Origin of the sequence: Streptomyces sp. NPDC003038, from assembly GCF_040611115.1 — a bacterium.
Lineage (GTDB): Bacteria > Actinomycetota > Actinomycetes > Streptomycetales > Streptomycetaceae > Streptomyces.
In genome coordinates this window covers 115,344-172,562 of sequence record NZ_JBEXNN010000011.1, presented here as the reverse complement: position 1 = coordinate 172,562, position 57,219 = coordinate 115,344, and the positions used below count along the sequence as shown (strand labels likewise).

The window sequence follows — 57,219 nt, the reverse complement described above, 5'->3', positions numbered from 1 at the left end:
AGTGACCGACAGCGCAGGCATACCGGGCGCCACCGATGCGGCCGGAGGCACCCCGAAGCCTCCGCGACACCGCAGGCGCCGACTGCTGCGCCGCACCGGCCTCGGCATGGCCCTGCTGGCCCTGGCCGGGGCATCCACCGGCTGGTGGGTCTACAACAAGCTCGACGGGAACATCACCACGGACACCTCCGCGGCGGCCGAGCTGGAGCGCTACGAACGGGAGCGCCCGACGCACTCGGCGCGCGGCGCGCAGAACATCCTGCTGATCGGCTCTGACTCGCGCTCCGGCAGGGAGAACGCCCGGTACGGACAGGACCGGGGCACCCAGCGCTCGGACACCGCGATCCTGCTGCACCTGCCGGCCAACCGGCGAAGTGCGACCGCGGTATCGCTACCCCGGGATCTGATGGTGGAGATCCCGAGCTGTCTCAAGGCGGACGGGAGCCGCACCACTGATCAGTTCGCGCAGTTCAACTGGGCGTTCCAGTGGGGCGGGGCCGCCTGCACGATCCGTACGGTGGAGAAGCTCACGCGGATCCGTGTCGACCACCACATGGTGGTGGACTTCGTCGGGTTCAAGAAGATGATCGACTCCATCGGCGGGGTGGAGGTCTGCCTCAAGCGGCCGGTGAACGACTCCGAGGCCAAGCTGAAGCTGCCCGCGGGGCGGCAGACGCTGAGGGGCGAGCAGGCGCTCGGCTTCGTCCGGGCCCGTTACAGCCTGGGCAACGGCAGCGACACCGAACGGATGGAGCGCCAGCAGCAGTTCCTGGGTTCGCTCGTCAAGAAGGTGCAGAGCAACGGGGTTCTGCTCAATCCGACGCGGCTGTACCCGCTCCTGGACGCGGCGACGTCCTCGGTGACCACGGACCCCGGACTGGCCTCGTTGCGCGGACTGTATGAACTCGTACGGGGCGTAAGGCACATACCGACCGACCAGGTCAAGTTCCTGACGGTGCCCCGCCGGCCGTATGCGGCCAACCCGAACCGGGACGAGCTGGTGGAGCCGGCCGCCGACCGGCTCTTCCGCCAGTTGAGGCTGGACCAGCCGGTGACGGTGGCCCCGCCGCGGCCCGAGGCCGAAGCGGAGGCCCCGGAGGGCACCGAGTCCCCCGGCACCGACACGGAGGCGCGGCGGCAGGGCAAGGGAACCGGCGAGGGGCCCACACCCGCCCCCACCTTTACCGGAACCACGGCGGGCACCGCCGACTGCCGGTAAAGCAATCCCAAAAGCAGGTGACCGAACTGAGTGGGATGAGTAGTTCGCCCCGTTATAAGGGCAGTGGAATTTGTCACCAGCATGGTTTGCAGCTGAACTAGGCGGATAAGGTGAGCGACCCGGTGCCCTGGCCAGCCAAGAGGCCGTGCACCAGCAGCCGGATCGTTGACCGTGCGCCCGGGGGAGGCGCGTCGCGAGGCACCCGACGGAGGATTCGAGCAACCGTGGATGCGCAAAGCCGTGGGCGGGCCGACGAGATCGACCCCGCAGACCAGTGGGTGCTCAATCCCCGCACCGGCCACTACGAACTGCGACTGGACCACTCCGCTGCGCAGTCGCCGCAGCCGTCGGTCACTCCGCCGCGCAGACCGACTTCGACGCGCACCACCCCCAGCGCCCCCACCACCCCCGGCGCCCCCTCGCCGGCGGTGCCGAAGCCGCGGCGCGGCGACGGCCCCCCCGGTGGCAGGCGCGGTGGCCGCTCCCGTAAGGCCGCCGGCGGGCGCCGCAAGAAGACCCTGGTCATCGTCGGCGGGACGCTGGCGTTCCTGCTGGTCGGCGGCTCGGTGGGCGCGTACCTCTACTACGACCACCTGAACGGCAACCTCAACGTCACCGACGTCGGGGGAGCGGGCACGGGCGGTTTCAAGAAGGACCAGGCCATCAACATCCTGGTCATCGGCACGGACAAGCGCACCGGCGCGGGCAATGAGAAGTACGGGGACAAGGACAGCGCCGGCCACGCCGACACCACGATCCTCTTCCACGTCGCCAAGGACCGGACGAACGCGACCGCGCTGTCCATCCCCCGCGACCTGATCGCCAACATCCCGGCGTGCCCGACGAAGCAGCCGGACGGTTCGACGAAGACGATCGCCCCCACCAAGGGCACCCGCTTCAACAACAGCCTGGGTCAGGAGGGCCGCGACGCGGGCTGCACCATGCGCACGGTCAAGGAGCTCACCGGGATCGAGGTCGACCACTTCATGATGGCCGACTTCAACGCCGTCAAGACGCTGAGCACGGCGGTCGGCGGAGTACCGGTGTGTCTGGAGAAGGCCGTGAACGACAAGGACGGCTCGCAGCTGAACCTGCCCGCGGGCGAACACCGGTTGCAGGGCGAGGAGGCCCTCGCCTTCGTCCGCACCCGGCACGGCTTCGGCAACAACAGCGACCTCGACCGGATCCGGATCCAGCAGCAGTTCCTGGGTTCGATGATGCGCGAGATGAAGTCGAAGGAGACGCTGACCAGTCCAAAGAAGTTCCTCTCGCTCGCGGAGGCGGCCACGAAGTCGCTGAGCGTGGACACGGGGATAGGGTCCATCGCCAAACTCACCGATCTGGCGGGTGAGTTGAAGAACATCGACATGAAGAACATCACCTTCACCACCCTGCCCGTGCTCGACAATCCGGCCGAGCCGGAGCACAAGAAGGCGACCGTCGTCGTCAACACGGCTCTGGCCGAGCCGCTGCTCCAGATGATCCGGGGGGACGTCTCGCTCACGGAGGTCGAGCAGAAGGAGCAGGCCGCGAAGGAGGCGGCCGACGCGGAGGCCAAGAGCAAGCAGGACGCGCTGCTCCAGGGCAACCGCGCGCCCGCCGCGGACGTACGGGTGAACGTCTACAACGGCGGTGGCCCCGCGGGCTCCGCGTCCACCACCCTGAACTGGCTCCAGAACACCAAGGGTGTACCGAGGGCCAGCAACCTCGGCAACGCCCCCGCGAAGGTCTCCGCCACACAGCTGGAGTACGCGCCCAACCAGGCCGACCAGGCGCGGGCTCTGGCGGACCTGATGGGCCTCCCGGCCACCGCGATGAAGATGGGGACGGCGGACGCCGCGGCGAAGACCCCGATGAAGCTGACGCTGGGCGCCGACTTCAAGGAGCCGGGGGCCCCGCTGTCGGCGCCCGCGCCGCAGGCACTGCCCGAGGACGTGCAGCGGGTCGAGGCCGACAAGGCGATCTGCGCCAAGTGACCGGCCGGCCATAGACGGTGGGCCGGCGCACAACAACGACACATGGGAATTTCATGGGGGGACGCGTGAGGCACAGCAGCGTGCGAGGGGAGGGGGCGGCCGCCCGGCCCGCCGGTGGCATACCCGGCGGCGGCGCGGGCGGGCCCGGCACGGTGCCCCCACAGCGGGGCGGCGGCTCCGGACCGGGCCGCCGGGCCACCGGCGGCCGTCCGACCCGGCGGGGCCGGCGGCGCGTACTGCGCTGGGTGTCCTCCGTACTGTCCCTGCTCATACTCGGGACGGCGGCGGCCGGCTATCTCTACTACCGCCATCTGAACGGCAGCATCCAAACGGACGCGCTGAACCTGGGCGAGAACAAACTGGGCGGTTCCAAGGCCAACGCCTTCGGGCAGACACCGCTGAACATCCTGCTCATCGGCTCCGACGCCCGCAACGACGCGGAGAACCAGGCGCTGGGCGGGGCCTCGGACACCTTCGACGGGCCGCCTCTCGCGGACGTGCAGATGCTGCTGCACCTGTCCGCGGACCGCAGCAACATGTCCGTGGTGTCGATGCCGCGCGACACGATGCTGACGATGCCCAAGTGCACCGAGCCGAACGGCAAGGTGCACCCGGCCAGCAAGGGGCTCGTCCAGACGAACGAGTCCCTGAGCCGCGGCGGACCGGGCTGCACGGTCGCCGCCTGGCAGGAGCTGACCAAGATCCCCATCGATCACTTCATGATGATCGACTTCAAGGGCGTGGTCTCGATGGCCGACGCCATCGGCGGCGTCCCCGTCTGCGTCGAGCAGAACGTGCACTCCCTCACCCGCGACGGCAAGGGCTCCGGCCTGAAGCTGCCGGCGGGCGAGAGCGTCATCCAGGGCGAGACGGCCCTGCAGTGGCTGCGCACCCGCTACGGCTTCGAGGACGGCACCGACATCGGCCGCACCCACGCCCAGCACCAGTACATGAACTCGATGGCCCGCGAGTTCCGCAAGAACGCGAAGCTCACCAACCCGGTGAAGCTGAACAGCCTGGCGCAGGCGGCCATCGAGGCCATGGTCGTGGACACCGGCCTGAACAAGATCGACAAGCTGTACGACCTCAGCATGGAACTCAAGAAGGTCCCGCCCGGCCGGATCACCATGACCACCATGCCGTGGGTCTACAGCACGCGGCCGGGCATGGACGGACGGGTCGAGCCGAAGGCGGACGAGGCCGAGGCCCTGTTCCGGATGGTCCGGGAGGACGTCGCGCTCGACGGCAAGGGTTCCGAGACCCCCACGGGCACCGCCTCACCGCCGGCTGCTTCCGCCTCGCCGCCGGCCGCCTCCGGCACCCCGGCTCCGCCGGTCCAGCAGCCGACCGTCGCCCCGGCCGCGCCGCCCGCGAAGATCGCGGTCACCGTCCGCAACGCCACCGGCGGCAAGGACGGCGCCCAGGGCAAGGTCAAGGGGCGGGCGAGCGAGGTCGCCACTCAGCTGATCGGCAAGGGCTTCACCCGCGCCACCGCCGACACCCTGACCGGGGGCGAGGACACCACGGTGATCCGCTTCGCCGGCGCGGACCGGGCGGGCGACGCCGCCGCCGTGGCCGCCGCGCTCGGTCTGCCTCTCTCCTCGGTCCAGATGTCCGACGAGGTCTCGGGGATCGTCCTGTTCGTGGGCAAGGACTGGCGGACCGGCGACGCGCCGACCCCGCCGCCGCCCGTCCCCACCAAGGCCCCGGATTCCGCCCGCGCCCTCAACGGTGACGACGACAAGGCGTGCATGAAGATCCAGCCCGGCTTCACCTGGTAGCGCCGTACGCGCGGGGGCCCGGCGGCGGCTGTGTGGTTCACAGCCGCCGCCGGGCCCCTTTCGTACGTCTCAGACCTGCGAGGCGTCCCGGTCGACCGCCGGGCGGCGGCTCGCGATGACCTTGTCCGCGAGCGAGCGCGGGCTGGTGAGGAAACCGAATCCCCAGCACATGTGCATGGTGGCGAGGGCCACCGGGATCCGCATCCGGGCCTTGAGCGAGAGGCCCTTGCCCGCGGGAACGGAGCCCGCGGTGATCGCGGCGAGGTAGCCGGCCGGGGCGGCGAAGCCCCACGGGGTGACGGCCGCGCCCACGACCAGACCGGCCGCGATCAGGCACACGGCGGCCGGCGGGGAGAGGTAGCGCAGGTTGATCGAGCCCGAGTGGTAGCGGGCCACCACGTGCCGCCACCGCCCGTAGTCCTTGTACTGCTTGGCCAGCGCCCGTACGGAGGGCCGCGGGCGGTACTGGACCCGCAGCTCCGGCGAGAACCAGATCAGGCCGCCGGCCTCGCGGATGCGGAAGTTGAGCTCCCAGTCCTGGGCCCGGATGAACTCCTCGTTGTAGCCGCCCGCCCGCTCCAGCGCCTCACGGCGGAAGACCCCGAGGTACACGGTCTCGGCCGGTCCCGCCCTGCCGCCGGTGTGGAAGGCCGCGTTGCCGACGCCGATCTTCGAGGTCATCGCGGCGGCGACGGCCTCTTCCCAGGCGTTCTCGCCCTCGGCGTGCATGAGGCCGCCGACGTTCTGCGCACCGGTCTCGTCCAGGAGGCGGACCGCGGTGGCGATGTAGTCCGGCGAGAGCATGCCGTGGCCGTCGACGCGTACCACGATCGGGTGGCGCGAGGCCTTGATGGCGGCGTTGAGGGCGGCCGGGGTGCGGCCGGAGGGGTTCGGGACGGTGTGGACGCGGGGGTCCTCGGCGATGAGCTCGGCGGCGATCTCGTCGGTGCGGTCCGTGGACGGCCCGAGTGCGATCACCACCTCCATCTCGCCCGCGTACTCCTGTTCCAGGATGTGGCGGACGGAGTGGCGGAGGTGGCGCTCCTCGTTGAGCACCGGCATGATCACCGAGACTGCGGGCTGCTGGGCGGGCATGTGGTCCTTCAAGGTCGGGTATCGGTGTCACGTTACCGCGTACGGGGGAACCGGGTGCGCGCCGAGCGAGCGGTAAGGACAGAGGCTGATCGTATGGGCCTACTGTTCTGACGAATCAGGCCGAATCTTGCGACCGTTCCCCTGTTGTCCCCCGCGGAGGTGTCCCCCGTGCCCCAGCCGCACCGTCCCACCCGTCCCGCCAGGCCGCCCCGGCCGCAGCGCGCGCGGCGGGGCCGCGGCAGCGGCGGTCCGGCGCGGCGGCGGGAGGAGCGGCCCCGGTGGGGAGTACGGATCGCGGCCGGCCTGGCGGTGGTGGTACTGGGCTCCGGCGCCATCGGGCACGCCGTGATGACCGGCCTGGACACCGGGATCGAGCGGGTCGACCCCTTCAAGGACATGAAGAACCGCCCGCAGGCCGGGCACGGCCTGAACGTCCTGCTCGTCGGCACCGACGGCCGGGACCGGATCAGCCCGGAGGAGAAGCGCGAGTACCGCCTGGGCGGGGCGCCCTGCCACTGCACCGACACGATCATGCTGGTGCACCTGTCGGCGGACAGGAAACGGGCGAGCGTGATCAGCCTGCCCCGCGACAGCTACGCCGAGGTGCCCGCGCACCGGGACCAGGTCACCGGAAAGGCCCACAAGGCCCACCCCGTGCGGCTGAACGCGGCGTACGCGGAGGGCGGCCCCAACCTGACCGTTCGGACCGTCGAGAACATGACCCGGGTGAAGATCGACCACTACCTGGAGGTCGACTTCACCAGCTTCATGAAGACGGTCGACGCGATGGGCGGCGTGGACATCTGCACCGCCAAGACCATGCGCGACAGGAACACCGGCCTCGAACTGCTGCCCGGCACCCACCGGCTCACCGGCGGACAGGCCTTGCAGTACGTGCGCTCGCGCCACGTCGACGGAGCGTCAGACCTCGGCCGGATGCAGCGTCAGCAGCGGTTCCTCGCCGCCCTGATCGAGCAGGCGACCAGCAGCGGAGTACTCCTCAACCCGGTGAAGTTCAAGCAGGTCAGCTCCACCCTGCTCGGCTCGGTCCGGGCCGACAGGGGCTTCGGCTCGGAACAGATGATCGCGCTCGGGCAGGCGATGCGGGACTTCACACCGTCCTCCTCGGAATTCGCCTCGGTGCCGATCGGCAGTCCCTCGCACCCGGTCAAGGGCATCGGCTCCACCGTGAAATGGGACGAGCCGAAGGCCGCCAAGCTGTTCCAGGCGCTGCGCGACGACCAGCCGCTGTCCCCGGTCCGGCAGCCGGGGCCGGCCGGCCGGCCGGTGGCGGTGCCGGTGGACGTTCCGCCGCAGCAGATCCGGGTCCAGGTGGAGAACGGGACCCGGATCGACGGGCTGGGCGGGCGGGTCGACGCGGCGCTGCGCGCCACCGGCTTCGACACCACCCGGGCCCCCGGCAACGGCGCCAGCCGCGAGATCAAGCGCACGGTGGTGACGTACGACCCGCGCTGGGACCGCTCGGCCCGCACGGTGTCGGCCGCGCTGCCGGGCAGCGTGCTGCGCGCGGTGGCGGGCCGGGGACGGACGGTGCTGGTGACGGCGGGATCGGACTACCGCAAGGTGGTGCCGGTGCGGGCGCAGGACCCGCACCAGAGCGAGTTCGGGGTGGTCACCGGCGACCAGGTGATCTGCGGCAAGTAGCCGCGGGCGAGGTCAGCCGTCGAAGCCCTGGGCCGACCGCTCCTCGCGCAGCGCCATGATCGCCTGGCGGCGGGCGAGCCGGTGGGTGCGGCGGATCTGGGCCTCCTGGTAGCGCCGCTCGTCGCGCTCGGTCTCCGGGAGGACGGGCGGGACCCGGCGGGGCTTGCCCTCGGCGTCGACCGCCGCGAAGACGAGGTAGGCGGTGCCGACCTGCATGGCGGGGGTGGACTCGTTCCACCGCTCCGCGAGGACCCGTACGCCGATCTCCATGGAGGAGCGGCCGGTCCAGTTGCACTGGGCCTTCACGTGGACGAGGTCTCCCACGCGTACGGGCGCGAGGAAGGCCATCTCGTCCATGGAGGCGGTGACCGCCGGGCCGCCGGAGTGGCGGCCGGCCACGGCACCGGCCGCGTCGTCCACCAGTTTCATGATCACGCCACCGTGGACGGTGCCGAGGAGGTTGGTGTCGTTGGCGGTCATGATGTGGCTGAGGGTGGTCCGGGAGGCCGAGGTCGGCTTCCCGGGCAGTTCGCCCCGTATCTCTGTCATACAGACACCTTAGGGCCGTAATAGAGGCATCAGCTCTGCAACAGCACCGGTACGGATCCGCCCCCGGGCTGTCGGACGCCACGCCCGGCCAGGCATCCTTGGCGCATGAATGACTGGCCAGCAGGGTGGGACGGCGAACGCGACGACCGCGGTCGCCGCGACGACGGGTACGGGCGGGGCAGCGGGCAGGCGCAGCCCGAGGGCGCGCAGCGGATGCGGCACGTCCAGCGGCAGCGGCCGCAGCGGCCGGCGCAGCCGGTGGTCCCGCCGCCCGCGCGCCCCCCGGCGGGCCCGCCCGCCTACGGCGTGCCGCCGCAGCAGTCGCAGAGCCACGACACCTACGGCGGCTACGACAGCGGCTACAACACCGGCCAGGTCTACGGCGGACCCGCCGGCGGCCCGCCGCTGCCGCCGTCGGGGCCCGACCGCCCCGGGCGCGCGCCCGGGCCCGCACCGGACTGGCGCCGGCGGATCAAGGTCGGCTCGATCGTGCTGGTCTCCGCGCTGCTGGTGACCACGGTCGCCACCTACTTCTGGGCCGACTCCAACGTGCGCCGCGAGGTCGACCTCTCCAAGGTCATCGAGCGCCCGAAGGAGGGCGACTGCACGACGTACCTCATCGTGGGCTCCGACAGTCGCGAGGGCATGTCCGCCGAGGAGAAGAAGAAGCTCCACACGGGCTCGGCCGACGGCAAGCGGACCGACTCGATGATGATCCTGGCCAAGTGTTCCAGCGGAAACACGATGATCTCGCTGCCGCGCGACTCGGACGTGGAGATCCCGTCCTTCGTCGGCTCGCAGTCGGGCAAGAAGTTCCCCGCGCAGGGCCGGCGGGTCAAGCTCAACGCGGCGTACGCGGAGGACGGCCCGGAGCTGCTGGTGCGGACGGTGGAGCACAACACCGGTCTGCGCATCGACCACTACGCGGAGATCGGCTTCGCCGGCTTCGCGAACATCGTGGACGCGCTGGGCGGGGTGGAGCTGGACATCGAGAAGGCCTTCAAGGACGAGAAATCGGGCGCCGATTTCCAGGCCGGCCGCCAGACGCTGAACGGCGAGCAGTCGCTGGCCTACGTCCGGACCCGGTACGCCTTCGCGGAGTCGGACCTCCAACGGACGAAGAACCAGCAGAAGTTCCTCTCGGCGCTGGCCAACCAGGCGGCCACGCCGTCCACCATCATCAACCCGTTCACGCTGTATCCGACGCTGGGTGCGGGGCTGGACACGCTGATCGTGGACAAGGACATGTCCTTGTGGGACATGGGGCAGATGTTCTTCGCGATGAAGGGCATCAGCGGCGGTGACGGAGTCTCGATGAACATTCCGATCTCCGGCCAGCGCGGCGGCAACCTCGTCTGGGACAAGGCGAAGGTGCAGCAGCTGGTGAAGCAGATCCAGAACGACGAGAAGGTCACCGTTCGCGGCGAGTGAGCGCGGGGGCGCGGGGGCGCGTACTTCCGCGCCCCGGGCCCGGGACCCGGCGTACGGACGTACGGACGTACGTGATCAGGGCCCGAGCCGCGCAAACCCGCGATGAGGCGCCGTGATCAGGCGTCCGGGGAGAAGCGGATGGCGGCGGCGGGCAGCTGTGCTCCGCACCACACCCGCGCACCCGTGCGGAGTTCGTTGTCGGCCCCTACGACGGCATCGTCGCCGATGACGGCTCCTTCCAGCACGGTCCGCGCACCCACCGAGGCACGGGCGCCGATCAGGCTGGCGCTCAGCTGTGCGTCCGGGCCGATGACCGCGCCGTCCAGCACGATGCAGCCCTGGACGACCGCTCCCGCTTCGATCCGGGCTCCGGCGCCCACGACGGTGCCCCCCGACAGCTTGGCCCCGGCCGCCACATGGGCGCCGGGCAGCACCAGGGACTCCCCGCGCCGTCCGGGGACGGCCGGGGAGGAGACGACGCCCCGGACGAGGTCGGCGGAGGCCTGGACGATGGACTCGGGCTTGCCGAGGTCCAGCCAGTACGTGTTCTCGGTGACGCCGTGCAGCGTGGCACCGGAGGCGAGCAGACCGGGGAAGGTCTCGCGTTCCACGGAGACCGGGCGGCCGGCCGGGATGGAGTCGATCACACTGCGGCGGAAGACGTAGCAGCCGGCGTTGATCTGGTCGGTGATGATCTCTTCGGGGGTCTGCGGCTTCTCGGTGAAGGCCAGCACCCGCCCTGCGGAGTCGGTGGGAACCAGGCCGAAGGCGCGCGGGTCGTCGACCCGCACCAGGTGCAGGGAGACGTCGGCGTCGGCCGCCTTGTGCGACTCGACGAGACCGGCGATGTCCAGGCCGGTGAGGATGTCGCCGTTGAAGACGAGGACGGAGGAGTCCGGTCCGCCGGTCAGGCGCCGGGCGGCGTTGCGGATGGCGCCGCCGGTGCCCAGGGGCTCGTCCTCCACGACGTACTCAAGGGTGACGCCGAAGTCGGATCCGTCACCGAAGTAGGGCTCGAAGACCTCGGCGAGGTAGCAGGTGGCCATCACGATGTGCGTGACACCGGCGGCGGCGGCCCTGGCTATCTGGTGGGCGAGGAACGGAACGCCGGCCGTGGGAACCATCGGCTTGGGCGTGTTCACCGTCACGGGACGCAACCTCGTCCCTTGTCCGCCGACCAGCAGGATCGCTTCCGTCATTGCGTTCTCCCCAACCGATTCCGGCGTACGAAGGTCCAAATTTAGCCCATGCGGGGGGCATGCCAAGGCCGGAGGCGGCTGATCGATCCGCCTCCGGCCCGGGCGTCGCTTACGGCAGGTTGCGGGCCATGACGATCCGCTGGACCTGGTTCGTGCCTTCGTAGATCTGCGTGATCTTGGCGTCGCGCATCATGCGCTCCACCGGGTAGTCACGGGTGTAGCCGTAGCCGCCGAGGAGTTGGACGGCGTCCGTGGTGACCTCCATGGCCACGTCGGAGGCGAAGCACTTGGCCGCGGCGCCGAAGAACGTGAGGTCCGCATCGACCCGTTCGGACTTCGCCGCCGCCGCGTACGTCAGCTGGCGGGCGGCCTCGATCTTCATGGCCATGTCCGCGAGCATGAACTGCACGCCCTGGAAGTCGCCGATCGGCTTGCCGAACTGCTTGCGCTCCTGGACGTAGCCCTTGGCGTAGTCCAGGGCGCCCTGCGCGATGCCGAGGGCCTGGGCGGCGATCGTGATGCGGGTGTGGTCGAGGGTCTTCATCGCGGTGGCGAATCCGGTGCCCTCGGCGCCGATCATGCGGTCGGCGGGGATCCGTACGTTGTCGAGGTAGACCTCGCGCGTCGGGGAGCCCTTGATGCCGAGCTTCTTCTCCGGGGCGCCGAAGGAGACGCCCTCGTCGCCCTTCTCGACGACGAAGGCGCTGATGCCCTTGGAGCGCTTCGAAGGGTCGGTGACGGCCATGACGGTGTAGTACTCGGAGACGCCCGCGTTGGTGATCCAGCGCTTGACGCCGTTGAGGACCCAGAAGTCCCCGTCGCGCACGGCGCGGGTCTTCATGCCCGCGGCGTCGGAGCCCGCGTCCGGCTCGGAGAGCGCGTACGAGAACATCGCGTCGCCCTTGGCGAGGGGGCCCAGGTACTTGGCCTTGAGCTCCTCGGAGCCGGAGAGGATCACCGGGAGCGAGCCGAGCTTGTTGACGGCCGGGATGAGGGAGGAGGAGGCGCAGACGCGGGCCACCTCCTCGATCACGATCACGGTGGCGAGGGCGTCGGCGCCGGCGCCGCCGTAGGTCTCGGGTACGTGCACGGCGTGCAGGTCGCTGGCGACCAGGGCGTCGAGGGCCTCCTGCGGGAAGCGGGACTCCTCGTCGACCGCGGCCGCGAACGGCAGGATCTTCGCCTCGGCGAGCGAGCGGACGGACTCGCGGAGCATGTCGTGCTCCTCGGCCGGGCGGTACAGGTCGAAGTCGGCAGAACCCGCCAAGATCTCTCACTCCCCAGGGTGATGCGTGATGCTAACTACCGTTAAGTAACCGAAGCCTAGTGTCTGACGTCCCGGCAGCGATATGTACGGCGTACGTGAGCTGCGTGACAGCAGGGGTGCCTGCTGGTGAGCGTCCCCCCTGACGGCGGCGACTATGCTCGGTGCCGCAATCGGCCCGCACCCCTCTGGAGCACGCATGGCCCCCCTCAAGATCACTGTGATCGGCACCGGATACCTCGGCGCGACCCACGCTGCGGCGATGGCGGAGCTGGGGTTCGAGGTGCTGGGCCTGGATGTCGTGCCGGAGAAGATCGAGATGCTGGCGGCGGGCCGGGTCCCGATGTACGAGCCCGGCCTGGAGGAACTGCTGGCGACGCACGTGGCCGGACTGCCCGGCTCGTCGGGACGGCTGCGGTTCACGACCTCGTGGGAGGAGGTCGGCGCCTTCGGCGACGTCCACTTCGTCTGCGTGAACACCCCGCAGAAGCGCGGCGAGTACGCCTGCGACATGAGTTACGTCGATTCCGCGATCAGCTCGCTGGCCCCGCACCTGACGCGGCCGGTGCTGGTCGTCGGCAAGTCGACGGTACCGGTGGGTTCGGCGGAGCGGCTGGCGGCGAAGCTCGTGGAGCTGTCCCCGGCGGGCGAGGACGTGGAGCTGGCCTGGAACCCGGAGTTCCTGCGGGAGGGCTTCGCGGTCCAGGACACCCTGCACCCGGACCGGATCGTGATCGGCGTGCAGGGCGAACGCGGCGAGAAGCTGCTGCGAGAGGTGTACGAGGCGCCGATGTCGGAGGGGACGCCGCTGGTGGTCACCGACTTCCCGACGGCCGAACTGGTGAAGACCGCCGCCAATTCCTTCCTCGCCACCAAGATCTCCTTCATCAACGCGATGGCGGAGGTGTGCGAGGCCGCCGGGGGCGACGTGGTCAAGCTGGCGGAGGCCATCGGCTACGACGAGCGGATCGGCTCGAAGTTCCTGCGGGCCGGGATCGGCTTCGGCGGCGGCTGCCTGCCCAAGGACATCCGGGCGTTCATGGCGCGCGCCGGTGAGCTCGGCGCGGACCAGGCGCTGACCTTCCTGCGGGAGGTCGACTCGATCAACATGCGCCGCCGCGGGCACATGGTCGAACTCGCCCGGGAAGCGGTGGGCGGGTCCTTCCTCGGAAAGCGGGTCGCCGTGCTGGGCGCGACCTTCAAGCCCGACTCGGACGACGTCCGCGACTCGCCCGCGCTGAACGTGGCCGGGCAGATCCACCTCCAGGGCGGCCAGGTCACCGTCTACGACCCCAAGGGCATGGACAACGCCCGCCGCGTCTTCCCCACCCTCGGCTACGCGGACTCCGCACTGGAGGCCGCCCAGGGCGCGGAGGTCGTCCTGCACCTCACCGAGTGGCGCGAGTTCCGCGACCTCGACCCGGTGGAGCTCGCCGAGGTCGTCACCGACCGCCTCGTCCTCGACGGCCGCAACGCCCTTGACGTCGACCGCTGGCGCGCGGCGGGCTGGACCTACCGCGCGATGGGCCGCCCCCGCGCCTAGCCCTCGCCGGGCGGGGGAACGCGTACGGCCACGCCCCGTCGCCCGGAGGCCCGGACCCCCGACGGACGGCAGGCGGCGCGGAGCGGTGTGAGGGGCGCGTCAGGGGGTGGTGCGGTGGTGTTGGGCGGCGCGGGAGGTGAACTCCGCGTCCCGCAGGACGCGTTGGGCGTTGCCCCAGGTCAGCAGGGCCAGGTCCGCCTCCGGCCAGCCTCGCTCCAGCAGCTCCGCGAGCAGCCTCGGATAGCCCGAGGCGTCGGTCAGGCCGGCCGGGCGGGGGGTGCCCGACTCGGCGCCGAAGGCGGCTCCGAGCCCGACGCTCCGCGGGCCCGCGACCGCCCGTACGTGGTCCACGTGGTCCGCCACCGCGTGCAGGGAGTCCCCGGTCCGCGCGGTGTCGAAGGTGACCATGGCCAGGCCGTTCCCCGCGCCCAGCGCCCGCAGGACCTCGTCGGCCACGTTCCCCGGATGCGGGTTCAGCGCCGCCGCGCCCGTGTTCGAGATGAGCACCGGCGCCTTCGAGGCTCCCACGAGCTGACAGGCCGCCTCCGGCGAGCAGCCGGTGAGGTCCAGCAGCATCGCCAGCCGGTTCATCTCCCGGACCACCTCGTGGCCGAAGACCGTCAGGCCGTCCCGCGCCCAGGGTGCTCCGGCGGGCGCGAGGAGCCGTACGCCCAGCGCGTGGAAGGCGCGCAGCGCGCCCAGCGAGCCGGTCAGCGTACGACCCGGCACGGGGCCGAGGAACGAGGCGATCCGGCCGCGGTTGCGGGCGTCCGCCATGTCGTCGGCGCTCAGCGCGAGGCGCAGGCTGTCGGGATAGCGGCGCACCAGGGCCAGTGCCGCGTCGATCTGTTCGAGGGTGTCGGAGACGACCTGGTCCGCGGACCCGGACTCGCTCGGGGGCAGCAGCGACCAGAACTGGGCCCCCACTCCCCCGGCGCGCAGCCGCGGGAAGTCGGTGTCGACACCGGTGTCCGGGGTGTCGATGTCGTGGTAGGGGCTCTGGCGCAGGGTCCAGACCAGGGTGTTGCACCCGTCCGCGACGGGGTGCTCGGACAGCAGGGCGGTGACCCGGTCGAGGGCGCCGGCCGACACCGCGGCGGGAACGTCTTCGGCTCCGAGGGATCCGGGGCCGACGGGGACGTGGCCCGTGTCGGGTCGTTCATCCTGCAGGTCGGCCATGGGATTCGCTCCGGTCTCGGCGGCAGCAGGGAGGGACGGTGCCACCGTGACATGTGGGACGCCCGGGTCGCCCGGCAGATGTGGCGTTCGGGTGGTACCCGACAGGTCAAGGCCAAGGTCACGCCCCTTCGCCCGCACCGGCGACGGGAGGCGCGGGTCGCCGAGCGGCCGCGCGCACCCGTCCGGGTCGCACCCGCCGACCGGCCCTGTAGGCCACGTCCCGCAGGCCGGGAAGCCCAACGCCCCGCAGGGCGGAAAGCCCGGGGCCCGGCAGGCCCGGGCCCTGCGGGCCGGGGACCGGGGAGGAGGCCGGCAACCGCCGACCGGTAGGCCCATAGGCCGCACCCCGCAGACCAGCCGGCCCGACGCCCGGCAGGCCGGGGCACCCCGTCAGCCAGGGGGGCCGGGGAGGCTGGCGCGCCCGCCGACCGATACGCCTATAGACCGCGTCCCGCAGCGCGGAAAGCCCGGGGCCCGGCGGGGCGGGAAGCCAGCACCCGCAGGGCGACCGGCCCGACGCCCGGCCGGGAGGCGGGAAGCTGGCGCCCGGCAGGGTCGGCGGGCGCCGGGTCTGCCGGGTCCAACCGCAGCCCCCGGGGCTACAGCACCGCGTTCGACGGGCCGCGGGACGCCGAGAGGTCCCGCGACACCGCTTCCGCGTCGCGCAGCGCCCGTACCGCGTTGGTCCAGCTCAGCTTGGCCAGCTCGGCCCGCGACCAGCCGCGCGTCAGTAGCTCGGCGATGAGGTTCGGGTAGCCCGCCACGTCGTCCAGCCCGGCCGGGGTGAAGGCCGTGCCGTCGTAGTCCCCGCCGATGCCGATGTGGTCGATCCCGGCCACCTCACGCATGTGGTCGAGGTGGTCGGCGACCGTGGCGGCGGTGGCCACCGGGCGCGGGTGCTCCGCCTCGAAGGCCCGGTGCAGGGCCATCGCCTCGGGCGTGGTGTCCAGGTGGTGCAGGCCGTGCGCCCGCAGGTTCTCGTCGGCGGCCAGGGTCCAGTCGACCGCCGCCGGGAGGATGAACTTCGGGACGAAGGTGGCCATCGCCACTCCGCCGTTGGCCGCCAGCAGCTCCAGCACGTCGTCCGGGATGTTGCGCGGGTGGTCGCATACGGCCCGCGCGGAGGAGTGCGAGAAGATCACCGGCGCGGCGGACGCCGCGATCGCGTCCCGCATCGTCGTCGCGGCGACGTGCGAGAGGTCCACCAGCATGCCGACGCGGTTCATCTCGCGGACGACCTCGCGGCCGAAGTCCGTCAGGCCGCCGTGGCGCGGCTCGTCGGTCGCCGAATCCGCCCAGTCGATCGTGTCGTTGTGCGTGAGCGTCATGTACCGGACGCCGAGCCGGTACAGGGCGCGCAGGGTGGCGAGCGAGTTGTTGATGGAGTGGCCGCCCTCGGCGCCCATCAGCGAGGCGATCCGGCCGTCGGCGCGGGCGGCCTCCATGTCGTCCGCGGTCAGCGCCCGTACCAGGTCGCCCGGATAGCGGTCGATCAGCTGGCCGACCGCGTCCATCTGCTCCAGGGTGGCGCTGACCGCGTCGTCGCCGGTCAGCTCGGTGCTCACGTACACCGACCAGAACTGCGCGCCGACCCCGCCGGCGCGCAGCCGGGGGATGTCGGTGTGCAGGTACGCCGACTGGTCGCCGGCGATGTCCCGCTGGTCGAGGTCGTAGCGGACCTGCTTGCGCAGCGCCCAGGGCAGGTCGTTGTGGCCGTCCACGACGGGGTGCTCGGCCAGCAGCTCTCGTGCCTCGGCCAGGCGCAGCCGGGCGGCTCCGGTGACCCCGGTGGCTTCGCCGCCCCCGGCGGCCCCGCCGCCCCCGGTGGCTTCGCCGCCCCCCGCGCTCACTTGCCGAATCCGAAGGTCTCCGTGCCCGCGACCTTCGCCCGCAGCCGCTTGCCCTTCTCGGTGGCCTGGTCGTTCAGCTCCTGCTGGAACTCCCGCACCCGGCCGAGCAGCTCCGCGTCGTGGGCGGCCAGCATGCGTACGGCCAGCAGCCCCGCGTTGCGCGCCCCGGCGACCGAGACGGTGGCGACGGGAACCCCCGCGGGCATCTGGACGATCGACAGCAGCGAGTCCATGCCGTCGAGGTAGCGCAGCGGCACCGGCACGCCGATGACCGGCAGCGGGGTGACCGACGCGAGCATGCCGGGCAGGTGGGCGGCCCCGCCCGCGCCCGCGATGATCGCCTTCAGGCCGCGCTCGGCGGCCTGCTCCCCGTACGCGATCATCTCGCGCGGCATCCGGTGCGCGGAGACGACGTCGACCTCGTAGGGGATCTCGAACTCGTCCAGGGCCTGGGCGGCGGCCTCCATGACCGGCCAGTCCGAGTCCGAGCCCATGACGATGCCGATGACGGGATCTGTGGGACCTGTGGCACCGGTGGGACCTGCGGGAGAGGTGATGCTCATGCGGTGATCGTTCCTCTGAGGTAGCCGGCAGCGTGACGTGCGCGCTCCAGCACATCGTCCAGGTCGTCGCCGTAGGTGTTGACGTGGCCGACCTTGCGGCCGGGTTTCACGTCCTTGCCGTACATGTGGATCTTCAGCTGCGGGTCGTGGGCCATGCAGTGCAGGTACGCCGCGTACATGTCGGGGTAGTCCCCGCCCAGCACGTTCGCCATGACCGTCCAGCGGGCGCGGGGGCGCGGGTCGCCCAGCGGGAGGTCCAGGACCGCCCGTACGTGGTTGGCGAACTGGGAGGTGACCGCGCCGTCCTGGGTCCAGTGGCCGCTGTTGTGCGGGCGCATCGCCAGCTCGTTGACCAGGATCCTGCCGTCGGTGGTCTCGAACAGCTCCACGGCCAGGTGGCCGGTCACGCCGAGCTCCTTGGCGATGCGCAGCGCGAGGGCCTGGGCCTCTCCCGCCAGGGCCTCCGAGAGGTTCGGTGCGGGGGCGATCACCGTGTCGCAGACCCCGTCCACCTGGATGGACTCGACGACGGGGTAGGCCACCGCCTGGCCGTGCGGGGAGCGGACGATGTTGGCCGCGAGCTCGCGGACGTACTCGACCTTCTCCTCCGCGAGGACCGGGACCCCCGCCTTGAAGGGGGCCTCCGCGTCCTCGGGAGTGCGGACGAACCACACTCCCTTGCCGTCGTACCCTCCGCGCACCGTCTTGAGGATGACGGGGAAGCCGCCCACCTCCTGCGCGAAGGCCGCCACGTCCGCCGGATCGCGCACGATCCGGTGGCGGGGGCTCGGCGCGCCGATCTCATCGAGCTTGGCGCGCATCACCCCCTTGTCCTGGGCGTGCACCAACGCGTCGGGCCCCGGGCGGACGGGGATGCCGTCCGCTTCCAGGGCCCGCAGGTGTTCGGTGGGTACGTGCTCGTGATCGAAGGTGATCACGTCGCAGCCGCGTGCGAAGGCACGCAGGGTCTCCAGATCGCGATAGTCGCCGATGACGACATCGCTCACGACCTGGGCCGCCGAGTCCTGTGGGGTGTCACTGAGGAGCTTGAATCTGATACCGAGGGGGATACCCGCCTCGTGGGTCATGCGGGCGAGCTGTCCGCCGCCGACCATGCCGACTACCGGGAACGTCACCCCTCCAGAGTATCCGCCGGTATTGCGCCATACGGACCTGGCCTGGCGCGGACCCGCCGGTGCGGCGGGCACGGGACGGGCGGGGGCGGGTGGGGGCCGGCTCGGGACGGGTCTGTGCCGTGTGTGTGCCGTGCGTCGCACGGGGAGCGAAGGCGCGGACGGAGCAACGGGGCGACACTTACCATGAAGAGGTTGACGAGAAATACCGGACGCCTCGTACGGGGCGGTGACCGACAGGGCTGACCATCTGATGAGCACGCCGCGGGACGGATCCGTCCTCGAACGCGTACGCGGTCTGGCGCGGGAGGTCGCCAAGTTCGGGGCTGTCGGCGGTCTGGGTGTGCTGGTCAACCTGGGTGTCTTCAACCTGATCCGCAGCACGACCGACCTCCAGGTGGTCCGTGCGAGCGTGATAGCCACCGTCGTGGCCATCGCCACGAACTACCTCGGCTTCCGCTACTTCACCTACCGGGACCGGGCCAAGAGCGGCCGCACCCGCGAGCTGACCCTCTTCGCCGCTTTCAGCGTGATCGGCCTCGTCATCGAGAACGGTGTGCTGTACACGGCCACCTACGGCTTCGGCTGGGACGGCCACCTCGCGACCAACGCCTTCAAGTTCCTCGGCATCGCCGTCGCCACCGTCTTCCGCTTCTGGTCCTACCGGACCTGGGTCTTCAAAGCCCTGCCCACGCCGGCCGCCCCGGCGCCGGCCCCGGTCCCCTTCACCGCGTCCGCCGCCGCGACGGCGCGCGAGCCACAGCGCAGGCCGCAGCCGGGGACCCGGCCGGAGCCGGAGCCCCAGCCCGAGCCGGAGCCCGCGCGCAACTGGGCCTAGCCTGGCTAGCGCACCGTCGTCCTCTCCGGATCCGAGCGTTCCGGCGCCGTGCGGCTGAGGAACAGCGCGAATACCGGCGGCTGCGCCTGGAGCAGTTCGAGGCGCCCGCCGTCCGCCTCCGCGAGGTCCCGGGCCACCGCCAGGCCGATCCCGGTGGAGTTGCGGCCGCTGATGGCCCGCTCGAAGATCCGGTTGCCGAGATCCGGCGGGACCCCCGGCCCCTCGTCCGTGACCTCCAGCACGGCCTGGTTCCCGATCACCCGGGTGCGCAGCGCCACCGTGCCGCCGCCGTGCATGAGCGCGTTCTCCACCAGGGTGGCCAGGACCTGCGAGACCGCGCCCGGGGTACCGACGGCCCGTACGCCCTGTTTGCCGGAGCGGACGATGGCACGGCCCGCGCTGCGGTAGGCCGGCCGCCACTCCTCCACCTGCTGTTTGACGATCTCGTCGAGGTCGAAGGGGACCGCCGAGCCCGTCCGCGGGTCCCGCGAGTTCGTCAGCAGCCGCTGCACGACGTCCGTGAGCCGCTCCACCTGGGTGAGGGCGATCGTCGCCTCTTCCCGTACGGTCTCCAGGTCCTCGGTGACCGTGATCTCCTCCAGCCGCATCGACAGGGCGGTGAGGGGGGTCCGCAGCTGGTGCGAGGCGTCCGCGGCCAGGCGCCGCTCGGCGGTCAGCATCCGGCCGATCCGCTCGGCGCTGGAGTCCAGTACGTCCGCGACGCGGTCCAGCTCGGGGACCCCGTACCGCTTGTGCCGGGGCCGTGGGTCGCCCGAGCCGAGCCGTTCCGCCGTCTCGGCGAGGTCGGTGAGCGGGGAGGCCAGCCGGTTGGCCTGGCGTACGGCGAGCAGCACGGCCGCCACGACGGCCAGCAGTGCCACCGCGCCGACCACGGCCAGGGTCCGTACGACCTCGTTCGTCACCGTGGCGCGGGACTCCTCGACGATCACGACCTCGCCGTGCTCGCCCTGCGCGATGCCCCGGATGACGCTGTCGTCGATCCGGTCGCCGATCTCCACGGGCGGCTGCCCCGGCACCGTGATCCGCGCGTACCGGCCGGCGTCCAGCTGTTCGGCGAGCGCGCCGGCGTCGATCGGCTCCTTCTGCAGGATGTTCGCCTCGACGAGGCCCACGAGCCACATCGCCTCGGACTCGATGCGGCCCTGGGCGCTGCTCGTGATGGTGCGGGTCTCCACGATGACCAGGGAGACGCCGAAGACGGCGATGACGACGAGCACCACGGCGAGCGTGGAGTTGATCAGGCGGCGGCGCATGCCTCAGGGCTCAGCTCTTCTCGAAGCGGAAGCCGACGCCTCGGACCGTGGCGATGTAACGGGGATTGGCGGCGTCGTCGCCCAGCTTCTTGCGCAGCCAGGAGATGTGCATGTCGAGGGTCTTCGTCGAGGACCACCAGGTGGTGTCCCAGACCTCGCGCATGAGCTGGTCGCGCGTGACGACCCGGCCCGCGTCCCGCACCAGGACCCGCAGCAGGTCGAACTCCTTGGCCGTGAGCTGGAGCTCCTCCTCGCCCATCCAGGCGCGGTGCGATTCGACGTCGATCCGCACGCCGTGGGTGGCGGGGGGCTGGCTCGCCTCGGTGGCGCCGCGCCGCAGCAGGGCCCGTACCCGGGCCAGCAGCTCGGCGAGCCGGAAGGGCTTGGTCACGTAGTCGTCCGCGCCGGCGTCCAGGCCGACGACCGTGTCGACCTCGTCCGCTCGGGCGGTGAGCACCAGGATCGGAAAACCGTGGCCCTCGGCGCGCAGTCGGCGGGCGACTTCCAGGCCGTCCATGCCCGGCAGGCCCAGGTCCAGGACGACGAGGTCGACGCCGCCCTGCAGTCCCGCGTTCAGGGCGGTGGGGCCGTCCTCCCGGACCTCGACCTCGTAACCCTCCCGGCGCAGAGCGCGGGCCAAAGGCTCCGAGATGGATGCGTCGTCCTCGGCGAGCAGTACACGCGTCATGTGGGTGATGGTAGTCCGCGGTGACGGTAAGGAGGGGCGTGCCTGGGGGCCCCTCTGGTTGTGGGCCGGGCACCTATTGACTGCCTTCGAATATGGTCGAACGGTTCCCGCCACACCTGTGATCCATATCTCAAGTCCTTCCATATGCCGCAGTGTCGTGTCGTATGGTGGCGAGACGCCTGATGCACTACCCAGGGGACCTTTGTGCCGAAAAGCGCGCCGAAGGTCTCTATTTCTGTCCTGACCGGACCGGGCAGTCTTGACGGACTGACCTGTCCGGGCTTGATGACAGTGAATGACCTGTGGGCCGGGCCCGTCTCGCGATGGTGCGTGACAGGCGTGGATCCCGGTGACGGCTGACCCTTCGCCTCCGGTACACCGGGGACGGGACCCCGGGGCGTGGGGTGGGACATCCGCCGCCGGTGCCGGCCACCCCCCACCGGGCGCTGATGAGCTCACGAAGCGAAGGCGTCCCGAGCAAGCAAGGATCGACGATGGCTTCCAGCCTGACGAAGGACTCGGCGGATCCGTCCACCGAGCCGACCTTCTTCGGCCACCCCCGTGGCCTGGCCACTCTGTTCATGACCGAGATGTGGGAGCGTTTCTCCTACTACGGCATGCGGGCCCTTCTCGTCGTCTACATCCTGTCGGGCGGCCCCGACGCGGCGGAAGGCAGCCAGGCCGGCGGCCTCGCCTTGCGGACCGCCGTCGCGACGGCGATCTACTCCGTCTACGTGGCCATGGTCTACCTCATGGCCCTGCCCGGCGGATGGTTCGGCGACCGCGTCTGGGGTGCCCGTAAGACGGTCACCGTCGCGGGTGGCGTGATCATGGCGGGCCACTTCGCGCTCGCCGTCCCCGGCCAGGCGATGTTCTTCGTCGGTCTGGCGCTCGTGGCAGTCGGCTCCGGCCTGCTGAAGGCCAACATCTCCACGATGGTCGGCCACCTCTACGACGGTCCCCAGGACCCGCGCCGTGACAGTGGCTTCACGCTCTTCTACGTGGGCATCAACCTCGGCGCCTTCGTCGCGCCGCTCGCCATCGGCACCGTCGGCCAGAAGGTGAACTGGCACCTGGGCTTCGCCATGGCCGGTCTGGGCATGGCGCTGGGTCTGGCGCAGTTCCTCTGGGGCACCAAGCATCTGAGCGCGACGAGCAGCCTGGTCCCGAACCCGCTCTCCGTCCAGGAGCGCAACGCGATCATCGCCAAGGTCGCTGCGGCCGTCGGCATCATCGCCGTCTTCTACGCCGCCGTCGGCTTCGCCGGTGTCTTCACGCTGAACTGGGCCATGATCCCGCTGACCATCGCCGGTCTGCTCATCCCGATCGGCGTCCTCGCACGCATCAAGCGCGACAAGGACCTGAGCACCGCCGAGCAGTCGAAGATGAACGGCTACATCTGGTTCTTCGTGGCCGCCGCCGTCTTCTGGATGATCTACGACCAGGGTGGCTCCACGCTGGCCGCCTTCGCCGAGACCAAGTCCGCGAACGCGCTCTTCGGCTTCGACTTCCCGTCGACCTGGTTCCAGTCGCTGAACCCGCTCTTCGTGATGTCCCTGGCCCCGGTCTTCGCCTGGCTGTGGATCTGGCTGGCCCGCAAGAACCAGGAGCCGACGACCATCGTGAAGTTCGCGATGGCACTGGTCCTGGTCGGCGGCTCGTTCTTCGTCTTCGTCGTGCCGATGGGCATGGCTGGCGACGGCAGCAAGGTCAGCCCCATGTGGCTGGTCTCGATCTACATGATCCAGACGATCGCCGAGCTGTGCCTGTCCCCCGTGGGCCTGTCCGTCACCACGAAGATGGCTCCGCAGAAGTACGCGAGCCAGATGATGGGTGTCTGGTTCCTCGCGGTCACCGCTGGTGACTGCACGACGAGCCTGCTCTCGATCGCCGGTGTGGACCTGAACGGCACCACGATCATCGCGGCGCAGGCCGCGCTGGCGGCGCTCGCGGGCTTCGCGATCTACATGTACCGCAAGAACGTCCAGACGATGATGGGCAACGTCCACTGACGTCCGCCCCTCTGCCCGCGGGAGCGGCCCGGCACACCGGAAGGTGTGCCGGGCCGCTCCCGTTCTGCCGTACGGGCTACCGCGTGCCGCCGCGCAGGCGGCGCCACGGAGTGAAGGCGAAGACCGCGCCGCCGAGCAGGATCACCGTGCCGGCGACCAGGGCCAGGGCCTTGATGCCGCCCTCGTCCGCCGCCCCGGTCTCGGCGAGGCCGCCACTGGTGCCGGAGTTGCTGGTGGTGCTGCCGCCGGACTGGGAGCCGCCCGCCTGGGCGGTGGTGTCCAGCTCCAGCGAGACGCCACTGCTGGTGGCCTTGCAGGGCACGTTGATCGGCGTGGCGCCCGGGGCCATCGTGACGTCGATCGTCAGCTGGTCCGGGCTCAGCGTCACCTTGCCGGTCTTGCCGGGCTTGTAGGTGCCGGTCATGTCGTTGAGGCTGACCGGAGCCTTGTCCGGGATCGGCTCCGCGTTGGCCGGTCCCGAGACCTTCACCACGCCGCTGTCGGCGCCGCCGAGCTTGACGTTCATCGAGGGCTTGAGCGCCCCGGCGGGCAGGGCCATGGGCGCAGCCATCGCACCCTTCGCGGTCTTGACGGTCAGGTCGTAGTTGCCGCCGTTCTTCTTCGCGTTGATCGTGACCGGCGTCTTGATGCCTCCGGGGACGACCGGGCCGCAGTCGAAGGCGACCTCGACGGCCTTGCCCGGGAAGTCGGTCTGGCCGCCGCCACCACCGCTGGTGGAGCCGCCGGAGGTCGTCGTACCGCCGGAGGTGGTCGTACCGCCCGAACTGGTCGTACCGCCGGAGGTGGTCGTACCGCCCGAACTGGTCGTACCGCCGGACGTGGTCGTACCGCCGCTGGAGCCGGCCGCCACGTCGATGGTGGCTCCGACGCCCACGTTCCCCTGGGGCGCGCACTTGGTGACGAACGTGCCGAAGGAGAACGTGACGGCGACCTCGTACTTGCCGGGCGTCAGGGTGATCTTGCCCGCCTTGGTGAGCTTCAGCTTGCCCTTCATCGCGGACATGACCATGGGGGCCTTCTTGGGGATCGGCGGGTTCTTCTTCTCCCCGACGACCTTGAGCTCGCCCATCCCGCCGCCCACGGCGATCCAGCCGGTGGGCTGGACCGAGTCCTTCGGGATGTCCATGAGGTCCGTGTTGTTGGACGCCGGCTTGACGGTCTCCCAGACCACGTCGACCTCGTCACCGACCTTGGCCGTGGCAGGGGCCGTGATCCTGGCGGTGGTCTCGCCCTCCACCGGGTCGCCCCCGCCGGCCGGCGGAACGCACTTGACCTTGTACGTGGCCTCGGCGGCCAGGGCGGGAGAAGCCGATGTGGCAATACCCGCGCCGCCGAGCAGCAGCGCGACCACGGCCGCGCTCACCCTCCGTTGGGTCTTCACGAATGTCCCTTCGTCGTCGAACGGTTCTCAGACGGTGCGGACGTCTGCGGTGCTGTCTCCGGCGCGCTGTCCGGGCTGAACCACGGCAGGGCCGCCGTGGTGGTCTGGGGAGATTCCGTCGCCCGTTCCGAGCGGTCCGGCACGGGTCCTCGTACGGCCGCGTCGGCATCGGGCGGGCCCCGGTGGCGGCCGCCCGCGGGCGCGGCACGCGGCCGGACCTTGTCGACCACGGCCATGCCGATACGGAAGACCGCGGCCGGGATCACCAGCAGGAGCAGCCCCCAGAACAGCAGGACCCCGTACGGACGGTCGACGCCCCAGGGCTGCGTGGCCACGACCGTCTCGCCGTACTTGAGCGAGACCGTGTAATCGCCGTGAGCCCCTGCGGCGAGGCTGACGTCCAGCGCGATCTCGGCCTTGCCCCCCGGCGGGATGGTGCCCTTCCACCGGACCTCCTCCCACAGCGGCGCGAACACCCCGTGGGCGGTGCCGAGCTGGAAGACCGGGTCCTTGACCGGGGCCGAGCCGAGGTTGCCGACGGTGGCGGTGAACTTCCGGCGGGGCGGGGCTCCGAACCAGGTCAGCACCCCGTCCTCACCCTCCAGCCGGACCCCGGTCAGCATCGCGAGGCGGGCGGTCCCCGACTCGGCGGGCAGCTCGGCCACCGGATGGCCGGTGATCTTCAGGGGGACGGCGACGGTGGACCGGTCGCCGTTGACGGAGGTGACGTGGACGACGCAGGGGCAGGGCTTGGGCGGCGCCACCACGGCCAGCTGTGCGGCGAAGTGCCCGTCGGCGGCGGCCGCGACCGCGACGCCGTCGGCGTTGGCGCAGCTGTTGGTGCCGCCGATCATGTTCTGCCCGCAGACCAGCAGCATCACCATCGTCTCGGCCCGCCAGCCGGTGCCGGTGACGGTGATATCGGTGCCCTGGGCGGCCTCCTGGAGCGAGAGCGCCACGGTCGGCTTGCCCTCGTCGGCGGCGGCCGGTGACGCGGGGAACAGCGCCAGGGCGCACGCCGCCGGCCCCGCCGCGAGGAGGGCCCGGAGCCGTCCTCCGACGCCGGTACCGAACCGGAACCCGGCCCCGACCCGGGAACGGGCACCGGCTCCGGGACCGGCACCGGCACCGGCCTTGCCGTCAGCCATCGCGCTCACCGGGAGGCTCCCGTCAGTTCGTGTTCCGGTGCCCGGCGCCGCATCCGCACGGGCGCCGCCTCCCGGTCGGCCTGCGGGCCGCTGCGCGTCCGTCGGCCGCGTACGAGGAGCAGCGCGGCCGTGGCCGTCCCGCCGAGGGCCAGGAGCCCGGCCCCCGTCCAGCCGCCGGCCGGCCACGGCAGGCACCACGCCGAGGCGGTCGCCGTGGCCCGGGCACCGCCGGGGGCGGTGACGGTGAGGGTGAGGTCGACCCGGTCGAGGGCGGGGGCGCCGGGCCAGGGTTCGGTCAGCTCGACCCGCTGGCCCGGCAGCAGTTCCACGGGCAGGGCGCGCGCGTCGCGGCCCGGCACCTCGCCGAGGCGGCCTTCGGCGCGGATCGCCAGCTCGGGGGCGAGGGCGACGTTCCCGCGGTTGACCAGGGTGTACGCCACCTTCGCGGAGGCGCCCGTGCCGCGGACGGAGACGTCCTCGACGGTGAGGGCGGCCAGGGTGGGACCGCTGACGCGCAGGTGGATCCGTACGCCCACCTCGCGGCCGCCCTCGGTGGCCACCACGGCGGCGGGGTGGTCGCCCGGCGGGGAGGCGGGCGGGACGGTCAGGGTGAAGGGGACCACCGCTCGGGTGCGGGGCGGGACCTTCACCGTCGCGGCGGCGCCGAAGCTGATCCAGGCACCGGAGCCGGTGGCGGGCCCTTCTCGGGGGCCTTCGGCGGTGGGCGCGGGCGTGGCCGCGGCGGGGCGCACCGCGAAGGCGCCGTCGGCGGTGTTGTGGGCACCGGCCCCGCGCAGGGTGATGGTGCGCTCCTGGTCGGTGGTGTTGGCCAGGGCGAGGCGGTCCTCCAGGACGGTGCCGGGGGGACCCGCCAGGTAGAAGTACGGGCGGGCGGGCGCGGTCGCCGTCGCGGCGGCGGGCTCGGCGGTCCAGGCGGGCTCGTCGGCCGTCGCGGTGGGAGCGGGCAGCACGTACAGCGCGGTGGCGGCCAGCAGCAGGACGCCGAGGCGCTTGGGTGTGGGGAGCACGGGCATGGCCGGGGCGCTCCGTTCAGGACCGGGCCCGCTGGCCGCGCCGGGTCAGCCAGAGCACACCGGCGGCGCCGGAGAGCAGCACGGTGCCGCCGAGGGTGCCGAGGGCGAGGGCGGAATCGGTGGGCCCGGTCCGCGGGAGGGTCCCGCCCGTCGCGTCGGGCTGCGGGACGGCGCCGGCGGCGGCCGTGACGTCCAGTTCCAGGGACGGCTTGGGGCTGTTGCCGGGGGTGCAGGTCGTCGTGGTGCCCATCGCCTTGATGGTGAGCACGCCGGCGGTGAAGGTGACCTTGCCGCTCTTCTTGGGCGTGTAGGTGCCCGAGAGGTCGGTGATCTTGATGGGGGTGTCGGCGGGCGCCGCCTCGGGATTGGGCGGCCCGGAGACCGGCACGGACGTCTTCTCGGCGCCGTCGACGAGGATGACAGCGCTGGGGGACATCGCGCCCTTGCCGAGCTCGATGGGGCTGGAGGAGACGCCCTTCTGGAAGGACATCGTCAGCTTGTAGGCGTCGCCTTCCTTGACGGCCTTGATGTCGATGGGCGACACGGCCGACTTGTCCCCGATCGGGGTCTTGCAGTCGTACGCCACGTCGATGACGGCGGCGTGGGCCGCGGGGGCGGACAGCAGTACCGCCGATCCGGCCAGCGCGGAGGCCAGCGCGAGTGCGGTGGAGCGTTTCCGGTTGGACACCTTCGTCTTCCCCTCGGGCCACAAGTTACTGACGGAACATCAGATGGGTGGCTCAAGGTACGCCCGGGGCCTTGCGGAGGGAAGACACGGGACAGCCCGGATCGACGGCCCGCCGGGCGCCCCGTCGCGGCGGGCGGTCAGGGGCGGCGGTGGGCCGTCGGCGGTCGGCGGTCAGCGGCGGTCAGGCCGCGCGTACGCCTCGCTGCCAGACGCCGGAGACCAGCGGGACGCCGGGGCGGTAGGCGAGATGGACGTGGCTGGGGGCGTCGAGGAGGGCCAGGTCGGCGCGGGCGCCGGGGGTGACGGTTCCGATGTCGGTGCGCCGCAGGGCGCGGGCGCCGCCCGCGGTGGCCGACCAGAGGGCCTCGTCGGGGGTCATCCGCATGTCACGGACGGCGAGCGCGATGCAGAACGGCATGGAACTGGTGTAGGAGGACCCGGGGTTGCAGTCGGTGGACAGCGCGACGGTGGCACCGGCATCGAGGAGGCGGCGGGCGTCGGGCCACGGGGCGCGGGTGGAGAACTCGGCGCCGGGCAGCAGCGTCGCGACGGTGGTGGCCGCGGCTTGGCCGAGGGCGTCCACGTCGGCGTCCGTGAGGTGGGTGCAGTGGTCGGCGGAGGCGGCTTCGAGCTCGACCGCGAGCCGCACGCCGGGGCCGTGGGTGAGCTGGTTGGCGTGGACCCGCGGGATCAGCCCGGCCGCGGCGCCCGCGGTGAGGATCGCGCGGGCCTGGTCCCCGTCGAAGGCGCCCTTCTCGCAGAAAACGTCGACCCAGCGGGCGTACGGGGCGCAAGCGGCCAGCATCTCGCCGGTGACGAGGTCGACGTAGGCGGCGGGATCCTCCGCGTAGTCGGGGGAGACGATGTGCGCGCCGAGGTAGGTGACCTCCTCGGTGTGCGCGGCGGCGATGCGCAGGGACCGGGCCTCGTCGGCGACGGTGAGGCCGTAGCCGGACTTGGTCTCGAAGGTGGTGGTGCCCTGGCGGCGGGCCTCGTGGAGGTGGCGCACCAGGTTGGCTTCGAGTTCGGCGTCGGTGGCGGCGCGGGTGGCGGCCACGGTGGTGCGGATACCGCCCGCGGAGTAACCGCGTCCGGACATCCGGGCGTTGAACTCGGCGGTCCGGTCGCCCGCGAAGACCAGATGCGAATGGGAGTCGACGAAGCCCGGGATCACCGCCCTTCCGGCGGCGTCGAAGGCGTTGTCAGTGGCGGGTGCTTTGCTGGATTCACCGACCCAGGCGATGCGGTCGCCGTCGATGACGACCGCCGCGTCCTGGATCAGACCGAGAGGGGAACCGTCACCGAGGGAGGGGTCGTTGGTGACCAGGCCGGCGATGTTGGTGATGACCGTGGTGGTGCTCATGCTGGGGCGCTCCTTCGGCCGTGTGGGCCGCGTAGGGCTGCGATGGATTCGGCCAGGGCCGCGGGGACGTCCGGGACCAGGGTGTGCGCTCCGTCGCGGACGATGTGGCGACCGCCCACGACCGTATGGCGTACGTCCGCCGCGGAGGCGGCGAATACGGCCGTCTCGGCGCCCAGCCGGGGCAGCGGGCCCGCGGTCCTGACGGAGTCCAGGGCGATCGTGGTGAAGTCCGCCGGCGCGCCGGGCTCCAGGCGGCCCGCGTCGGGCCGGCCGAGGGCCGCGTGGCCGTCGGCGGTGGCCGCGGCCAGCAGCGCGTTCGCCGTCCAGTGGCCCCGGGTGCGGCTGCGCAGGCGCTCGTTCAGCTCCATCGCGCGGGCCTCCTCGAACAGGTCGATCACGGCGTGGCTGTCGCTGCCGAGGGAGAGCGGGCTGCCCGCGTGCTGGAGGCGGGTCGCCGGGCCGATGCCGTCGGCGAGGTCGCGTTCGGTGGTGGGGCACATGCAGGTGCCGGTGGCGGTGGCGCCGATGAGGGCGATGTCGGCGTCGGTGAGGTGCGTGTTGTGGACGCCGGTGGTGCGCGGGCCGAGCACGCCGTGGTCGGCGAGGAGCTGGGCGGGGGTGCGGCCGTGGGCGGCCTGGCAGGCGTCGTTCTCGGCGGTCTGCTCGGAGAGGTGCACGTGCAGGGGGGCCCGGCGTTCCTCGGCCCAGCGGGCCACGGTGGCGAGCTGGTCCGCGGGCACGGCGCGGACCGAGTGGATCGCGGCGCCGATCAGGGCGTGCTCGCGGGGCCGCAGGGCGCTCGCGCGTTCGGCCCAGGCGTCGGCGGTGCCGTCGGAGAAGCGCAGCTGGTGCGGGTTCGGGGCCTCTCCGAAGCCGGAGGAGAGGTAGACGGTGTCGAGGAGGGTGATCCGGATGCCCGCCGCGGCGGCGGCCTCGATCAGTGCCTCGCCCATCGCGTTGGGGTCGGCGTAGGGGGTACCGCCGGGGGCGTGGTGGACGTAGTGGAACTCGCCGACGTTGGTGATGCCGGCCAGCGCCATCTCCGCGTAGACGGCGCGGGCGAGCGCGAAGTAGCTGTCGGGGGTCAGGTTCTGGGCGACCCCGTACATGACGTCGCGCCAGGTCCAGAAGGTCCCGGAGCCGACCTGGACGGTGGAGCGCAGGGCCCGGTGGAAGGCGTGGGAGTGCGCGTTGGCCAGGCCGGGAAGCGTCAGGCCGCGCAGGATCTCCGCGCCTGGGGGCGGGGTGGGGACTCCGTTGTTCAGGGCGGCGATCCGGCCGTCGTCCGAGACGGCCAGGGCGACGCCTGGCTCGACACGGGTGCCGAGCCAGGCGTGTTCCAGCCAGTACGTCTTGTGCGCCTTGTGCGCGGTCAGCGGCACGCGAGACCTTCCAGTACGTCGGCGAGGGCGAGGACACCGGCCACGCAGTCGTCCTCGGCGGCGAATTCACGCGGGGAGTGGGAGACGCCGGTGGGGTTGCGCACGAACAGCATCGCGGTCGGGACGGAGGCGGAGAGGATGCCGGCGTCGTGTCCCGCCCCGGTGCCGAGGAGGGGCAGGGCGCCACCCAGGATCCGGTTCAGCTCGTCGCGCAGGGCGTGCTCGAATTCGACGACCGGGGTGAAGGACTCCCGGACGATTCCCAGGTCGATGCCGTCCCGGTCGGCGCGTTCGCGGGCGGCCTTCTCGATGGCCGTGACGACCGTGTCGAGGGTGGCCTGGTCGGCGGCGCGCGAGTCGAGCCAGCCGCGCACCAGGGAGGGGATCGCGTTGACGCCGTTGGGCTCGACCGCGATCTTCCCGAAGGTGGCGACGGCTCCGGCGAGGGCCGCCTCGGTGCGGGCGGCCAGCACGGTCGCCGCGTAGGTGAGCATCGGGTCGCGGCGGTCCACGAGACGGGTGGTGCCGGCGTGGTTGGCCTCGCCGTGGAAGTCGAACCGCCAGCGGCCGTGCGGCCAGATCGCGGAGGCGATGCCGACGGAGTCCCCCGACAGGTCGAGGGCCCTGCCCTGCTCCACGTGCAGCTCGACGAAGGCGCCGATCCGGGCGAGGCGTTCGGGGTCGGCCCCGATGGCGTCGGGATCGTATCCGGCGGCCTCCATGGCCCGGGGCAGGCTGATGCCCTCGGCGTCGCGGAGTGCGTACGCCTTCTCCTTGGTCAGCTGTCCGGCGGCCAGCCGGGAGCCGACGCAGGCGAGGCCGAAGCGGGCCCCTTCCTCGTCGCCGAAGTTGGTGATGGCCAGGGGCCTGGCGAACTCCGCACCCCTGTGGCGGAGTTCGTCCAGGGCCGCGAAGGAGGACACCACCCCGAGGGGGCCGTCGAAGGCCCCGCCGTCGGGGACGGAGTCCAGGTGCGAGCCGGTGACCACGGCGTCGCCCGCGAGGGGGTCGCCGAGCCAGGCCCACTGGTTGCCGTTGCGGTCGGTCTCGTATGCCAGCCCGCGCGCCTCCGCTTGGGCGCGGAACCATGCGCGGCACTCCCGATCCGCGCCGGTCCAGGCGTACCGCCGGTATCCGCCGGAGTCGGCGTCGCGACCGAGGGGCGCGAGCTCGGCCCACATCGCGTGGAACGAGCTGCTGCCTTCTTCCCGCCCCGCCCTTTCTCCGTTTCCGGGGGCTGCGCCCCCGGTCCCGTCCGGAAGGCCCACGGCTTCGCCGGCGATTGAGGCGCGGGGGTCGGGGGGCAGGGCCCCCGGCAGCGGCGCCGCGCCGGGGAAGGGAATGTCGCTCACGCCGAGTCACCCTCGCGCATCGGGATGCGGACGCCGCGCTCGTCCGCAACCGACTCGGCGATGTCGTAGCCCGCGTCGACGTGGCGGATGACGCCCATGCCGGGGTCGTTGGTGAGGACGCGGCGGATCTTCTCACCCGCGAGGGGGGTGCCGTCGGCGACGGTGACCTGGCCCGCGTGGATGGAGCGGCCCATGCCCACGCCGCCGCCGTGGTGGAGGGAGACCCAGGAGGCGCCGGAGGCGACATTGACCATGGCGTTGAGCAGCGGCCAGTCGGCGATGGCGTCGGAGCCGTCGAGCATGGCCTCGGTCTCGCGGTACGGGGAGGCCACCGAGCCGCAGTCGAGGTGATCGCGGCCGATGACCAGCGGGGCGGCCAGTTCACCGCTCGCGACCATGTCGTTGAAGCGCTCGCCGGCCTTGTCGCGTTCGCCGTAGCCGAGCCAGCAGATCCGCGCGGGCAGGCCCTGGAAGTGGACGCGCTCGCCCGCCATCTTGATCCAGCGGTGGAGGGACTCGTTCTGCGGGAAGAGGTCGAGCATCGCCCGGTCGGTCTTGTGGATGTCGGACGCCTCGCCGGACAGGGCGGCCCAGCGGAAGGGCCCCTTGCCCTCGCAGAACAGCGGCCGGATGTAGGCGGGGACGAAGCCGGGGAAGGCGAAGGCGCGGTCGTAGCCCGCCAGCTGGGCCTCGCCGCGGATGGAGTTGCCGTAGTCGAAGACCTCGGCGCCGGCGTCCATGAAGCCGACCATGGCTTCGACGTGGCGGGCCATGGACTCGCGGGCGCGGGTGGTGAAGCCCGCCGGGTCCTTGGCGGCGTAGGTGGCCATGTCGTCGAAGTCGACGCCGGTCGGCAGGTAGGCGAGCGGGTCGTGCGCGGAGGTCTGGTCCGTCACGATGTCGATCGGCGCGCCCTCGGCGAGCATCTGCGGGAGCAGGTCGGCGGCGTTGCCGAGGAGGCCGATGGACAGCGGCTTGCGGGCATCGCGCGCCTCGACGGCCAGCTGGAGCGCGTGCCGCAGACTGTCGGCCTTCACGTCCAGGTAGCGGTGCTCGATGCGGCGGTCGATGGCGCGGGGGTCGACGTCGATACAGATCGCGACGCCGTCGTTCATCGTCACGGCGAGCGGCTGGGCGCCGCCCATGCCGCCGAGGCCGGCGGTCAGGGTGATCGTCCCGGCCAGGGTGCCGTCGAACTTCTTGGCGGCGACGGCCGCGAAGGTCTCGTAGGTGCCCTGGAGGATGCCCTGGGTGCCGATGTAGATCCAGGACCCGGCGGTCATCTGGCCGTACATGGTGAGACCGAGGGCCTCCAGCCTGCGGAACTCCTCCCAGTTGGCCCAGTCGCCGACGAGGTTGGAGTTGGCGAGCAGGACGCGCGGCGCCCATTCGTGGGTCTGCATCACGCCGACCGGGCGGCCGGACTGGACGAGCATCGTCTCGTCCTGCTTGAGGGTCTGGAGGGTGCGCACCATCGCGTCGTAGGACCGCCAGTCGCGTGCGGCCTTGCCGGTGCCGCCGTAGACGACGAGCTTGTCGGGGTGCTCGGCGACCTCGGGGTCGAGGTTGTTCTGGAGCATCCGCAGCGCGGCCTCCTGCTGCCATCCCAGGGTGCTGAGTGCGGTACCGCGCGAGGCCCGTACGGGGCGAGGTCCTGACATGGCTTTGCCTCCTCCGATGTTGGTCAATCCATTCACATCCTCGCCCCCTGAATAGATTCAGTCAACAGCTGCGCGCCGCTCCACCGGGTGGTGGGATGGCGGACATGGCTGCCGAGACGCACACGGTGACGCACACCCACGATCCCGCCACACGCCGCAACCTCGCCGTACGGGCCGCGGTCGAGCAGGGTCTGGTGGGCGGGGCGGACCCGGCGCCGCCCCTGGCCTGCCTGCTGGACGTGGCCGGGATCAAAGCCTCCGCCGCCGCCCTGACCAGCGCCTTCGCCGCCGCGCTCCCGGTCGGCACCCCTGTCCTGCACGCCTTCGCGGTGAAGGCCGCCCCCCTGGTCCCGGTGCTGCGGCTGCTCGCCGGCTCCGGGCTCGGCTGCGAGGTGGCCAGCCCCGGCGAGCTGGCCCTGGCCCGCGCGGCCGGCGTCCCGCCCGGGCGGACGGTTCTGGACTCCCCCGCCAAGACCGCGGCCGAACTGAGCGAGGCCCTCGCCGACGGCATCGCCGTCAACGCGGACAACCCCCAGGAGCTGGAGCGCCTCGACGCCCTCATCGCCTCGGTACGCACCGCCCCGCGCGGCCCGGTCGGCATCCGGATCAACCCGCAGACCGGCGCGGGCGCGATCGACGCGCTGTCCACGGCCACGGCGACCTCGAAGTTCGGGATCGCGCTGCGCGATCCGGGGGCGCGCGAGTGGCTCGTACGGGCCTTCGTGGACCGTCCGTGGCTGACCCGCCTGCACACCCACTCGGGCTCGCAGGGCGTCCCCCTGGCCCTGATCGCGGCAGGGGTACGGGAACTGCACGCGCTGGCCGAGGAGATCAACGCGGCGGCCGGGCGCCGCCAGGTCGACACCCTCGACATCGGCGGCGGCCTCCCGGTGAACTTCACCTCGGACGCGCAGACCCCGACCTACACGCAGTACGTGGCCGCCCTGCGCGAGGCCGCCCCCGCCCTCTTCGACGGCTCCTACGGCCTGGTCACCGAGTTCGGCCGGTCCCTGCTGGCCAAGCACGGCCTGGTCCTCGCCCGGGTCGAGTACACGAAGAGCTCCGGGGCCCGCCCGATCGCGCTCACCCACGCCGGGGTCCAGCTGGCGACCCGCACGGTCTACGCCCCGGCGGCCTGGCCGCTGCGGATCCTGCCGTACGACGCGAAGGGCGCCCCGAAGACCGGCGCCGCCGTCGCCCAGGACATCGCGGGCCCGGCCTGCTTCGCGGGAGACCTCCTCGCCACGGCCCGGGAGCTGCCGCGGCTGTCCCCGGGCGACCTGATCGGCGTCCCGGACACGGGGGCGTACTTCTTCACGGCCCACTACGGCTACAACAGCCTCGCCCGCCCGGCGGTCCACGGCTTCACCCTCACCCCGGCCGGCGAGGTCCGCTTCGCCCTGGCCCGGCCGGCGCAGAGCCTCGCGGAGATCGTCACGGAGGCGGGCGGCGGCGTACGGGACGCGCTGCTGTAGCCGGGGCACGTGCCGTGTCCGCTCGCGCGGGGCCTCTCCGCTTGCGCGGGGCCTCTCCCGGGCGCGGGGCCTCTCCGCTCGCGCGGGGCCTATCCGCTCGCGCGGGGCCTCTCCGGGCGCGGGGCCTCTCCGCTCGCGCGGGGCCTCTCCGGGCGCGGGGCCTCTCCGCTCGCGCGGGGCCCGCCGCCCCCCGCCCTTCCCCTCCCCGGGCTCCGCCCGGACCCGCGCCTCAGCAGCCCGACAAGGTGGCGGCCACGGCAGGCGCCAGGCCCGCGACGAGGTCGTCCGGCGTCAGGAAGACCACCGCCGCAGGCCGCAGCAGGTAGCGGGTCAGGCGGACACGGTCACCGCCGAGGCTCGGCCCGCGGTCACTCGACGAAGAGCGCCCGCGCGGCGGCCCGCGCGTCGAAGGCCTCCAGCCGCGCCTGCGCGTCCGGCAGGGCGTCCGCCATCGCCTCCAGCAGCACCCGCCCCAACAGCATCGGCGCACACGCCGTGTCGAAGGCCAGCCCGGTCCCGACCGGCGCCGGAATCAGCAGGTCGCAGTGGCGGGCCACGGGGGCGAAGGCCGAGTCGGCGACCGTCACCACGGTCAGGCCGGCCCCCCGGGCGTTCTCCAGCGCCTCCAGGACCTCCCGGGGGTGGCGGGGCAGTGCGAAGCAGAGCAGCGCCGACGCCCCGGCCTCGACCGCCGCGTCGATCCGGTCGGCGAGCATCGAACCGCCCTCGTCGAGGAGCCGTACGTCCGGGTGCACCTTGGCGGCGAAGTACGCGAACCCGCGCGCCTGCGAGGACGCCGCCCGCAGCCCGAGCACCGGCAGCGGGGTCGAGGCGGCGAGCAGCCGCCCCGCCTCCTGCACGGGCGCGGGATCGGCGAGCATCGCCGCCAGCTGCCGCAGGTTCTCGATCTCGCCCTGGACGGCCTGTTGGTACTCGTTGTACGCGTCCTCGTGCTCACCGCCGGCCCGCTCGGCGGGGGCCACCTCGCGCAGGTGCCGCCGCAGGGCGGGGTACCCGTCGAAGCCCAGCGCCACCGCGAACCGGGTCACCGACGGCTGGCTCACGCCGGCCAGCTCGGCGAGTTCCACGCTCGACAGGAAGGGCACCTCCGCGGCCCCGCGCACCATGCAGTGCGCGATCCGCCGCTGGGTCGGCGTCAGCCGGTGCCCCTCGAACAGCTTCTGCAGCCGCGCGGCCGGGCTGTCGCTCATCCCCATCCCCTCCGTTCCGCTGAACTATTCAGTCACGGAGCACTCTGCATGCGGTTATGCAGCTCGGCAAGCCGCGGCCGCTCCGCGAGACGCCGCCCCGGCACGGGGAGGCGGGCCACGCGGACGTGGGCACGCGGATACGGGGGCTAGCCCCAGTGCCGGTGCGCGCGGCGGTTCCTACGGTGGGGGGATGGACGCCCACTCCCAAGACCTGAAGAAGGAACTCGACGCCACGATGGACGCCCGGCGGGAGCTGGGTCCGGAGTACGAGGCCGCGCTGGTGGACTCGTTCGTCGAGAAGGTCGACACCCAGCTCCGGCGCAGGCTCGCGGAGGAACGCCTGCTCGCCGCCCGCGGTGGTCCGGGCCGCCGGCCCGGATTGCCGGACGCCGGCTTCGGCGAGCGGTTCGGCTTCGCCGCCGTGACGCTGGTGCTGGCGATCCCGCTCTCGGCGATCGGGGCCGCGCACGAGGGCCTGACGGGGCTGCTGGTCGCCTGGGCCGGCATTCTGGGCGTGAACTTCATCCACGCGACCAAGCGCCTCCGGCGAGGCCCCGCCGACTAGCTCCGGTGCGGCGCCCGTTGCGGGGACCCTGCCCCGCCGCAATCGCGGTGAGGAGAGGAACATGCGCGGGGACCGCCGCACCCCGGTTGCCCGGGGGCGGGACGACGGCGGTCCCCGCGTCGGGACACGGGCCGGGTCAGGGCCGTCCGCGTCCGTGGCGTCCACGCGGTCCGGGAGCCGCTCCGGAGGTGCGCAACGCCGTTCGGTGGGGCAGGCAGGGGGTCCGGTTTCCCGGGCCTCCCTGCCGACGACCACCACTGTGCCGGAGGCGTGTTAAGCCGGTGCTGCCGTCACATGTCGGGCCCGTACCGTTTGCGCGACGCCCGGACCACGGCCGAGCCGGGCCGCGTCGCGGGCTACTTCGCCTCGCGCGCCAGGAACGCCAGCAGGTCCTGACGGCTGACCACGCCGGTCGGCTTGCCCTCGACCAGAACGATCGCCGCGTCGGCCTCGCCGAGCACCGACATCAGCTCGGACACCGGCTCGCCGGAGCCGACCTGCGGCAGCGGTGCGCTCATGTGCTTCTCCAGCGGGTCCCCCAGCGAGGCCCGCTGGGCGAACAGCGCCGCCAGCAGTTCCTTCTCGACGACCGAGCCGATGACCTCCGCGGCCATCACGTCCGGGTGTCCGGCGCCCGGCTTGACGATCGGCATCTGCGAGACGCCGTACTCGCGCAGGACCTCGATCGCCTCGCCGACCGTCTCTTCGGGGTGCATGTGGACGAGGGACGGGATCCCGCCGGCCTTGTCCGCGAGCACGTCGCCGATGCGGGCCGCGGGGCCCGCCTCCTCCAGGAAGCCGTGCCCGGCCATCCACTCATCGCTGAAGATCTTGCTGAGGTAGCCGCGGCCGCTGTCGGGCAGCAGGACGACGACCACGTCGTCCGGGCCCAGCCCCTCGGCGGCGCGCAGGGCGGCGACGACCGCCATGCCGCAGGAGCCGCCGACGAGCAGGCCTTCTTCCTTGGCCAGGCGGCGGGTCATCTGGAAGGAGTCCTTGTCGGACACCGCGATGATCTCGTCCGTCACGTTGCGGTCGTAGGCGGTCGGCCAGAAGTCCTCGCCGACGCCCTCGACGAGGTACGGGCGGCCGGAGCCGCCGGAGTAGACCGAGCCCTCGGGGTCGGCGCCGATGACCTTGACCTTGCCGCCGGAGACCTCCTTGAGGTAGCCGCCGGTGCCGGAGATCGTGCCGCCCGTGCCGACGCCCGCGACGAAGTGGGTGATCTTCCCGTCCGTCTGCTGCCACAGCTCGGGACCGGTGGTCTCGTAGTGCGAACGGGGGTTGTTCGGGTTGCTGTACTGGTCCGGCTTCCAGGCGCCCGGCGTCTCGCGCACGAGGCGGTCCGAGACGTTGTAGTACGAGTCCGGGTGGTCGGGATCGACGGCGGTCGGGCAGACCACGACGTCGGCGCCGTACGCACGCAGCACGTTGATCTTGTCCAGGGACACCTTGTCAGGGCAGACGAAGATGCACTTGTAGCCCTTCTGCTGGGCCACGATGGCGAGTCCTACGCCGGTATTGCCGCTCGTCGGCTCCACGATGGTGCCGCCGGGCTTGAGGGCTCCGCTCTGCTCGGCTGCCTCGATCATCCGTACGGCGATCCGGTCCTTGACGGACCCGCCGGGATTGAAGTACTCGACCTTGGCCAGCACGGTGGCCTGGAGGCCTTCGGTCACACGGTTGAGCTTCACCAGCGGGGTGTTGCCGACGAGGCTGATCATCGAGTCGTGGAATTGCACCATGTTCTCCAAGGAGGGGACTCCACGGGTTCTCCGGGAGGTCTGGCCAGAGTATGCGGAAAGGGATTGACCGACCGGTCGTACGGGGCAGGTAGGTCAACAAAGGCCCAGTCAGAGAAGCGAGGTGGCCTGAAGGGTGTCCAGGGCGAGAACGGCCCGCCGGATCGCGGCGGGGGCAGCGTACGGCGGGGGCGGGCTCGGGCTGGTCGGGGCCGCCACGGTGGGTCTGGTACTGGCGGAGATGCAGTTCGCCAAGCGTACGGTGGGCACCGGCCTGCCCGATCCGCCGCGTGCGGACGGGCTGTACGGGAGCGAGTTCTCCGGGCCCGAGCAGAGCCCCGGCCCACTGCGGCTGGGCATGCTCGGCGACTCCACGGCCGCGGGGCTCGGCGTGCGGCGGGCGCGGCAGACTCCGGCCGCCCTGCTGGCCTCCGGGCTGGCCGCCGTGGCCGAGCGGCCGGTCGTGCTGCGCAACGTCGCCCTGTCGGGGGCCATGTCGGACGACCTGGACCGCCAGGTGGGGCTCCTGATCGACGGTGCTGCCGGGAATGACGCGTCACCGCCCGACGTCTGCGTGATCATGATCGGCGCGAACGACGTGACGCGCCGGATGCCGCCGACCCAGTCGGTGCGGCTGCTGACCGCGGCCGTACGGCGGCTGCGCCTCGCCGGCTCCGAGGTCGTCGTGGGCACCTGCCCGGACCTGGGCACCATCGAGCCGGTGTACCAGCCGCTGCGCTGGCTGGCCCGCCGGGTGTCGCGCCAGCTGGCCGCCGCACAGACCATAGGAGTGGTCGCGCTGGGTGCCCGTACGGTCTCCATAGGGGACCTGCTGGGCCCCGAGTTCGCCGCCAATCCCCGCGAGATGTTCGGCCCGGACTCCTACCACCCTTCGGCGGAGGGGTACGCGACCGCCGCCATGGCCGTACTGCCGACCCTGTGCGCTGCGCTCGGGCTGTGGCCGGAATCCGACCGCCTGGACGTGTCCCGGGACGAGGACATGCTCCCGGTGGCCAAGGCCGCGTCGGCCGCCGCCGGCCAGGCCGGTACGGAGGTCACCGCGGCCCGCGGCCCCTGGGCCCTGCTCAAGCACCGCCGGCGCCGCCGGGTCCCCGCCACGGACCCGGACCCGTCCCACCTTCCGGCGGGCGCCTCGGCCGAGGCGCCCGCGGCCTCTCCGGAGGCCCCGGTGTCCTGAGCGCACGGAATGCGGGGCACGGCCGGGTCGCGGAGGACGGCCGGGCGCGAGAGTGCGGCCCGCATCACACGCCCCGGCCGGTGACCTCGACCGTACGGGGCGGTAACTTCGCTTGCGGTCCCGGTACGACGACCACCGCGCCACCGCAGCCGCAACCGCAACGCACCCCTGGGAGTCCCGATGCCCGAAGCCGTCATCGTTTCCACCGCCCGCTCGCCCATCGGGCGCGCCTTCAAGGGGTCCCTCAAGGACGTCCGCCCGGACGACCTGACCGCCACGGTCATCCAGGCCGCGCTCGCGAAGGTCCCCGGGCTGGACCCCCGCGAGATCGACGACCTGATGCTCGGCTGCGGCCTGCCGGGTGGCGAGCAGGGCCACAACCTCGGCCGCATCGTCGCCGTGCAGATGGGCATGGACCACCTGCCGGGCTGCACGATCACCCGTTACTGCTCCTCCTCGCTCCAGACCTCCCGCATGGCCCTGCACGCCATCAAGGCCGGCGAGGGCGACGTCTTCATCTCCGCGGGCGTCGAGATGGTCTCCCGCTCCGTGAAGGGCTCCTCCGACGGCCTGCCGGACACCCACAACCCGCTCTTCGCCGAGGCGGAGGCCCGTACCGCCGCCGTCGCCGAGAGCGAGGGCGCGTCCTGGCACGACCCGCGCGAGGACGGCCTGATCCCCGACGCGTACATCGCGATGGGCCAGACCGCCGAGAACCTGGCCCGCCTCAAGGGCGTGACCCGCCAGGAGATGGACGAGTTCGGCGTCCGTTCGCAGAACCTCGCCGAAGAGGCCATCAAGAACGGCTTCTGGGCCCGCGAGATCACCCCGGTCACCACCCCGGACGGCACGGTCGTCTCCACCGACGACGGCCCGCGCGCCGGCGTGACCCTGGAGGGCGTCCAGGGCCTCAAGCCCGTCTTCCGCCCCGACGGCCTGATCACGGCCGCCAACTGCTGCCCGCTCAACGACGGCGCCGCGGCGCTGGTCATCATGAGCGACACCAAGGCCCGCGACCTGGGTCTGACGCCGCTGGCCCGGATCGTGTCCACCGGTGTCACCGGCCTCTCCCCGGAGATCATGGGCCTGGGCCCGGTCGAGGCGTCCCAGCAGGCCCTCCGGCGGGCCGGCCTGACCATCGGCGACATCGACCTGGTCGAGATCAACGAGGCCTTCGCCGCCCAGGTGATCCCCTCGTACCGCGACCTCGGGGTGGACCTGGACAAGCTGAACGTCAACGGCGGGGCCATCGCCGTCGGTCACCCGTTCGGGATGACCGGTGCCCGCATCACCGGCACCCTGATCAACAGCCTGCAGTTCCACGACAAGCAGTTCGGCCTGGAAACGATGTGCGTGGGCGGCGGCCAGGGCATGGCCATGGTCATCGAGCGGCTGAGCTGAGCCGCACCCCCGACCCGGGCCGAGCCGCGCCCCAGGAGGCGGCGCCCCAGTGCCCCCAAGGGATCCGGCCGATCCCCCGGGGCGTGGTGACATCGGATTCAACCCCGTCGCGGCTGACCTGTGACCTAATCTCCCCCAGGATGTGACCTACGTCCTGGGGGAGTGTCATATGACCAGGTCAGAGGGTGTAAAGGGGGAACCGGTGTGACGAAAGGCCTGTCCAATTCGTGACGTAATGCACTGCACGCCATTCCCAGGCCAGGACACTCTGATGTAGGAAGTCGGGGGACCGAATCACATCAGGAGTTAGTCAGTGAGCGCCATGTCTCTTGCCCTGCTGCTGACCACGGCCGCTGCCACGGCCGTGGGCGCTGCTGCGCTGCACGCCGTCCACGGACTGCGCAAGCAGGTCACGGCCCTGCGCGGTGAGCTGGCCGCGCCGGTTCACCCTCGCGGTGCGACCGTCCCGCACGCCCGCAGCGGCGCGGAATCCCCCGCCTCGGAGATACGAGCCGCGGTGGCCGAAGCCCTCGCCGAGGAGCGCGAGCGCGAGCTGGCCGAAGCGCGGGCCTTCTGGGCCGCGCAGGAGGCCCGCGACGCCGCCGACGCCCCCTCGCTGCTGGGCGGCCTGCCCGGCCTCGGCGAGGACAGCCCCGTCTTCCTGCCCCGGCAGGCCGACATGGTGGGTCTGGAGCCGGTTCTCGGCGAGGACCTCCTCGACGAGTACCCCGAGGACTCCGCCGAGCTGGCCGCCGCCCGCCGGCGCCACCCCTCGCACCCCGACTTCGTCCCGGTCCAGGCCTCGTACCCCGGCGCCGACCACGAGCGCACGGTCAGCCGCCTGGAGGAGCTCGCGGAGGCCCGTACGGCCCTCGCGGACGTCCGCCCCGGCCCGCTGGGCACGCTGGACGTGTACGTGTTCACCGACGGCACCACGCTGTGCATGACGCCGGGCCACCGGGAGACCGCGGAGCGGCTCGCCGAGGCCCTGCGCTCGGGTACCGCGCCGGTCCTGCTGGGCGGCTCGGGCATCTCCGGCGCCTACGCGCTGACCTTCTCCTGCGGCAACACCGAGGATCCCGACAGCAACGTCTACATCCTCGCGGACCGGGTCATCGCATCGCTCTGACTTCCGCCCGTTCCACCAGCCGCACGGCCTCGTCCAGGATCTCGGACGGGGCCTTGGCGCTGTCCGGGCCCGCTCGCGGACCCGCCGCGGCGCCCGCCTGCGGCTCCGCGGCGGTGCGCAGCGCCTCGGCGAGGTCGAGCCCCGCCACCGCCACCTGGTCCCCGACGACGAAGATCCCGGCGTCGGGCATCTCCCGGAGCCGGCTCGCCCCCTCCAGCCGCTGCGCCCGTACGGAGAGCTCGCGCGCCAGTTCCAGCGCCACGGCGGCGGCCCCCTGCTGGAGCCGGCTCTGCGGAGCGGCCCGCAGCCGGTCGGCGAAACGTTCCACGACGGCGGTCAGGGGTGAGGTATCGAGCACCCGGCCGACCTTACGCGGGGCGCGGGCACCATTGCCAACGGGCGAACGCTCAGGCACGGTGTCGTGAAGAGAACAGCACAGCACGGCGATACCTCCGGAGGCGCCCATGTCCGTAGAGTTCTCCGAGCAGACCCACCGCAACATGATCGACAGAATCCCGCAGACCACCGGTCGTGAGCTCTCCGACTGGCTCCGCACCGTCGAAGAGGGCCCTTCCCTGGTCCGGTTCGAGGAGAAGGTCAGCTGGCTGCGCGGCGCGCACGAGCTGTCGTACGGCCAGGCCAAGGCGATCATCCACGAGTACGACCTGCGCAGGGCGGCCCGCCGGTTCCGCTGAGCAGCCGACCCGCACCCCGATCCCCAGTCGCCCCCCTCCCTCCGACCCCTCCTCCGTCCAGCTATGTGCAGATGCGGGAAGGCCCCGCGAGCGGTGCGCTCGCGGGGCCTTCCCCGTGCTTCAGGACCGGGCAGCCGTCGGACGGCCGCCGGTCCGGCTAGTCGTCGCCCGAAAGGATCGAGAACAGGCGCAGCATCTCCAGGTAGATCCACACCAGGGTCAGGGTGAGGCCGAAGGCCGCCAGCCAGGACTCCTCGCGCGGAGCGCCGTACGCCACGCCGTCCTCGACCTGCTTGAAGTCGAGGGCCAGGAAGCAGGCGCCGAGGATGATGCCGATGACACCGAACAGGATGCCGAGGCCGCCGCTGCGGAAGCCGAGGCCGTCACCGCCGCCGAAGATCGCGAACAGCGAGTTCGCGACCATGAGCAGGATGAAGCCCACGGCAGCGGCCATCACGAAGCCCGTGAAGCGGCGGTTCACGCGGATCCAGCGCATCTTGTACGCGAAGAGCACGGCGGCGAAGACGCACATCGTGCCCATCACGGCCTGGACGACCACGCCGGGGCTGATGTAGGTGCTGGTGGCCGAGCTGATGACGCCGAGGAAGACACCCTCGATCGCCGCGTAGCCCAGGATCAGCGCCGGGGACGGCTTGCGCTTGAAGGACTGCACCATCGCCAGGACGAACGCCACGAGGGCGGCGCCGATGGCGATGCCGTACGACTTGCCGATGTTGGCCGGGTCGACGGGCAGCAGGACCCAGGACAGGGTCGCCGTCACGATGAGCGTGCCGAGCGTCATGGCCGTACGGCTCACGACGTCGTCGATGGTCATCGCGTTCGCGGCGGCCGGGGCCTGGGGCATGCCCGTGGTCGGGTCGATCGCATACGGGTTCGTCGCGTACGGGTTGGCGGCGGTCCCGGCCTGCTGGTGCTGCTGCGCGTCAAACCCCGCGTAGCCACCGTTGTCGCGGCTGAACCCCCGTCGCGAGAAGACCGGGTTACTGCTCCTCATCTCACTCCTCCATGGCCACCGGGCGCGGCCTTGCATCAAGAGTAATGCGCTCGCAAAGAAAGCACCCTACTGCTGGAGGAGGATCTTAGGAGAAGGCACGGCGAAGCGCACGAGATGAAGAGGAAGCTTGGCGAGAGCTGCCCAGTGCCCGGAACCGGACTCGAACCGGTACGGCCCGAAGGCCAGCGAGGTTTAAGCTCGCCGTGTCTGCATTCCACCATCCGGGCAGGCGTGGCGGCCCCCGTTGAAAAGCCTTGAACGCCGGGTCGAGCCTATCCGTAACACCCTCGTGACCACTCGGCCGTCTTTCCGATGTTGTCTGATTTTATTGGCGCTTGAGGGGTCGTCAGACCCGAGAACGCGCGGTTGGCCCCTTCCGGGCGGCGATCCCCGCCGGTCCGGGAATGACGGGATTTCGATGGCCCGCGCCACCCCGCACGCCACCCCGCACGCCACCCCCCGCCTCCCCGCGCTCCTGCGCCCGTCCATCAGGGTCGCCGTCATACCAAAGGAGGAGGCGGGAGCCCCCGCGGTCAGACTCCAGTGGGCCGGGGAACGGTCACCGCGGCTGATCCGGAGCGGGGGTGGGCGCGGCGAGGATGGAAAAGTCCCGCCGATCCGCAGACCGCAGCCCGAGGAGTCGCTCCCGTGACCACCATGAACTACGCCCCGCACACCACCCAGGCCGTGGCCGCCCGCGCCACCGGCCTCTCCAAGGTGTACGGCCAGGGCGAGACCCAGGTGGTCGCCCTGGACAACGTCTCCGTGGACTTCGCCCAGGGCCAGTTCACCGCGATCATGGGCCCCTCGGGCTCCGGCAAGTCCACCCTGATGCACTGCGTCGCCGGTCTGGACACCTTCACCGCCGGCTCCGTCCGCATCGGCGAGACCGAGCTCGGCTCCCTGAAGGACAAGCAGCTCACCCAGCTGCGCCGGGACAAGATCGGCTTCATCTTCCAGGCCTTCAACCTGCTGCCGACCCTGACGGCCCTGGAGAACATCACGCTCCCCATGGACATCGCGGGCCGCAAGCCCGACCAGCAGTGGCTCGACAGCGTGATCCGCATGGTCGGCCTCTCCGACCGCCTCAGCCACCGCCCGACCCAGCTCTCCGGCGGCCAGCAGCAGCGCGTGGCCGTGGCCCGTGCCCTGGCCTCCCGCCCCGAGATCATCTTCGGCGACGAGCCCACCGGCAATCTCGACTCGCGCTCCGGCGCCGAGGTCCTCGGCTTCCTGCGCAACTCGGTGCGCGAGCTCGGCCAGACCGTCGTCATGGTCACCCACGACCCGGTCGCCGCCTCCTACGCGGACCGCGTCATCTTCCTCGCCGACGGCCGGATCGTCGACGAGATGCTCAGCCCCACCGCCGACGGCGTGCTGGACCGCATGAAGGCCTTCGACGCCAAGGGCCGCACCAGCTGAGGCGCCGGCCACGCCACCAGCCGCGGCAGCCGCGCCTCCCGTCCGTCCTGCGCTGATTCTCCGGTCGCGCCGAGCCACCCCGACCTCTGGACTCCTCCACCATGTTCCGTACCGCCCTGCGCAACGTCCTCGCGCACAAGGCCAGACTGCTGATGACGGTCCTTGCCGTCACCCTCGGCGTCGCCTTCGTCTCCGGCACCCTCGTCTTCACCGACACCCTCAGCAAGGCCCTCTCCAGCCAGTCCGCCAAGAGCTACGACGGCGTCGCCGTCTCCGTCACCTCGTACGGCCAGAGCCGCGACGAGGACGGCAAGAAGCAGGGTGAGCCCGGCATCAGCCAGCAGACCCTCGACAAGATAAAGGGCCTCGGCGGAGTCGACACCGTCTCCGGCCGGGTCTCCGGCTTCGCCGGCGTCGGCGACGAGAACGGCAAACTGATCGGTTCCGGTTGGGCCAACAAGGGCTCCAACCACGCCCCCGCCAAGAACGGCAAGGACCCGCGCTACACCTTCACCGAGGGCTCCGGACCGGCCAAGGCCGACCAGATCGCCCTCGACAAGGAGACCGCGGACAAGGGCAAGTACAAGGTCGGCGACAAGGTCCGCGTCGCCACCAACGGCCCGGTTAAGGAGTACGCCCTCACCGGCGTCTTCACCACCGAGGACGGCGCCGTCAACGCGGGCGGCAGCCTGGTCCTGTTCGACACCGCCGTCGCCCAGCAGCTCTACCTCCAGCCCGGCTTCTACCAGGAGCTCTCGGTCAGCGCCGCGCACGGCGCCTCCGCCGACCAACTGCTGGCCGACATCAAGCCGCTGCTCGACGCCGACAGCACCAAGGCCCAGACGGGCACCGCGCTCGCCGCCCAGCAGGCCAAGGACATTGAGAAGGAGATGAGCGGCTTCAGCACAGCGCTGCTGATCTTCGCGGGCATCTCGCTCTTCGTCGGCGTCTTCCTGATCTACAACACCTTCACCATGCTGGTCGCCCAGCGCACCAAGGAACTGGCCCTGCTGCGCGCCGTCGGCGCCAAGCGCGCCCAGGTCATGCGCTCGGTACTGGCGGAGGCCGGCGTCGTCGGCCTCGTCTCCGCCCTCATCGGCCTGGTCAGCGGCATCGGCCTGGCGGTCGGCATGCGCGTCCTGATGGAGTCCCTGGAGGCCAAGATCCCGGCCGGTGACCTCGTCATCGCCCCGGGGACCATCGTCACCGCCCTGATCATCGGTGTCGTCGTCACCACCCTCGCGGCCCTGGTCCCCGCCTGGCGGACGGGCCGGATCCCGCCGGTCGCCGCCATGGGCAGCGCCCACCTGCCGGCCACCACGAAGTCCCTGGTGCTGCGCAACGTGTTCGGCATCCTGCTCGGCCTGGCCGGCCTCGGCATCACCTTCCTCGGGGTCTCCATGGGCAGCGACGGCCGCTACGTGGTGGCCGGCGGCGGGTTCTTCCTGATGCTCGGCCTGATCGTGCTGCTGCCGCTGCTCTCCCGGCCGGTCATCGCGGCCGTCCGTCCCCTGCTGGAGCGCGTCTTCGGTGTGCCTGGCAAGCTGGCCGCGCAGAACGCGGTCCGCAACCCCCGCCGCACCGCCGTCACCGCCGCTTCGCTGGCCATCGGTCTGACCCTGGTCACCGCCATGTCGGTCATGGGCATCACCATGGGCAAGGCCGTGGACCGGATGAGCACGGACAAGCTCAAGGCCGACTACAAGGTCTCCATGTCCGGCGGCATGGGCGGCCTGGACCCGTCGGTGGCGCAGACCCTCGCCAAGGCCCCCGGCATCAAGGCGGTCTCCCCGCACACGGCCGGCTACTTCAGGGTCGGCGAGGACTTCCGGTCGGCCTCGGGCGTCAACCCCGCCGCGATCGGCGACCTGCTGAACATCGAGGTCCTCAGCGGCCGGCTCGACAGCCTCGGCCGGGGCGAGATCGCGGTCGCCGAGAAGACTGCGCGCAAGCAGAACCTTCTCGTCGGCTCCACCCTCCCGGTCCAGTACGACGACGGCACCAAGGCAGAGCTGAAGGTCGGCGCCGTCTACAAGGACCTCGAAGGGCTGCTGTCCCCGTACGTCATCGACGACAAGATCCTGAGCGCGCACAGCGAGGACCCGTACATCCCCGAGGTCTACGTGAACACCACCGGTGGTGACTCGAAGGCGAGCGAGAAGGCGGTCATCGACGCGCTGGGCAACAACCCGGCCATCAGCGTCGCCACCCGGCAGGACATGCGCAACGAGATGGGCGGCATGATCAACATGTCGCTGAACATCATGTACGGCCTGCTCGGCATGGCTCTGATCATCTCGGTCCTCGGCGTGGTCAACACCCTGGCCATGTCCGTCTTCGAGCGGACCCAGGAGATCGGCATGCTGCGGGCGGTCGGTCTGGACCGCGGCAAGGTCAAGAACATGATCCGCCTGGAGTCCGTGGTGATCTCGCTCTTCGGCGCGGTGCTCGGCGTCGCCATCGGCGTCTTCCTCGCCTGGGCCGGCGGCACCACCTTCAGCAAGTCGGTCCCCGGCTACGAGCTGGTCCTCCCGTACGACCGGATCGGTGTCTTCCTCTTGCTGGCCGCACTGGTCGGCGTGCTGGCGGCCATGTGGCCGGCCCGCAGCGCCGCCCGGCTGAACATGCTGACGGCCATCAAGACGGAGTAGCCGCCGCGGCGGCGGCGCACGCGGCAGGGACACGGAAGGGCCCGGGGGCAGCACGCCCCCGGGCCCTTCCCGCTGTGCGTACGTGCGCTACGCGCCCCAGGTGCGCAGCCGCAGCGGCAGCCCCACGTCGCCGCCCGCCACGGGCTTCACCGCGAGCACCTGGTTGACCCCGAGCCGGCCCCGCTCGAAGCCCAGCGCGGAGGCGGCCATGTACAGCCGCCAGACTCTGGCCCGGCCGGGCGAAGTCAGCCGTACGGCCTCGTCCCAGTGCTCCTCCAGCCGCGCCACCCAGGCCCGCAGGGTCAGCCCGTAGTGCTCGCGCAGCGCCTCGACGTCGCGGACCTCGAAGCCGGCCCGTTCCAGCTCGCCCACGGTGCTGCCGAGCGGGGAGAGTTCGCCGTCGGGGAAGACGTAGGCGTCGATGAACTCGTCGATCCGGTACGTCTCCTCGTCCGGCTCCGGACGCCTCGCGATCTGGTGGTTCAGCAGGCGCCCGCCGGGGCGCAGCAGCGCGTGCAGGGTGTGGGCGTACTCGCGGTAGCGGTCGGCTCCGACGTGTTCGGCCATCCCGATGGAGGAAATGGCGTCGTATGGACCGTCCTTGACGTCCCGGTAGTCCTGGATCCGCAGCTCGACCCGGTCGGCGAGGCCCTCGTCGGCGACGCGCTTGCGGGCGTACACGGCCTGCTCGCGCGAGAGCGTGATGCCGGTGACCTGGACCCCGTACTCACGGGCGGCGTGCAGGGCCATGGAGCCCCAGCCGCAGCCGACGTCGAGGAGGCGGTCCCCGGGCCCGAGCCCGAGCTTGCGGCAGACCAGGTCGAGCTTGTCCCGCTGGGCCTCCTCCAGGGTGGAGCCGCGGCTCCAGTAGGCGCAGGAGTACACCATCGAGGGGCCGAGCACCCGCTCGTAGAAGTCGTTGCCCACGTCGTAGTGGTGGCTGATGGCGCGCCGGTCGCGGCCGCGGGTGTGCCGGGGGCCGCCGGTCCGAGTGGCCTCCTCGGGCGGCGGAGCGGGGGCCCGCCAGGGCCGCGCCAGGGTCACCAGGTCCCGTACGGCGGCCCGCGCGGCGGGGTCCCGCAGCAGTGCGAGGACGCCCGGGGCGCGGGCGGGGCCGGGAGCCGGGTCCGGGTCCGGGGCTGCGGCGGAGGGGGCCTGGGCGTGGTGGTCCCAGATCAGGCCGGACACCCGGTCCAGCAGCTCGTACAGGTCGCCCTCGACCTCCACCTCGCCCGCCACCCAGGCCCGGGCCAGGCCCAGTTCGCCCGGCTTCCACAGCATGCGGCGCAGCGCGCGGCGGTTGCGGACGATCAGGACGGGGGCCCCGGGCGGGCCCGCCTCGCTGCCGTCCCAGGCCCGGATCCGGACGGGCAGCGGGGCGCCCGTCAGGGTCTCGGCAAGAGCAGCCAGCCGCGGCGCGGCGTCGGTCATGGCGCACACCTCCAGAGAGCTCCGGCCCAAGGCTCTACCCATTCCGGGTCCCGGATAAGCGGGAGGGGACGCCGAAGGGGCCGCCCGCACCACGGATGGCGGGCGGCCCCTTCGGGGCGTACAGGTCGTGCGGGTCGCGCGGTTCGGGCTCGGGGCCCTACCGGGCGCGCCGGGTCAGGAGGCCTTGGCCTTCTGCGCCGGGGCCTGGGCGGCGGCCGGGGCCGGCGCGGGCTTGGCGGCCTCGTAGAACTCCTCGCGCGGGCTCTCCAGAGCACCGAGGGAGACGACCTCGCGCTTGAGGAACATGCCGAGGGTCCAGTCGGCGAAGACGCGGATCTTGCGGTTCCAGGTCGGCATGGCCATGCCGTGGTAGCCACGGTGCATGTACCAGGCCAGCCGGCCCTTGAGCTTGATCTTCATCTTGCCCATGACGATCATCGCGACGCCCTTGTGGAGGCCGAGGCCCGCCACCGCACCCTTGTTGGAGTGCGAGTACTCGGCCTGCGGGAAGCCGCGCATGCCCGAGATGACGTTGTCGCCGAGGACCTTGGCCTGGCGCAGCGCGTGCTGGGCGTTCGGCGGGCACCAGGCGTTCTCGACGCCGGCCTTGCGGGCGGCGATGTCCGGCACCTGGGCGTTGTCGCCCGCGGTCCAGATGTAGTCCGTGCCCTTGACCTGGAGGGTCGGCTCCGCGTCGACGTGGCCGCGGGGGCCCAGCGGCAGGCCGTAGCGGACCAGAACCGGGTTGGGCTTGACGCCGGCGGTCCACACGAGGGTGTTGGAGTCGACCTCGAGGCCGTTCTTCAGCACCACGTGGCCGTCCACGCAGGAGTCCATGGAGGTGTTCAGGTAGATCTCGATGCCGCGGGACTCGAGGTGCTCCTTGCCCCAGGTGCCGAGCTTGGGCCCGACCTCGGGAAGGATCCTGTCGGCCGCGTCCACCAGGATGAAGCGCATGTCCTCGCGCTTGATGCTGGAGTAGTACTTCGCGGCGTCGCGGGCCATGTCCTCGACCTCGCCGATGGTCTCCGCGCCGGCGAAGCCGCCGCCCACGAAGACGAAGGTGAGGGCCTTGCGGCGGACGTCCTCGTCCGTCGTGGACTCGGCCTTGTCGAGCTGCTCGAGGACGTGGTTGCGCAGGCCGATGCCCTCTTCGACACCCTTCATACCGATGCCCTGCTCGGCGAGGCCGGGGATCGGGAAGGTGCGGGAGACGGCGCCGAGCGCGATCACCAGGTAGTCGAAGGGCAGCTCGTACGCCTCGCCGACCAGCGGCGTCACGACGGCGACCTTGCGGTCCTGGTCGATGCTGGTGACCCGGCCGGTGAGAACCTCAGCCTTGGGCAGCACGCGTCGCAGCGGGACGACGACGTGCCGAGGCGAGATGCTGCCTGCGGCCACTTCGGGGAGGAAGGGCTGGTAGGTCATGTACGAGCGCGGGTCGACGACCGTGACGGTCGCCTCGCCGTAACGCATCTTCTTCATGATGCGCTTGGCTGCGTACAGGCCTACGTACCCGCCTCCTACAACGAGGATCCTGGGACGCTCCGTGGTGCTCATGGAACGAGTATCCAGCACCCCAAGGGGTGACGCTCGTGAGCCCCTTCACAAGGTATCCGAAGCCCTCTGCTACACTCCGCCGCCCACGTGACCGAGGTCATGGCGCGCAACGGGAACCACAGTGTATGGAGAGTCGTTGTGCACCCGTCCTGAACTGGCCTGCAAGGCCTTAAGAGGACTGGACCACTGCGGTTCGTTCATACCTCTGACACGGAACCCGTAGCGTCCGCTCTTCGTACGAACACCCCTCGAAACGGGCCCGTGGGCCCTCGGAGGCCCCCGCAGGACCCTCCAGTTGGCCCAACGGGCCCCTTTTCCTTGTGAAGAACTTCACGAAGTTCGTCCGGCGTCCGCGTCCCAGGTCCCGATCAAGCCCCTCCGGAGCCCCCTGAGTGCCTCCAACTCCCCTGGTTCGAAGGCCGCGGCCCGCCCCGAGTCGTGTGACTCGGGGCGGGCCGTCCCGCGCGGCCGGGGAATCTCAGGCGGCGGACCAGGCGATGCCGTCGAGGATGTCGTGCTCGGAGACCACGACCTCCGAGGCGCCGATCCGCTCCATGATCGCCAGCAGGACCAGCGCGCCCGCGCCGATCACGTCCACCCGGCCCGGGTGCATCACCGGGATCGCCGCACGTTCGGCGTGGGTCGCCGTCAGCATCCGCTCGCTGACCTCGCGGACCTTCTCGTAGGGGATCCGGGAGTGGTGGATGGCCTGCGAGTCGTACTCCGGCAGGCCGAGGGCGATCGCCGCGACCGTGGTCACCGAGCCGGCCAGGCCGACCAGGGTGCGGGCCTCCGTCAGCGGGACGGTCTCGGCGGCCAGGTCCAGCGCCGCCTCGATGTCCGCCCGTATGGCGGCGACCTGGGCCCGGGTCGGCGGGTCGGTGACCCGGCCGTCCGCCACCAGGTGGCGCTCGGTCATCCGGACGCAGCCCACGTCCACCGAGCGGGCGGCCCGGACGTGGTCCTCGCCGACGACGAACTCGGTCGAGCCGCCGCCGATGTCCACCACCAGGAACGGCTTCTCCAGGTGATCGGTGCCCACCAGCTCCTTGGTGGCGCCGGTGAAGGAGAACTCCGCCTCCTGGTCACCCGAGATCACCTCGGGCTCGACGCCCAGGATGTCCAGGACGCCGCGGACGAAGTCCTCCCGGTTCTCCGCGTCCCGGGAGGCGGACGTCGCCACGAAACGCACGCGCTCCGCGCCGTGCTCCTTGACGACCGCCGCGTACTCGCGGCAGGCGGCGAAGGTGCGCTCCAGCGCCTCGGGGGCGAGGCGGCCGGTCTTGTCCACGCCCTGGCCGAGGCGGACGATGGTCATCCGCCGGTCCAGCTCGATCAGCTCGCCGGTCTCCGGGGTGCAGTCGGCGACGAGCAGGCGGATGGAGTTCGTACCGCAGTCGATGGCGGCGACCCTGGTCACTCGGACTCCTTCCGCTCCGCGCACGGGGTGACGCAGGCGCCCTTGGCCCACCACTCCGGGAGCATCGCCAGCGCCTCGTCGCCGAACGGGTTCACGCCCGGACCGGCGGCGAGGGAGTGGCCGACCAGCACGTGCAGGCACTTCACCCGGTCCGGCATGCCGCCGGCGCTCGGGAAGCCCTGGAGCACCTCGATGGCGTCACGGCGCCGGATGTAGTCCTCGTGCGCGGCCCGGTAGGCGGCGGCGAGCTCCGGGTCCTCGGCGAGCCGGGCCTGCATCTCCCTCATCACGCCGTTGGCCTCCAGCGTGCCGATGGCGGAGGCCGCTCGCGGGCACGTCAGGTAGTACAGCGTGGGAAAGGGGGTGCCGTCGGGGAGCCGGGGGGCGGTCTCCACCACGTCCGGCTGGCCGCAGGGGCAGCGGTGCGCGATGGCGCGCAGTCCGCGCGGCGGGCGGCCGAGCTGCTGCTCGAACGCCTCGATGTCCGCGTCGGTCGGCTCGGTCCGGTCGGTCTGGGGCGGGGGCGTCTGCATGCCTGGAGGGGGTCTCTTCGTTCGCGGTTCTATGACGGATGGGGTCTGGTTCAGTCGCCGGGGCGGTCGGCCTTGTCGACGCCGTCCCAGACGTTCGAGTACCAGGGCCGGTCGGAGCCGGCCCGGCCGCCGCGGTGCCGCTCCGCGGCCTCGGCCCCGGGGTCGGTCATGATGTAGCCGATCTCCCCCGGGCGCAGGAAGTGCAGGTGCCTGCGCGCCTGCTGCTCCGCGTAGGCGTCGTCCTGCCAGCGGGCCTTCTCGTCGCGGAGCCGTTCGAGCCGGTCCTTCGCGGCGGCGGCGGCCCGCTGCTGCTCCGCGATCTCCGAGCGCTGGGAGACGTACTGGCGCATCGGATACGCGAGGGCGACGACCAGCGTACAGAGGACCAGCACGAGCAGCGCGGCCCGGCCGGTCAGCCGGCTGCGGCGGACCTGGCGGCGCGACTGCGAGCGGTAGACGTGGGCGGCGGTCCGCTCGCCGAGCTGCTTGAGCCTGGTGGCGGTGGAGAAGGTGGAGAACCGATCCCGGTTCCCGGCCATTGATCCCGCCTCCCCTCTGTACGCACTACGCACTACGTCCCCGCACACGGTACGGGACCGAGTGCGGGGACGTAGGGAGGCGAGACCCGAGGGTCCCGCCCCTTGCCGTACTAATCAGTTGGCGGGGCGAAACCGCGGGAAGGCGGAGCGGCCCGCGTACACGGCGGCGTCGTCGAGGATCTCCTCGATGCGCAGCAGCTGGTTGTACTTGGCGACGCGGTCCGAGCGGGCCGGGGCGCCGGTCTTGATCTGACCGCAGTTCACCGCGACGGCGAGGTCGGCGATGGTGACGTCCTCGGTCTCACCGGAGCGGTGCGACATCATGCACTTGAAGCCGTTGCGCTGGGCCATCTCGACGGCGTCCAGGGTCTCGGTCAGCGAACCGATCTGGTTCACCTTCACGAGCAGGGCGTTAGCGGATCCCTCTTCGATGCCGCGGGCCAGACGCTCGGGGTTGGTGACGAAGAGGTCGTCGCCGACGATCTGGACCTTGGCGCCCAGGCGGTCGGTGATGGTCTTCCAGCCGGCCCAGTCGTCCTCGTACAGCGGGTCCTCGATGGAGACGAGCGGGTACGCGGAGACGAGCTCCTCGTAGTACTCGGTCATCTCGGCGGCCGTGCGGGACTGGCCCTCGAACTCGTACTTGCCGTCCTTGTAGAACTCGGACGCGGCGACGTCGAGCGCGAGCGCGATGTCACGGCCCGGGGTGTAGCCGGCTTCCTTGATCGCCTCGATGATGAGGTCCAGGGCGGCGCGGTTGGACTCCAGGTTCGGGGCGAAGCCGCCCTCGTCGCCCAGGCCGGTGGACAGGCCCTTGGTCTTCAGCACCTTCTTGAGGGTGTGGTAGACCTCGGCGCCCCAGCGCAGGGCCTCGGAGAAGGACTCCGCCCCGATCGGGGCGATCATGAACTCCTGGATGTCCACGTTGGAGTCGGCGTGCGACCCACCGTTGAGGATGTTCATCATCGGAACGGGCAGCAGGTGCGCGTTCGGGCCGCCGAGGTAGCGGAAGAGCGGGAGGTCCGAGGCCTCGGACGCGGCGTGCGCGACGGCGAGGGAGACGCCGAGGATGGCGTTGGCGCCGAGCGAGCCCTTGTTCTCGGTGCCGTCCAGGTCGAACATGGCCTGGTCGATCAGCCGCTGCTCGGTGGCGTCGTAGCCGACGAGCTCCGGGCCGATCTGCTCGATGACGGCGAGGACGGCCTTCTCGACACCCTTGCCCATGTAACGGTCGGGGTCACCGTCACGGAGCTCGATGGCCTCGAATGCACCGGTGGAGGCGCCGGACGGAACTGCAGCACGGCCGGTGCTGCCATCGTCGAGGCCCACCTCGACCTCGACCGTGGGGTTGCCTCGGGAGTCCAGGATTTCCCGGGCTACGACGACGTCGATGGACGGCACGAGCATCTCCTTCTGGGATGTGACGCTGGGTGTGCGGTGGCGTGTCAGGCCGTGGGACGGCCATGCCGACTAGAGCCTAACCGGCTCCGGGCGATCGGCCCGCCGACCGCCCGGGTCCTGGGACGAAAAAGGGCCCGAATACCCTTCTTCCAGGACATAGAGCTCGCGATCCGCACGTTTGACGACCGGGCGAACGCCGCCGCCCGGCGCGTGGGGGGAGACGCGCCGGGCGGTGGGACTCTGCGTGGGAGACACGCCGCTGCGGCTATGGCCGCAGTGTTCAGCTGAGCTTCAGCTTCTGACCGGGGTAGATCAGGTCGGCGTCCGAGACGATGTCCTTGTTCAGCTCGAAGAGCTTCTCCCAGCCGCCGTTCACGCCGTTGACCTCGGCGATGGTGCCCAGGGTGTCGCCGGACTTGACCTCGTACGAGCCGTTGCCGGTCTTCGGGGCCTCGGCCTTCGGCTTGGCCGGCGCCGGGGCCGGGGCCTCGGAGCGCTCGGAGCGGGTGGTCGGGGCCTCGGAGCGCTTGGTCTCCTTCTTCGGCGCGGCCTTCTGCTCGGTCTTCTTCGGCTCGGCCTTCGGCTTGGCCGGGGTCTCGGCAGCGCCGCCGCCGGCGTACGAGGAGTTCGACAGGCCGACGCCGCAGTGCGGCCAGGCACCCTTGCCCTGGCCCTTCAGGACCTTCTCGGCGACGGCTATCTGCTGGGCCTTCGAGGCCTGGTTGGCCTGCGCGGCGTACGACTTGCCGCCGAACGCGGCCCACGTGGAGGACGAGAACTGCAGGCCACCGTAGTAACCGTTGCCCGTGTTGATGGCCCAGTTGCCACCGGACTCGCACTGCGCGACGCGGTCCCACTCGGAGGCCGTGGCGGCGCTCGCGGTACCCGCGGTCATCAGGGGCGCCGCGACGGCGACACCGGCAACACCGGCGAGCGTGACGATGCGGGCCGTGCGCTCGATGGCCGTGGAGCGGCGGTGCTTGCCCTTGCCGGAAAGCAGCATGGAGTTTCTCCTCACCGACGCCTACGAGGTGAGCTGTCGGGTTCGGGCGGATGAGTTGCCCGGCCGCGCGACCTAGCGCGCGGCTTAACCCCTAGCCGGTGGCGTGACCGTCTTTCAACGGCCGCTCCCGGCGCCTACCTTGGTTCCCCCGCTCCTGCCTTCGGCGCTTGACGCGACGACTGTTCCCTCCGTCCGCCGGCAGGATTCGGCGATGCGGTCGAAGGAGCCCGCGGTGGCGGGCGATTCAGAAGGTAGCCAGGTCTCTCCCCGATGTTCAACGAGCGACATCGGGGAGAAACGGCCCCTACTTGCGCCCTTCGCAAGGGCGTTTGCGCAGGTGAGGACCGGGTTTGCGGGAGCTCCGGGGAGTGACACGCCAGTTGACCGGAAGAGACACATGTCTCACTTGCGGAAAACGGACAATCAGACCTTTCGGTGCGCCCGAAGTGCCCCTATTCCGCGGTTAGATCCAGGTTTTGGCCGGGCTTGATCAAGTTGGCGTCCTCGCCGATGACCTGCTCATTGGCCGCGTAAAGCGCGTTCCAGCCGCCCTCGAGTCCGTTGGCGTCCGCGATGGTCGCCAGGCTGTCGCCCGACTTGACGGTGTACGTGGGCTCCGACAGCGCATCAGAGACGACGGGCAGCTCGACGGCGGGCGTACCGCGGTGCTTGCCGCCGCTGCCGTCCGTGGAGGGAGCCGGGGCGGTGGGGGCGGCCGGCGCCGTCGGGTCGGCCGAGGCGTCCGGGGAGGGCGAGGTGGAGGGCGGCGTGGTGGGCGCGGTCGGATCCGCCGGGACCGTGGGCGCACCGGGGTCCACCGGCGCCGTGGTCGGGTCGCCCGGTCCCGGGAGCACCGGAGCGGTCGTGGGGTCGCCCGGGAGAACCGGAACCGCGGTCGGGTCGCCCGGGAGCACCGGAGCCGTGGTCGGGTCGTCCGGCGGCGGCATGACGGGCAGTCCGCTGGACGGCGCGAGCGGGCCCTCGGGGATCCCGTACGACGGGCTCTCGGACGGGCTCGGCGCCACCGGGGTGGGAGCCCCGTAGTCCCTGGCGGGCGCGCCGGGGTCGGACGGTACGGCCACGTCGGGACGGGACGGGGTCGGGGCGACGGAACCGGAACCGCCGGGCAGGCCGGGGTCCACCTCGGCGGCGGGGCCCTGCTGGGTCAGCCCGGCCGACGCCGCGCACAGCGGCCACGCCTGCGGTCCCTGCGAGGCGAGCACCCGCTCGGCGACGGCGATCTGCTGGGACCGGCTGGCCAGGTCGGGCCGCTCGGCGAAGTCGAGGCCGCCCGCGCTGCGCCACTGCTCCTGGGTGAACTGGAGCCCGCCGTAGGCGCCGCTGCCGAAGTTGGCGCTCCACGTACCCCCGCTCTCGCACTCGGCGACCTTGTCCCACGTGGAGGTGTCGGCGGCGGTGGCGCTGGTGGCGGCGAGCAGTGGCAGGGCAAGCGCGGAGCCAGTGACTCCGGCTGTTACCACCAGCGCGGGGACCTGGCGGGGGCGTCTGTGGCGGCCGTTCCCGGAACGCATGAGGCTG

At 71.8% G+C, this 57,219-nt stretch carries 46 protein-coding genes, 1 tRNA gene and 1 riboswitch; of the genes, 16 read left to right on the top strand and 31 right to left on the bottom strand.

Annotated elements, in window-relative coordinates; translation table 11 throughout:
* The first annotated feature begins 1 nt into the window (after position 1).
* From ABZX75_RS16785 to ABZX75_RS16775, 3 genes are all read left to right on the top strand, one after another.
* The gene (locus ABZX75_RS16785) at positions 2-1,219 is read left to right on the top strand and encodes an LCP family protein (protein ID WP_355410976.1); all 1,218 of its coding nucleotides are present in this window, start codon (positions 2-4) and stop codon (positions 1,217-1,219) included.
* A 224-nt stretch (positions 1,220-1,443) separates the two neighbouring features.
* The gene (locus tag ABZX75_RS16780) at positions 1,444-3,195 is read left to right on the top strand and encodes an LCP family protein (protein WP_355410974.1); all 1,752 of its coding nucleotides are present in this window, start codon (positions 1,444-1,446) and stop codon (positions 3,193-3,195) included.
* 65 nt (positions 3,196-3,260) lie between these two features.
* Positions 3,261-4,976, top strand: coding sequence for an LCP family protein (locus ABZX75_RS16775; protein ID WP_355410972.1), 1,716 nt, complete (start codon positions 3,261-3,263; stop codon positions 4,974-4,976).
* A gap of 69 nt (positions 4,977-5,045) precedes the next feature.
* On the opposite strand, the gene ABZX75_RS16770 is transcribed toward ABZX75_RS16775, so the two are convergent.
* Positions 5,046-6,071, bottom strand: coding sequence for a glycosyltransferase family 2 protein (locus ABZX75_RS16770; RefSeq protein ID WP_355410970.1), 1,026 nt, complete (start codon positions 6,069-6,071; stop codon positions 5,046-5,048).
* Between the two features lie 309 nt (positions 6,072-6,380).
* Here ABZX75_RS16770 and ABZX75_RS16765 point away from each other — a divergent pair, with 309 nt between their 5' ends.
* Entirely contained in the window at positions 6,381-7,736 is a 1,356-nt protein-coding gene (locus tag ABZX75_RS16765) for an LCP family protein (RefSeq protein ID WP_355411063.1), read from the top strand.
* A 12-nt stretch (positions 7,737-7,748) separates the two neighbouring features.
* Here the strand turns inward: ABZX75_RS16765 and ABZX75_RS16760 are convergent, their stop codons facing one another.
* Entirely contained in the window at positions 7,749-8,285 is a 537-nt protein-coding gene (locus ABZX75_RS16760; protein ID WP_355410968.1) for an acyl-CoA thioesterase, read from the bottom strand.
* Between the two features lie 105 nt (positions 8,286-8,390).
* On the opposite strand from ABZX75_RS16760, the gene ABZX75_RS16755 reads away from it, so the two are divergent.
* On the top strand, positions 8,391-9,716 hold the full coding sequence (locus ABZX75_RS16755) for an LCP family protein (RefSeq protein ID WP_355410966.1): 1,326 nt from the start codon (positions 8,391-8,393) through the stop codon (positions 9,714-9,716).
* Between the two features lie 116 nt (positions 9,717-9,832).
* On the opposite strand, the gene ABZX75_RS16750 is transcribed toward ABZX75_RS16755, so the two are convergent.
* Both ABZX75_RS16750 and ABZX75_RS16745 read right to left on the bottom strand, forming a co-directional pair.
* Positions 9,833-10,915 carry an NDP-sugar synthase gene (locus ABZX75_RS16750; RefSeq protein ID WP_355410964.1) on the bottom strand — a complete coding sequence of 361 codons (1,083 nt, stop codon included), beginning with the start codon at positions 10,913-10,915 and terminating at the stop codon, positions 9,833-9,835.
* 109 nt (positions 10,916-11,024) lie between these two features.
* Complete coding sequence (locus ABZX75_RS16745) at positions 11,025-12,182, bottom strand: acyl-CoA dehydrogenase family protein (RefSeq protein WP_355410962.1); 1,158 nt, start codon at positions 12,180-12,182, stop codon at positions 11,025-11,027.
* 196 nt (positions 12,183-12,378) lie between these two features.
* On the opposite strand from ABZX75_RS16745, the gene ABZX75_RS16740 reads away from it, so the two are divergent.
* The gene (locus ABZX75_RS16740) at positions 12,379-13,722 is read left to right on the top strand and encodes a UDP-glucose/GDP-mannose dehydrogenase family protein (protein WP_355410960.1); all 1,344 of its coding nucleotides are present in this window, start codon (positions 12,379-12,381) and stop codon (positions 13,720-13,722) included.
* A gap of 99 nt (positions 13,723-13,821) precedes the next feature.
* Here ABZX75_RS16740 and ABZX75_RS16735 read toward each other — a convergent pair whose 3' ends face one another.
* The 4 genes from ABZX75_RS16735 to ABZX75_RS16720 all read right to left on the bottom strand — a co-directional run bounded on the left by ABZX75_RS16735 (position 13,822) and on the right by ABZX75_RS16720 (position 18,450).
* The gene (locus ABZX75_RS16735; RefSeq protein WP_355410958.1) at positions 13,822-14,901 is read right to left on the bottom strand and encodes a membrane dipeptidase; all 1,080 of its coding nucleotides are present in this window, start codon (positions 14,899-14,901) and stop codon (positions 13,822-13,824) included.
* A 599-nt stretch (positions 14,902-15,500) separates the two neighbouring features.
* Positions 15,501-16,667 carry a dipeptidase gene (locus ABZX75_RS16730; RefSeq protein WP_355411061.1) on the bottom strand — a complete coding sequence of 389 codons (1,167 nt, stop codon included), beginning with the start codon at positions 16,665-16,667 and terminating at the stop codon, positions 15,501-15,503.
* An 80-nt stretch (positions 16,668-16,747) separates the two neighbouring features.
* The gene (purE, locus tag ABZX75_RS16725) at positions 16,748-17,314 is read right to left on the bottom strand and encodes a 5-(carboxyamino)imidazole ribonucleotide mutase (protein WP_355410956.1); all 567 of its coding nucleotides are present in this window, start codon (positions 17,312-17,314) and stop codon (positions 16,748-16,750) included.
* Positions 17,311-18,450 (bottom strand): 5-(carboxyamino)imidazole ribonucleotide synthase, encoded by a 1,140-nt coding sequence (locus tag ABZX75_RS16720; protein ID WP_355410954.1) that lies wholly within the window; start codon positions 18,448-18,450, stop codon positions 17,311-17,313. Before ABZX75_RS16720 ends, purE begins: the two co-directional genes overlap by 4 nt.
* 250 nt (positions 18,451-18,700) lie before the next feature.
* Here ABZX75_RS16720 and ABZX75_RS16715 point away from each other — a divergent pair, with 250 nt between their 5' ends.
* The gene (locus ABZX75_RS16715; RefSeq protein WP_355410952.1) at positions 18,701-19,285 is read left to right on the top strand and encodes a GtrA family protein; all 585 of its coding nucleotides are present in this window, start codon (positions 18,701-18,703) and stop codon (positions 19,283-19,285) included.
* Positions 19,286-19,290: 5 nt separating this feature from the next.
* Here ABZX75_RS16715 and ABZX75_RS16710 read toward each other — a convergent pair whose 3' ends face one another.
* Positions 19,291-20,559 (bottom strand): ATP-binding protein, encoded by a 1,269-nt coding sequence (locus ABZX75_RS16710; protein WP_355410950.1) that lies wholly within the window; start codon positions 20,557-20,559, stop codon positions 19,291-19,293.
* Positions 20,560-20,569: 10 nt separating this feature from the next.
* Positions 20,570-21,247 carry a response regulator transcription factor gene (locus ABZX75_RS16705; RefSeq protein WP_355410948.1) on the bottom strand — a complete coding sequence of 226 codons (678 nt, stop codon included), beginning with the start codon at positions 21,245-21,247 and terminating at the stop codon, positions 20,570-20,572.
* Between the two features lie 494 nt (positions 21,248-21,741).
* On the opposite strand from ABZX75_RS16705, the gene ABZX75_RS16700 reads away from it, so the two are divergent.
* Positions 21,742-23,259, top strand: coding sequence for an oligopeptide:H+ symporter (locus ABZX75_RS16700; RefSeq protein WP_355410946.1), 1,518 nt, complete (start codon positions 21,742-21,744; stop codon positions 23,257-23,259).
* A 76-nt stretch (positions 23,260-23,335) separates the two neighbouring features.
* Here the strand turns inward: ABZX75_RS16700 and ABZX75_RS16695 are convergent, their stop codons facing one another.
* The 8 genes from ABZX75_RS16695 to hutU all read right to left on the bottom strand — a co-directional run bounded on the left by ABZX75_RS16695 (position 23,336) and on the right by hutU (position 33,289).
* The gene (locus tag ABZX75_RS16695; RefSeq protein WP_355410944.1) at positions 23,336-24,661 is read right to left on the bottom strand and encodes a hypothetical protein; all 1,326 of its coding nucleotides are present in this window, start codon (positions 24,659-24,661) and stop codon (positions 23,336-23,338) included.
* Positions 24,658-25,818, bottom strand: coding sequence for a neocarzinostatin apoprotein domain-containing protein (locus ABZX75_RS16690; RefSeq protein WP_355410942.1), 1,161 nt, complete (start codon positions 25,816-25,818; stop codon positions 24,658-24,660). The genes ABZX75_RS16695 and ABZX75_RS16690 overlap by 4 nt, the downstream gene beginning before the upstream one ends.
* Positions 25,815-26,843, bottom strand: a complete 1,029-nt coding sequence (locus ABZX75_RS16685; protein WP_355410940.1) for a hypothetical protein — start codon at positions 26,841-26,843, stop codon at positions 25,815-25,817. Before ABZX75_RS16685 ends, ABZX75_RS16690 begins: the two co-directional genes overlap by 4 nt.
* A gap of 16 nt (positions 26,844-26,859) precedes the next feature.
* Entirely contained in the window at positions 26,860-27,531 is a 672-nt protein-coding gene (locus ABZX75_RS16680) for an LPXTG cell wall anchor domain-containing protein (RefSeq protein WP_355410938.1), read from the bottom strand.
* Positions 27,532-27,712: 181 nt separating this feature from the next.
* The gene (gene hutI, locus ABZX75_RS16675) at positions 27,713-28,894 is read right to left on the bottom strand and encodes an imidazolonepropionase (RefSeq protein ID WP_355410936.1); all 1,182 of its coding nucleotides are present in this window, start codon (positions 28,892-28,894) and stop codon (positions 27,713-27,715) included.
* Positions 28,891-30,270 (bottom strand): formimidoylglutamate deiminase, encoded by a 1,380-nt coding sequence (locus tag ABZX75_RS16670; RefSeq protein WP_355411059.1) that lies wholly within the window; start codon positions 30,268-30,270, stop codon positions 28,891-28,893. The genes hutI and ABZX75_RS16670 overlap by 4 nt, the downstream gene beginning before the upstream one ends.
* Entirely contained in the window at positions 30,267-31,457 is a 1,191-nt protein-coding gene (locus ABZX75_RS16665; protein ID WP_355411057.1) for an allantoate amidohydrolase, read from the bottom strand. Before ABZX75_RS16665 ends, ABZX75_RS16670 begins: the two co-directional genes overlap by 4 nt.
* A 167-nt stretch (positions 31,458-31,624) precedes the next feature.
* A complete protein-coding gene (gene hutU / locus ABZX75_RS16660; RefSeq protein ID WP_355410934.1) occupies positions 31,625-33,289 on the bottom strand; it encodes a urocanate hydratase in 1,665 nt (554 codons plus the stop codon).
* Between the two features lie 104 nt (positions 33,290-33,393).
* Between hutU and ABZX75_RS16655 the strand changes: the two genes are divergently transcribed.
* Positions 33,394-34,764 (top strand): diaminopimelate decarboxylase, encoded by a 1,371-nt coding sequence (locus tag ABZX75_RS16655; RefSeq protein WP_355410932.1) that lies wholly within the window; start codon positions 33,394-33,396, stop codon positions 34,762-34,764.
* Positions 34,765-35,132: 368 nt separating this feature from the next.
* Here ABZX75_RS16655 and ABZX75_RS16650 read toward each other — a convergent pair whose 3' ends face one another.
* Positions 35,133-35,975, bottom strand: coding sequence for a MurR/RpiR family transcriptional regulator (locus ABZX75_RS16650; protein ID WP_355410930.1), 843 nt, complete (start codon positions 35,973-35,975; stop codon positions 35,133-35,135).
* Between the two features lie 190 nt (positions 35,976-36,165).
* Between ABZX75_RS16650 and ABZX75_RS16645 the strand changes: the two genes are divergently transcribed.
* Entirely contained in the window at positions 36,166-36,540 is a 375-nt protein-coding gene (locus ABZX75_RS16645) for a hypothetical protein (protein WP_355410928.1), read from the top strand.
* Positions 36,541-36,896: 356 nt separating this feature from the next.
* Here ABZX75_RS16645 and ABZX75_RS16640 read toward each other — a convergent pair whose 3' ends face one another.
* On the bottom strand, positions 36,897-38,282 hold the full coding sequence (locus ABZX75_RS16640) for a cystathionine beta-synthase (RefSeq protein WP_355411055.1): 1,386 nt from the start codon (positions 38,280-38,282) through the stop codon (positions 36,897-36,899).
* A gap of 136 nt (positions 38,283-38,418) precedes the next feature.
* Here ABZX75_RS16640 and ABZX75_RS16635 point away from each other — a divergent pair, with 136 nt between their 5' ends.
* The 3 genes from ABZX75_RS16635 (at position 38,419) to ABZX75_RS16625 (ending at position 42,010) form a co-directional block, all read left to right on the top strand.
* Positions 38,419-39,480: an SGNH/GDSL hydrolase family protein gene (locus ABZX75_RS16635; RefSeq protein ID WP_355410926.1), complete on the top strand. Its 1,062-nt coding sequence runs from the start codon at positions 38,419-38,421 to the stop codon at positions 39,478-39,480.
* Positions 39,481-39,660: 180 nt separating this feature from the next.
* Positions 39,661-40,881, top strand: coding sequence for an acetyl-CoA C-acetyltransferase (locus tag ABZX75_RS16630; protein ID WP_355410924.1), 1,221 nt, complete (start codon positions 39,661-39,663; stop codon positions 40,879-40,881).
* Between the two features lie 322 nt (positions 40,882-41,203).
* Positions 41,204-42,010 carry a hypothetical protein gene (locus tag ABZX75_RS16625; RefSeq protein ID WP_355411053.1) on the top strand — a complete coding sequence of 269 codons (807 nt, stop codon included), beginning with the start codon at positions 41,204-41,206 and terminating at the stop codon, positions 42,008-42,010.
* On the opposite strand, the gene ABZX75_RS16620 is transcribed toward ABZX75_RS16625, so the two are convergent.
* Positions 41,994-42,368, bottom strand: a complete 375-nt coding sequence (locus ABZX75_RS16620) for a hypothetical protein (protein WP_355410922.1) — start codon at positions 42,366-42,368, stop codon at positions 41,994-41,996. The genes ABZX75_RS16625 and ABZX75_RS16620 overlap by 17 nt on opposite strands.
* A 106-nt stretch (positions 42,369-42,474) precedes the next feature.
* Here ABZX75_RS16620 and ABZX75_RS16615 point away from each other — a divergent pair, with 106 nt between their 5' ends.
* Positions 42,475-42,705: a DUF4287 domain-containing protein gene (locus ABZX75_RS16615; RefSeq protein ID WP_355410920.1), complete on the top strand. Its 231-nt coding sequence runs from the start codon at positions 42,475-42,477 to the stop codon at positions 42,703-42,705.
* 157 nt (positions 42,706-42,862) lie between these two features.
* Here ABZX75_RS16615 and ABZX75_RS16610 read toward each other — a convergent pair whose 3' ends face one another.
* Both ABZX75_RS16610 and ABZX75_RS16605 read right to left on the bottom strand, forming a co-directional pair.
* Complete coding sequence (locus tag ABZX75_RS16610) at positions 42,863-43,720, bottom strand: Bax inhibitor-1/YccA family protein (protein ID WP_355410918.1); 858 nt, start codon at positions 43,718-43,720, stop codon at positions 42,863-42,865.
* 145 nt (positions 43,721-43,865) lie between these two features.
* Positions 43,866-43,947, bottom strand: a tRNA-Leu gene (locus ABZX75_RS16605).
* 430 nt (positions 43,948-44,377) lie between these two features.
* On the opposite strand from ABZX75_RS16605, the gene ABZX75_RS16600 reads away from it, so the two are divergent.
* Entirely contained in the window at positions 44,378-45,142 is a 765-nt protein-coding gene (locus tag ABZX75_RS16600; RefSeq protein WP_355411051.1) for an ABC transporter ATP-binding protein, read from the top strand.
* Positions 45,143-45,243: 101 nt separating this feature from the next.
* On the top strand, positions 45,244-47,793 hold the full coding sequence (locus tag ABZX75_RS16595; protein ID WP_355410916.1) for an FtsX-like permease family protein: 2,550 nt from the start codon (positions 45,244-45,246) through the stop codon (positions 47,791-47,793).
* An 87-nt stretch (positions 47,794-47,880) separates the two neighbouring features.
* Here ABZX75_RS16595 and ABZX75_RS16590 read toward each other — a convergent pair whose 3' ends face one another.
* The 8 genes from ABZX75_RS16590 to ABZX75_RS16555 form a co-directional block, all read right to left on the bottom strand.
* The gene (locus ABZX75_RS16590) at positions 47,881-49,224 is read right to left on the bottom strand and encodes a cyclopropane-fatty-acyl-phospholipid synthase family protein (RefSeq protein ID WP_355410914.1); all 1,344 of its coding nucleotides are present in this window, start codon (positions 49,222-49,224) and stop codon (positions 47,881-47,883) included.
* A 174-nt stretch (positions 49,225-49,398) separates the two neighbouring features.
* Positions 49,399-50,784: an NAD(P)/FAD-dependent oxidoreductase gene (locus tag ABZX75_RS16585; RefSeq protein ID WP_355410912.1), complete on the bottom strand. Its 1,386-nt coding sequence runs from the start codon at positions 50,782-50,784 to the stop codon at positions 49,399-49,401.
* Positions 50,785-51,262: 478 nt separating this feature from the next.
* A complete protein-coding gene (locus ABZX75_RS16580; RefSeq protein WP_355410910.1) occupies positions 51,263-52,204 on the bottom strand; it encodes a Ppx/GppA phosphatase family protein in 942 nt (313 codons plus the stop codon).
* The gene (locus ABZX75_RS16575) at positions 52,201-52,737 is read right to left on the bottom strand and encodes a DUF501 domain-containing protein (RefSeq protein WP_355410908.1); all 537 of its coding nucleotides are present in this window, start codon (positions 52,735-52,737) and stop codon (positions 52,201-52,203) included. The genes ABZX75_RS16580 and ABZX75_RS16575 overlap by 4 nt, the downstream gene beginning before the upstream one ends.
* 50 nt (positions 52,738-52,787) lie before the next feature.
* Complete coding sequence (locus ABZX75_RS16570; protein ID WP_355410906.1) at positions 52,788-53,276, bottom strand: septum formation initiator family protein; 489 nt, start codon at positions 53,274-53,276, stop codon at positions 52,788-52,790.
* A 114-nt stretch (positions 53,277-53,390) separates the two neighbouring features.
* On the bottom strand, positions 53,391-54,683 hold the full coding sequence (gene eno, locus ABZX75_RS16565) for a phosphopyruvate hydratase (protein WP_355410904.1): 1,293 nt from the start codon (positions 54,681-54,683) through the stop codon (positions 53,391-53,393).
* Positions 54,684-54,957: 274 nt separating this feature from the next.
* Positions 54,958-55,680: a transglycosylase family protein gene (locus tag ABZX75_RS16560; RefSeq protein ID WP_355410902.1), complete on the bottom strand. Its 723-nt coding sequence runs from the start codon at positions 55,678-55,680 to the stop codon at positions 54,958-54,960.
* A 3-nt stretch (positions 55,681-55,683) separates the two neighbouring features.
* Positions 55,684-55,856, bottom strand: a riboswitch (cyclic di-AMP (ydaO/yuaA leader).
* A 276-nt stretch (positions 55,857-56,132) separates the two neighbouring features.
* Positions 56,133-57,212, bottom strand: coding sequence for a transglycosylase family protein (locus ABZX75_RS16555; protein WP_355410900.1), 1,080 nt, complete (start codon positions 57,210-57,212; stop codon positions 56,133-56,135).
* Positions 57,213-57,219 lie beyond the last annotated feature (7 nt).

Excerpts from the sequence above, each read along its gene's own strand:
- ABZX75_RS16770 (WP_355410970.1), bottom strand. The coding sequence starts at position 6,071 with ATGCCCGCCCAGCAGCCCGCAGTCTCGGTGATCATGCCGGTGCTCAAC.
- ABZX75_RS16760 (WP_355410968.1), bottom strand. The coding sequence starts at position 8,285 with ATGACAGAGATACGGGGCGAACTGCCCGGGAAGCCGACCTCGGCCTCC.
- ABZX75_RS16755 (WP_355410966.1), top strand. The coding sequence starts at position 8,391 with ATGAATGACTGGCCAGCAGGGTGGGACGGCGAACGCGACGACCGCGGT.
- ABZX75_RS16750 (WP_355410964.1), bottom strand. The coding sequence starts at position 10,915 with ATGACGGAAGCGATCCTGCTGGTCGGCGGACAAGGGACGAGGTTGCGT.
- ABZX75_RS16740 (WP_355410960.1), top strand. The coding sequence starts at position 12,379 with ATGGCCCCCCTCAAGATCACTGTGATCGGCACCGGATACCTCGGCGCG.
- ABZX75_RS16735 (WP_355410958.1), bottom strand. The coding sequence starts at position 14,901 with ATGGCCGACCTGCAGGATGAACGACCCGACACGGGCCACGTCCCCGTC.
- purE (WP_355410956.1), bottom strand. The coding sequence starts at position 17,314 with ATGAGCATCACCTCTCCCGCAGGTCCCACCGGTGCCACAGGTCCCACA.
- ABZX75_RS16715 (WP_355410952.1), top strand. The coding sequence starts at position 18,701 with ATGAGCACGCCGCGGGACGGATCCGTCCTCGAACGCGTACGCGGTCTG.
- ABZX75_RS16710 (WP_355410950.1), bottom strand. The coding sequence starts at position 20,559 with ATGCGCCGCCGCCTGATCAACTCCACGCTCGCCGTGGTGCTCGTCGTC.
- ABZX75_RS16705 (WP_355410948.1), bottom strand. The coding sequence starts at position 21,247 with ATGACGCGTGTACTGCTCGCCGAGGACGACGCATCCATCTCGGAGCCT.
- ABZX75_RS16700 (WP_355410946.1), top strand. The coding sequence starts at position 21,742 with ATGGCTTCCAGCCTGACGAAGGACTCGGCGGATCCGTCCACCGAGCCG.
- ABZX75_RS16685 (WP_355410940.1), bottom strand. The coding sequence starts at position 26,843 with ATGCCCGTGCTCCCCACACCCAAGCGCCTCGGCGTCCTGCTGCTGGCC.
- hutI (WP_355410936.1), bottom strand. The coding sequence starts at position 28,894 with ATGAGCACCACCACGGTCATCACCAACATCGCCGGCCTGGTCACCAAC.
- ABZX75_RS16665 (WP_355411057.1), bottom strand. The coding sequence starts at position 31,457 with ATGTGGGCCGAGCTCGCGCCCCTCGGTCGCGACGCCGACTCCGGCGGA.
- hutU (WP_355410934.1), bottom strand. The coding sequence starts at position 33,289 with ATGTCAGGACCTCGCCCCGTACGGGCCTCGCGCGGTACCGCACTCAGC.
- ABZX75_RS16655 (WP_355410932.1), top strand. The coding sequence starts at position 33,394 with ATGGCTGCCGAGACGCACACGGTGACGCACACCCACGATCCCGCCACA.
- ABZX75_RS16650 (WP_355410930.1), bottom strand. The coding sequence starts at position 35,975 with ATGAGCGACAGCCCGGCCGCGCGGCTGCAGAAGCTGTTCGAGGGGCAC.
- ABZX75_RS16645 (WP_355410928.1), top strand. The coding sequence starts at position 36,166 with ATGGACGCCCACTCCCAAGACCTGAAGAAGGAACTCGACGCCACGATG.
- ABZX75_RS16630 (WP_355410924.1), top strand. The coding sequence starts at position 39,661 with ATGCCCGAAGCCGTCATCGTTTCCACCGCCCGCTCGCCCATCGGGCGC.
- ABZX75_RS16625 (WP_355411053.1), top strand. The coding sequence starts at position 41,204 with ATGTCTCTTGCCCTGCTGCTGACCACGGCCGCTGCCACGGCCGTGGGC.
- ABZX75_RS16615 (WP_355410920.1), top strand. The coding sequence starts at position 42,475 with ATGTCCGTAGAGTTCTCCGAGCAGACCCACCGCAACATGATCGACAGA.
- ABZX75_RS16610 (WP_355410918.1), bottom strand. The coding sequence starts at position 43,720 with ATGAGGAGCAGTAACCCGGTCTTCTCGCGACGGGGGTTCAGCCGCGAC.
- ABZX75_RS16600 (WP_355411051.1), top strand. The coding sequence starts at position 44,378 with ATGAACTACGCCCCGCACACCACCCAGGCCGTGGCCGCCCGCGCCACC.
- ABZX75_RS16595 (WP_355410916.1), top strand. The coding sequence starts at position 45,244 with ATGTTCCGTACCGCCCTGCGCAACGTCCTCGCGCACAAGGCCAGACTG.
- ABZX75_RS16590 (WP_355410914.1), bottom strand. The coding sequence starts at position 49,224 with ATGACCGACGCCGCGCCGCGGCTGGCTGCTCTTGCCGAGACCCTGACG.
- ABZX75_RS16585 (WP_355410912.1), bottom strand. The coding sequence starts at position 50,784 with ATGAGCACCACGGAGCGTCCCAGGATCCTCGTTGTAGGAGGCGGGTAC.
- ABZX75_RS16575 (WP_355410908.1), bottom strand. The coding sequence starts at position 52,737 with ATGCAGACGCCCCCGCCCCAGACCGACCGGACCGAGCCGACCGACGCG.
- ABZX75_RS16570 (WP_355410906.1), bottom strand. The coding sequence starts at position 53,276 with ATGGCCGGGAACCGGGATCGGTTCTCCACCTTCTCCACCGCCACCAGG.
- eno (WP_355410904.1), bottom strand. The coding sequence starts at position 54,683 with ATGCTCGTGCCGTCCATCGACGTCGTCGTAGCCCGGGAAATCCTGGAC.
- ABZX75_RS16560 (WP_355410902.1), bottom strand. The coding sequence starts at position 55,680 with ATGCTGCTTTCCGGCAAGGGCAAGCACCGCCGCTCCACGGCCATCGAG.
- ABZX75_RS16555 (WP_355410900.1), bottom strand. The coding sequence starts at position 57,212 with ATGCGTTCCGGGAACGGCCGCCACAGACGCCCCCGCCAGGTCCCCGCG.